50 protein-coding genes and 1 pseudogene (1 of these 51 only partly in view) are annotated in these 56,985 nt (G+C 64.5%); 23 read left to right on the top strand and 28 right to left on the bottom strand.

The genetic code is table 11. From position 1 onward, the window contains the following. Positions 1-741, top strand: partial view of a DsbA family oxidoreductase gene (locus ACYQ6W_RS09175; RefSeq protein ID WP_459674896.1) — the 3' portion only. It extends 78 nt beyond the left edge of the window; 741 of the gene's 819 nt are visible here — the last part of the coding sequence; its start codon lies beyond the left edge, outside the window; it ends in the stop codon at positions 739-741. On the opposite strand, the gene ACYQ6W_RS09170 is transcribed toward ACYQ6W_RS09175, so the two are convergent. Genes ACYQ6W_RS09170 through ACYQ6W_RS09155 form a run of 4 tightly spaced genes read right to left on the bottom strand, consistent with a single transcriptional unit; the run spans position 651 to position 4,741 of the window. Then, positions 651-1,487, bottom strand: a complete 837-nt coding sequence (locus ACYQ6W_RS09170) for an ABC transporter permease (protein WP_459674895.1) — start codon at positions 1,485-1,487, stop codon at positions 651-653. The two genes, ACYQ6W_RS09175 and ACYQ6W_RS09170, sit on opposite strands and share 91 nt — an antisense overlap. A gap of 4 nt (positions 1,488-1,491) precedes the next feature. Then, positions 1,492-2,397, bottom strand: a complete 906-nt coding sequence (locus ACYQ6W_RS09165) for an ABC transporter permease (RefSeq protein WP_459674894.1) — start codon at positions 2,395-2,397, stop codon at positions 1,492-1,494. Beyond that, a complete protein-coding gene (locus tag ACYQ6W_RS09160; RefSeq protein WP_459674893.1) occupies positions 2,394-3,539 on the bottom strand; it encodes an ABC transporter ATP-binding protein in 1,146 nt (381 codons plus the stop codon). The genes ACYQ6W_RS09165 and ACYQ6W_RS09160 overlap by 4 nt, the downstream gene beginning before the upstream one ends. A 29-nt stretch (positions 3,540-3,568) precedes the next feature. After that, positions 3,569-4,741 (bottom strand): extracellular solute-binding protein, encoded by a 1,173-nt coding sequence (locus ACYQ6W_RS09155; protein ID WP_459674892.1) that lies wholly within the window; start codon positions 4,739-4,741, stop codon positions 3,569-3,571. 234 nt (positions 4,742-4,975) lie between these two features. Here ACYQ6W_RS09155 and ACYQ6W_RS09150 point away from each other — a divergent pair, with 234 nt between their 5' ends. From ACYQ6W_RS09150 to ACYQ6W_RS09085, 14 genes are all read left to right on the top strand, one after another. Beyond that, positions 4,976-6,610, top strand: a complete 1,635-nt coding sequence (locus ACYQ6W_RS09150; RefSeq protein ID WP_459674891.1) for an acetolactate synthase large subunit — start codon at positions 4,976-4,978, stop codon at positions 6,608-6,610. Between the two features lie 187 nt (positions 6,611-6,797). Next, on the top strand, positions 6,798-7,745 hold the full coding sequence (locus tag ACYQ6W_RS09145) for a 3-hydroxyacyl-CoA dehydrogenase (protein WP_459674890.1): 948 nt from the start codon (positions 6,798-6,800) through the stop codon (positions 7,743-7,745). Beyond that, positions 7,742-9,271, top strand: coding sequence for a sugar ABC transporter ATP-binding protein (locus ACYQ6W_RS09140; RefSeq protein ID WP_459674889.1), 1,530 nt, complete (start codon positions 7,742-7,744; stop codon positions 9,269-9,271). Before ACYQ6W_RS09145 ends, ACYQ6W_RS09140 begins: the two co-directional genes overlap by 4 nt. Then, on the top strand, positions 9,268-10,257 hold the full coding sequence (locus ACYQ6W_RS09135; RefSeq protein ID WP_459674888.1) for an ABC transporter permease: 990 nt from the start codon (positions 9,268-9,270) through the stop codon (positions 10,255-10,257). The genes ACYQ6W_RS09140 and ACYQ6W_RS09135 overlap by 4 nt, the downstream gene beginning before the upstream one ends. Further along, positions 10,254-11,279 (top strand): ABC transporter permease, encoded by a 1,026-nt coding sequence (locus tag ACYQ6W_RS09130; RefSeq protein ID WP_459674887.1) that lies wholly within the window; start codon positions 10,254-10,256, stop codon positions 11,277-11,279. Before ACYQ6W_RS09135 ends, ACYQ6W_RS09130 begins: the two co-directional genes overlap by 4 nt. Positions 11,280-11,347: 68 nt before the next feature. Further along, a complete protein-coding gene (locus ACYQ6W_RS09125) occupies positions 11,348-12,556 on the top strand; it encodes a sugar ABC transporter substrate-binding protein (protein ID WP_459674885.1) in 1,209 nt (402 codons plus the stop codon). A 72-nt stretch (positions 12,557-12,628) separates the two neighbouring features. Next, positions 12,629-13,915, top strand: a complete 1,287-nt coding sequence (gene hisD / locus ACYQ6W_RS09120) for a histidinol dehydrogenase (RefSeq protein WP_459674884.1) — start codon at positions 12,629-12,631, stop codon at positions 13,913-13,915. 18 nt (positions 13,916-13,933) lie between these two features. Further along, entirely contained in the window at positions 13,934-14,980 is a 1,047-nt protein-coding gene (locus tag ACYQ6W_RS09115) for a LacI family DNA-binding transcriptional regulator (protein ID WP_459674882.1), read from the top strand. Beyond that, positions 14,977-15,513 (top strand): hypothetical protein, encoded by a 537-nt coding sequence (locus ACYQ6W_RS09110; RefSeq protein ID WP_459674881.1) that lies wholly within the window; start codon positions 14,977-14,979, stop codon positions 15,511-15,513. The genes ACYQ6W_RS09115 and ACYQ6W_RS09110 overlap by 4 nt, the downstream gene beginning before the upstream one ends. A gap of 16 nt (positions 15,514-15,529) precedes the next feature. Continuing rightward, positions 15,530-16,408, top strand: coding sequence for an N-acyl homoserine lactonase family protein (locus ACYQ6W_RS09105; protein WP_459674880.1), 879 nt, complete (start codon positions 15,530-15,532; stop codon positions 16,406-16,408). Between the two features lie 9 nt (positions 16,409-16,417). Further along, positions 16,418-17,182 (top strand): SDR family NAD(P)-dependent oxidoreductase, encoded by a 765-nt coding sequence (locus tag ACYQ6W_RS09100; RefSeq protein ID WP_459674879.1) that lies wholly within the window; start codon positions 16,418-16,420, stop codon positions 17,180-17,182. Then, positions 17,167-18,414, top strand: coding sequence for a four-carbon acid sugar kinase family protein (locus ACYQ6W_RS09095; RefSeq protein WP_459674878.1), 1,248 nt, complete (start codon positions 17,167-17,169; stop codon positions 18,412-18,414). The genes ACYQ6W_RS09100 and ACYQ6W_RS09095 overlap by 16 nt, the downstream gene beginning before the upstream one ends. Further along, a complete protein-coding gene (pdxA, locus tag ACYQ6W_RS09090; protein WP_459674876.1) occupies positions 18,398-19,414 on the top strand; it encodes a 4-hydroxythreonine-4-phosphate dehydrogenase PdxA in 1,017 nt (338 codons plus the stop codon). Before ACYQ6W_RS09095 ends, pdxA begins: the two co-directional genes overlap by 17 nt. Before the next feature lie 117 nt (positions 19,415-19,531). Then, positions 19,532-20,731, top strand: coding sequence for a glycosyltransferase (locus tag ACYQ6W_RS09085; RefSeq protein ID WP_459674875.1), 1,200 nt, complete (start codon positions 19,532-19,534; stop codon positions 20,729-20,731). Positions 20,732-20,768: 37 nt separating this feature from the next. Here the strand turns inward: ACYQ6W_RS09085 and ACYQ6W_RS09080 are convergent, their stop codons facing one another. The 3 genes from ACYQ6W_RS09080 to ACYQ6W_RS09070 all read right to left on the bottom strand — a co-directional run bounded on the left by ACYQ6W_RS09080 (position 20,769) and on the right by ACYQ6W_RS09070 (position 25,105). Next, positions 20,769-22,103: a flippase gene (locus ACYQ6W_RS09080; protein ID WP_459674873.1), complete on the bottom strand. Its 1,335-nt coding sequence runs from the start codon at positions 22,101-22,103 to the stop codon at positions 20,769-20,771. 198 nt (positions 22,104-22,301) lie between these two features. After that, positions 22,302-23,651, bottom strand: coding sequence for a hypothetical protein (locus tag ACYQ6W_RS09075; protein ID WP_459674872.1), 1,350 nt, complete (start codon positions 23,649-23,651; stop codon positions 22,302-22,304). After that, positions 23,648-25,105 carry an exopolysaccharide biosynthesis polyprenyl glycosylphosphotransferase gene (locus tag ACYQ6W_RS09070; protein WP_459674871.1) on the bottom strand — a complete coding sequence of 486 codons (1,458 nt, stop codon included), beginning with the start codon at positions 25,103-25,105 and terminating at the stop codon, positions 23,648-23,650. Before ACYQ6W_RS09070 ends, ACYQ6W_RS09075 begins: the two co-directional genes overlap by 4 nt. 683 nt (positions 25,106-25,788) lie before the next feature. Here ACYQ6W_RS09070 and ACYQ6W_RS09065 point away from each other — a divergent pair. Next, a complete protein-coding gene (locus ACYQ6W_RS09065) occupies positions 25,789-26,970 on the top strand; it encodes an outer membrane beta-barrel protein (RefSeq protein ID WP_459674870.1) in 1,182 nt (393 codons plus the stop codon). A 66-nt stretch (positions 26,971-27,036) separates the two neighbouring features. Here ACYQ6W_RS09065 and ACYQ6W_RS09060 read toward each other — a convergent pair whose 3' ends face one another. The 5 genes from ACYQ6W_RS09060 to ACYQ6W_RS09040 all read right to left on the bottom strand — a co-directional run bounded on the left by ACYQ6W_RS09060 (position 27,037) and on the right by ACYQ6W_RS09040 (position 33,302). Next, positions 27,037-27,636: a polysaccharide biosynthesis/export family protein gene (locus tag ACYQ6W_RS09060; protein WP_459674868.1), complete on the bottom strand. Its 600-nt coding sequence runs from the start codon at positions 27,634-27,636 to the stop codon at positions 27,037-27,039. A 64-nt stretch (positions 27,637-27,700) separates the two neighbouring features. Further along, positions 27,701-28,468 (bottom strand): transglycosylase SLT domain-containing protein, encoded by a 768-nt coding sequence (locus ACYQ6W_RS09055; protein ID WP_459674867.1) that lies wholly within the window; start codon positions 28,466-28,468, stop codon positions 27,701-27,703. Then, positions 28,468-29,553: a glycosyltransferase family 4 protein gene (locus ACYQ6W_RS09050; RefSeq protein ID WP_459674866.1), complete on the bottom strand. Its 1,086-nt coding sequence runs from the start codon at positions 29,551-29,553 to the stop codon at positions 28,468-28,470. The genes ACYQ6W_RS09055 and ACYQ6W_RS09050 overlap by 1 nt, the downstream gene beginning before the upstream one ends. Continuing rightward, positions 29,550-31,019: a hypothetical protein gene (locus ACYQ6W_RS09045; protein WP_459674865.1), complete on the bottom strand. Its 1,470-nt coding sequence runs from the start codon at positions 31,017-31,019 to the stop codon at positions 29,550-29,552. Before ACYQ6W_RS09045 ends, ACYQ6W_RS09050 begins: the two co-directional genes overlap by 4 nt. A gap of 6 nt (positions 31,020-31,025) precedes the next feature. Then, positions 31,026-33,302, bottom strand: coding sequence for a GumC family protein (locus ACYQ6W_RS09040; RefSeq protein ID WP_459674864.1), 2,277 nt, complete (start codon positions 33,300-33,302; stop codon positions 31,026-31,028). Between the two features lie 230 nt (positions 33,303-33,532). Between ACYQ6W_RS09040 and ACYQ6W_RS09035 the strand changes: the two genes are divergently transcribed. Next, entirely contained in the window at positions 33,533-34,405 is an 873-nt protein-coding gene (locus ACYQ6W_RS09035) for a glycosyltransferase family 2 protein (protein WP_459674863.1), read from the top strand. Between the two features lie 6 nt (positions 34,406-34,411). Here ACYQ6W_RS09035 and ACYQ6W_RS09030 read toward each other — a convergent pair whose 3' ends face one another. The 8 genes from ACYQ6W_RS09030 to ACYQ6W_RS08995 all read right to left on the bottom strand — a co-directional run bounded on the left by ACYQ6W_RS09030 (position 34,412) and on the right by ACYQ6W_RS08995 (position 42,882). Then, positions 34,412-35,551 (bottom strand): glycosyltransferase, encoded by a 1,140-nt coding sequence (locus tag ACYQ6W_RS09030; protein ID WP_459674862.1) that lies wholly within the window; start codon positions 35,549-35,551, stop codon positions 34,412-34,414. Beyond that, positions 35,535-36,059 (bottom strand): response regulator, encoded by a 525-nt coding sequence (locus ACYQ6W_RS09025; protein WP_459674861.1) that lies wholly within the window; start codon positions 36,057-36,059, stop codon positions 35,535-35,537. The genes ACYQ6W_RS09030 and ACYQ6W_RS09025 overlap by 17 nt, the downstream gene beginning before the upstream one ends. A gap of 346 nt (positions 36,060-36,405) precedes the next feature. Next, positions 36,406-37,212 (bottom strand): LuxR C-terminal-related transcriptional regulator, encoded by an 807-nt coding sequence (locus ACYQ6W_RS09020; protein WP_459674859.1) that lies wholly within the window; start codon positions 37,210-37,212, stop codon positions 36,406-36,408. Between the two features lie 232 nt (positions 37,213-37,444). Next, positions 37,445-38,179, bottom strand: a complete 735-nt coding sequence (locus tag ACYQ6W_RS09015) for a response regulator transcription factor (protein ID WP_459674858.1) — start codon at positions 38,177-38,179, stop codon at positions 37,445-37,447. Between the two features lie 1,050 nt (positions 38,180-39,229). Next, a complete protein-coding gene (locus ACYQ6W_RS09010) occupies positions 39,230-39,889 on the bottom strand; it encodes an RraA family protein (protein ID WP_459674857.1) in 660 nt (219 codons plus the stop codon). A 4-nt stretch (positions 39,890-39,893) separates the two neighbouring features. After that, complete coding sequence (locus ACYQ6W_RS09005; RefSeq protein WP_459674856.1) at positions 39,894-40,652, bottom strand: FadR/GntR family transcriptional regulator; 759 nt, start codon at positions 40,650-40,652, stop codon at positions 39,894-39,896. Further along, entirely contained in the window at positions 40,649-41,575 is a 927-nt protein-coding gene (locus ACYQ6W_RS09000) for a carbohydrate ABC transporter permease (RefSeq protein ID WP_459674855.1), read from the bottom strand. The genes ACYQ6W_RS09005 and ACYQ6W_RS09000 overlap by 4 nt, the downstream gene beginning before the upstream one ends. Next, positions 41,575-42,882 (bottom strand): ABC transporter substrate-binding protein, encoded by a 1,308-nt coding sequence (locus ACYQ6W_RS08995; RefSeq protein WP_459674853.1) that lies wholly within the window; start codon positions 42,880-42,882, stop codon positions 41,575-41,577. The genes ACYQ6W_RS09000 and ACYQ6W_RS08995 overlap by 1 nt, the downstream gene beginning before the upstream one ends. A gap of 162 nt (positions 42,883-43,044) precedes the next feature. Here ACYQ6W_RS08995 and ACYQ6W_RS08990 point away from each other — a divergent pair, with 162 nt between their 5' ends. Genes ACYQ6W_RS08990 through ACYQ6W_RS08980 form a run of 3 tightly spaced genes read left to right on the top strand, consistent with a single transcriptional unit; the run spans position 43,045 to position 46,372 of the window. Beyond that, positions 43,045-43,815 carry an SDR family NAD(P)-dependent oxidoreductase gene (locus ACYQ6W_RS08990; RefSeq protein WP_459674851.1) on the top strand — a complete coding sequence of 257 codons (771 nt, stop codon included), beginning with the start codon at positions 43,045-43,047 and terminating at the stop codon, positions 43,813-43,815. 12 nt (positions 43,816-43,827) lie between these two features. Continuing rightward, positions 43,828-44,625: a carbohydrate ABC transporter permease gene (locus ACYQ6W_RS08985; protein WP_459674850.1), complete on the top strand. Its 798-nt coding sequence runs from the start codon at positions 43,828-43,830 to the stop codon at positions 44,623-44,625. A 25-nt stretch (positions 44,626-44,650) separates the two neighbouring features. Beyond that, complete coding sequence (locus ACYQ6W_RS08980) at positions 44,651-46,372, top strand: IlvD/Edd family dehydratase (protein ID WP_459674848.1); 1,722 nt, start codon at positions 44,651-44,653, stop codon at positions 46,370-46,372. 49 nt (positions 46,373-46,421) lie between these two features. On the opposite strand, the gene ACYQ6W_RS08975 is transcribed toward ACYQ6W_RS08980, so the two are convergent. Genes ACYQ6W_RS08975 through ACYQ6W_RS08940 form a run of 8 tightly spaced genes read right to left on the bottom strand, consistent with a single transcriptional unit; the run spans position 46,422 to position 54,057 of the window. Further along, the gene (locus tag ACYQ6W_RS08975; RefSeq protein WP_459674847.1) at positions 46,422-47,489 is read right to left on the bottom strand and encodes an alcohol dehydrogenase catalytic domain-containing protein; all 1,068 of its coding nucleotides are present in this window, start codon (positions 47,487-47,489) and stop codon (positions 46,422-46,424) included. A 22-nt stretch (positions 47,490-47,511) separates the two neighbouring features. After that, a complete protein-coding gene (locus ACYQ6W_RS08970) occupies positions 47,512-48,279 on the bottom strand; it encodes an SDR family NAD(P)-dependent oxidoreductase (RefSeq protein ID WP_459674846.1) in 768 nt (255 codons plus the stop codon). Between the two features lie 17 nt (positions 48,280-48,296). Continuing rightward, positions 48,297-48,581: a YciI family protein gene (locus ACYQ6W_RS08965; protein ID WP_459674845.1), complete on the bottom strand. Its 285-nt coding sequence runs from the start codon at positions 48,579-48,581 to the stop codon at positions 48,297-48,299. A 14-nt stretch (positions 48,582-48,595) separates the two neighbouring features. Then, a complete protein-coding gene (locus ACYQ6W_RS08960; RefSeq protein WP_459674844.1) occupies positions 48,596-49,369 on the bottom strand; it encodes an SDR family NAD(P)-dependent oxidoreductase in 774 nt (257 codons plus the stop codon). Positions 49,370-49,389: 20 nt separating this feature from the next. Next, positions 49,390-50,373, bottom strand: coding sequence for an ABC transporter permease (locus ACYQ6W_RS08955; protein ID WP_459674843.1), 984 nt, complete (start codon positions 50,371-50,373; stop codon positions 49,390-49,392). After that, positions 50,370-51,350, bottom strand: a complete 981-nt coding sequence (locus tag ACYQ6W_RS08950) for an ABC transporter permease (RefSeq protein ID WP_459674842.1) — start codon at positions 51,348-51,350, stop codon at positions 50,370-50,372. Before ACYQ6W_RS08950 ends, ACYQ6W_RS08955 begins: the two co-directional genes overlap by 4 nt. Before the next feature lie 12 nt (positions 51,351-51,362). Beyond that, the gene (locus ACYQ6W_RS08945; RefSeq protein WP_459674841.1) at positions 51,363-52,856 is read right to left on the bottom strand and encodes a sugar ABC transporter ATP-binding protein; all 1,494 of its coding nucleotides are present in this window, start codon (positions 52,854-52,856) and stop codon (positions 51,363-51,365) included. 7 nt (positions 52,857-52,863) lie between these two features. Continuing rightward, on the bottom strand, positions 52,864-54,057 hold the full coding sequence (locus ACYQ6W_RS08940) for a substrate-binding domain-containing protein (RefSeq protein ID WP_459674840.1): 1,194 nt from the start codon (positions 54,055-54,057) through the stop codon (positions 52,864-52,866). Between the two features lie 231 nt (positions 54,058-54,288). On the opposite strand from ACYQ6W_RS08940, the gene ACYQ6W_RS08935 reads away from it, so the two are divergent. From ACYQ6W_RS08935 to ACYQ6W_RS08925, 3 genes and pseudogenes are all read left to right on the top strand, one after another. Further along, positions 54,289-55,365, top strand: a complete 1,077-nt coding sequence (locus ACYQ6W_RS08935; RefSeq protein WP_459674839.1) for a maleylacetate reductase — start codon at positions 54,289-54,291, stop codon at positions 55,363-55,365. After that, entirely contained in the window at positions 55,362-56,288 is a 927-nt protein-coding gene (locus ACYQ6W_RS08930) for an intradiol ring-cleavage dioxygenase (protein ID WP_459674838.1), read from the top strand. The genes ACYQ6W_RS08935 and ACYQ6W_RS08930 overlap by 4 nt, the downstream gene beginning before the upstream one ends. Then, positions 56,279-56,985, top strand: a pseudogene (locus ACYQ6W_RS08925) (NAD(P)-dependent oxidoreductase); the annotation flags it as partial. The gene ACYQ6W_RS08930 and the pseudogene ACYQ6W_RS08925, both read left to right, overlap by 10 nt.

The raw sequence follows: 56,985 nt of genomic DNA, 5'->3' as shown, positions 1-56,985 counted from the left end.
GTGTCGGACGTGTCTTGTCCATGGTGCATCATCGGCCTGCGTGGTCTCGAGGAAGCACTGGCCCGCACGGGGGACGCGATTGCGGCCGAGATCCGGTTCCAGCCCTTCGAACTCAACCCCGACATGCCGTCCGGCGGCCAAAACATCGTCGAGCACATTACCCAGAAATACGGTGTGACGCCTGCGCAGTCTGCCGACACGCGCGCGAGCATTCGTGCGCGTGCGGAGGGTGTCGGCTTCACTATGGCGATGACCGACGAGAGCCGCATCTACAACACCTTCGATGCCCATCGGTTGCTGCATTGGGCGGAAGGCGAAGGACGGCAGCGCGCCCTTAAGCACGCGCTGTTCCAAGCCTATTTCACCGAGGGCCGCGACTCGTCCGACCATGCGGTGCTGGTGGCGGCGGCCGAGGCGGCCGGCCTCGACCCAGAAGCGGCCCGCGAGGTGCTTAACTCCGGCCGCTTCGCGGAGGAGGTGCGCGAGGCCGAGCAGCTGTGGCGGTCGCGCGGCATCAATTCCGTGCCCGCCATCGTCATCGACGGGCGCTATCTGATTTCCGCGGCCAGCCGCCGGAGGTCTTCGAGGATGCGCTGCGACGGATCGCCGCCGACATGGCCAAGGCCTGACGGCGGCGCGGCACCGCCCACTCAGGCCCGCTGCTTGGCGCGCGAGACGATCTGCGTCGGGCTCACGAAGCGCAGCGCGATCAGCAGCCAGACCAGTGTCGAGATCATGTAGACCACGGCCATGACGTCCACCTCCTGGCCGGCGCGCACGCCGGAGGCAAAGACCGCGTAGTAGAGGGCGACCACCAACGTCTGGCTCGTCGCGCCGGAGGTCAGGAATGTCAGCTCGAACATCGCGATCGTCCGCACCATCACCAGAAGCAGGCCTGCGAGCACGCCGGGGAGCAGCAGCGGCACCAGAACGCGCAGGAAGAGGCTGAGGGTGGAGGCGCCGAAGACACGGGCGGCGGATTCAATCCGCGGGTCGATCTGCTCGATGAAGGGGATCATCACCAGCACCATGAAGGGCACGGTGGGCACGAGGTTGGCGAGGATCACGCCCGTCATCGTGCCGCCGAGGCCGGATCGATAGAGCAGCGTCGCAAGCGGGATCCCGTAGGTCAGGGGCGGGACGAGGAGGGGTGCGAGAAAGATCAGAAGGACGATCTGCTTGCCCGGAAAATTACGCCGCGCCAGCGCGTAGGCCGCAGTCACACCGAGCAGCCCGGAGATGAGCACGACGGCGGCGACGATTTCGAAGGTGACGATGAGGATGTCGGAGAGCTGGAAATCTTCCCAGGCGTCCCCATACCAATGGGTCACGAAAGCCGGGGGTAGCCAGGTGCCGAACCAGCGCGCGGCGAAGGAGTCGATCACCACCACCGCGATGACCGCGATGACGTTGACGACAAAAACGGCCACAACCGCCCAGATCGCGTAGCGCCACAGCCGATCGGCGAGCCCATCGTTACGGATCATGGCCTTATCCTTTGGTGCCGCCCACCGGGCCCCGATAGAAAAGCTGACGGCTGGCGAGAACCGCGATCACGATGATGAGCTGAACCGCGCCCATGATCATGGCGATGGCCGAGCCAAGCGAGTAGTTGTACTGCTCGAAGGCCGCCTGATAAGCCGCGATCGAGATGACGTGCGTGCTGCCGGCCGGCGCGCCGAGCAGCACGGCCGAGGGGAAGACCGAAAAAGCCTGGACGAAGGAGAGGCAGAAGGTCACCGCCAAGCCCGGTGCCAGCAGCGGCAGATAGATGCGTAGGAAACGATCCCAGCCGCAGCCACCGAGCGTCGCTGCCGCTTCTTCCAGCGCGGGATCGATGCCGCTCACATAGGAGAGGGTGAGCAGGAAGGTGAAGGGAAAACCGGTGAGGACCAGGGATGCGAAGACGCCCCAGTAATTGTTCGTCAATAGCACCGGCGCGCGGGTGACGTGCAGCAGCATCAAGATGCGGTTGAACCAGCCGTGCGGCCCGAGATAGGTGAGCAGCCCCTGGGCGATCAGAACGGTGCCGAGCGTCATCGGCAACAGCAGGATGGTGGTGAGGGCGCGTTGACGCCGCATCAGCCGGACCCGGAAGGCGATGGGCAGCGCGAGCAGGATGCCGATCACGGTGGTGGGCAGAGCGAGCGCCAAGGTATGCCAGATGGTCGATCGCAGAAACGGATCGGCAAAGAACTTGCGGTAGTTCGCGTAGAAGGGGCCGACCTTCGGTGCGAAGGAGACCGCAAGGCCGTACAGAAACGGATAGACGAACAGTGCGAGGAGAGCGAGCAACGCCGGAAGCACGAGCAGGGTGATGCCGTCGATCCCTCGAGCGGCGAGGCGCTGACGGAGCCGGATTCGCGCCATGTGCTGCTGAGCCGCCGCGGTGCTCATCGCGCGTCCTCCGCGAAGATGAGCACCTGAGAGGAGGCAGCCGCCAAGCGGATCGTCTGGCCGATCACAAATCGGACCTCGCTTCGGAAGAAGATGTTCCGGCCATCCGGCAGGCTTGCGGTCCCGAAAAACGCGCGGCCGCGATATTCGATGCTGCGGACCTCGCCCGACAGGCCCGGCCCCGCGCTGGTGGCCAGCAAGTCTTCGGGCCGCACCATCAGTGTGACCGGCTGGCCCGCGGCCAGGGGCGTGTGGGCGACACCGTCAAGGACGCTGCCTGCGACCTCCACCGTCACGCGCAGGCCCTGGGCGTTCTGCACGCGGCCCTGCAGCCGCGTGCGGAAGCCCATGAACTCGGCCACGTCCGCGTGCAACGGCCGTTCGTAGAGATCCTCGGGCACGCCGGTCTGGCGGATCTGTCCGTCCTGCATCACGACGATGCGGTCGGCCATCGATAGCGCTTCGTCCTGATCATGGGTCACGTAGATGGTGGTCGAGCCGATAGCCTCGTGAATGCGGCGGATCTCGGCGCGCATCTCGAGGCGCAGCTTCGCGTCGAGGTTGGAGAGCGGTTCGTCCATCAGCACCACGGGTGGCCGGATGACGATGGCGCGCGCGATCGCCACGCGCTGTTGCTGGCCGCCCGACATCTGGCCGGGCAGCTTGTCGCCATGATCGTGCAGGCGGACGAGGGCCAGCGCTTCGTCGATCCTCTCTTCGGCTTCGCGTTTCGGAACCTTCTGCATGGCGAGGCCGAAGCCGATGTTCTTTCGCACCGACATATGCGGGAAGAGCGCATAGCTCTGAAAGACCATGCCGAAGCCGCGCTGCTCCGGAGGAAGGTCGTCGATGCGCCGGTCGCCCAGGCTGATGCGTCCGCCGGTCAGTGGCATGAGCCCGGCGATGCAGTTGAGAGCCGTGGTCTTGCCGCAGCCGGAGGGGCCGAGGAGGGCCACGAATTCCCCGGGCGCGATGCGCAGGTCGATACCCTTGAGGGCGGCGAAGTGGCCAAAATCCCGCCGCACGCCGGCCAATTCCAAGACGCCGCGGCCGGCCGGCTTGGTGTCTCCCTCTTCCACCGGCAGGCGCGGTGTGGATATAGGCTCCGGGACCGATCTCTGCAGAACGGGCGTTTCGGTCATGGCGCGGCTCCTCTCCTCAGTCTCGGGGATCAGCCTTTCTGGGCGCCGATGCGCTGGTCCCACAGCTGGAACGCCGTGACCATCTTCTGCGCGTCGAGCGGAATTTCCTTCGGATACTGGTCGATCCACTGGTCGTATTCCGGCCGGCCGAAGGTCTTGATGGCGGCCTGAGACTCCTGAGGGGCCATGTCGAGCGTGACGCCGGCGACCGCGGGCCCCGGATAGAAGTAGCCCTGGTCGTAGGCATAGGCCTGCTGCTTCTTCTGCAGCATGAAATTCATGAGATCGATGAGGACGGCGACCTTGTCTTGAGAGACGCCTCTGGGGATGACCATGTAGTGCGCGTCCGTCACCCAATGGAAATTGGCGAGCTTCCCGACTTTGGCCTCTTTCGGTACGATGCCGAGGACGCGCGGGTTGATGTCCCAACCCGTCGTCGTGACGATGATGCTGCGGGTGCCTTCACCGAGTTCCCGCATCGTCTGGGTGGTGCCGCCGGGATAATACTGGATGTACTGGCCGATCTCCTTGAGATAGCTCCAGGTCTTGTCCCAGCCATGGACAGGGTCGTGCGGATCGCTGTCGCCGAGAATGTAGGGGAGGCCCATCAGCCAGGTACGCCCCGGCCCCGAATTCGCCGGCCGCGCATACATGAACTTGTTGGGATTCTGCTTGGCCCAGTCGAGCAGTTCCTGGGCCGTGCCCGGCACCGCCTTCACCGCGTCGGGCATGTATTCGAGCAGCGGCCCCGAGGGGTAGTAGGTGACGATGACACCATGGTTCTGGGCGATCGCCTGCATCTTCCAGGCCTGCGGAATGTAGATCTGCTGGAGATTGGGCAGATCCGGCAGGTAGGGGGTAAGGTCGAGCCAGAGGTTCTGCGAGAGGCCGGCCGAAAGCGCGTCCGTGCCAGTGAGCACAAGATCGATCCCCATCTGCCCGGCCTGCTGCATCGCGCTGATCTTGGCGGGCAGTTCGGGCGCTGGCGCCTTGGTGAAGGCAAAGCGCGAGACCACGCCCGGCTTCGCCCGACGGTAGGAGTCGATCGCCTTCTGCGTCAGCGCCAGATTGCCGGCGACGTCGACGATCGTCAGTTGCACAGGATGTTTCGGCAGCGGCAGAGCGGCCTGCGCGGCCCAGGGCCACGCGGCGCCGGCGGTGGCCAGCCCCATGCTGCCGATGACGGTTCTCCGTGTGAGCATCTTCTCCTCCCTCTCTCCAGCCGGCGCGCCGTTTTCACCATGATCGCGCCGGTGGCGCGCGACGGTGCAGCTCTTCTTCTGGGGGAAGCTTGAGAGTGATATATTAGTATGTCAAGCGCCTTCTCGCGGAGCGGCGTCCCACCCCTCTGGCGGGCGTCTTGCCTCTCGCACCGTCATCCGGATGCAGGTAAAACGAGGGCCGAAGACCACTGCCAGCGAGGCCAGGAGAATTTCATGCCGAAAGCTGCCGAACTGCTCGTTGCCGCCCTCGAGAACGAGGGGGTCGACCGCATCTTCGGCATTCCGGGTGAGGAAAACCTCGATGTGGTGGAGGCGCTACGTCACTCTTCGATCGAGCTTGTGCTGACCCGGCACGAACAAGCGGCCGCCTTCATGGCAGCGACCCATGGCCGACTGACCGGCAAGCCCGGCGTTTGCCTCACCACGCTTGGGCCGGGTGCGCTCAACCTCACGACGGCCGCCGCCTATGCGCAGCTTGGCGCCATGCCGATGATCATGATCACCGGACAGAAGGGCATCCTGTCCTCACGCCAGGCGCAGTTTCAGATCGTCGACATCGTATCGGTGATGAAGCCGATCACGAAGCTTGCCCGCCAGATCGTTTCACCGGCCATGATCCCGACCCTGGTGCGCGAAGCCTTCCGTGTGGCGGAAGAGGAACGTCCCGGCCCAGTTCTGTTGGAACTGCCGGAGGATATCGCCGCGGCCGAAACGGCGCCCGTTACCCTGATCCCGCCGCATCCGGTCGAATTGCCCCGGGCGAGTGAAGCGGCACTCGATCGCGCGGCAGACCTCATCATGCGGGCCGAGCGCCCGCTGGTGATGCTGGGTGCGGCGGCCTCGCGGCCGCGATCCAGCTCCGATCTCGCCCAATTCGTGGTGCGCTCGCGCATTCCGTATTTCACGACGCAGATGGGCAAAGGCACCGTGCCCGGCGGCACTGAGCTCTACATGGGTACGGCCGCGCTGTCCGAGCGGGACTACGTGCACGAGGCGATCGAGCGGGCGGACCTCATCATCACCATCGGCCACGATACGGTCGAGAAGCCGCCCTTCATCATGGGGGCAGACGGCCCTCAGGTCATCCATGTCGGTTACCAGCCAGCAAGCGTCGAGCAGGTCTATTTTCCTCAGACCGAAGTGATCGGCGATCTCGGCTCCTCCCTGCGTCTGCTGGCTGACCGCGTCGAGGGCCGGCTGCCGAATGCACAGGCCCTCTTGCCCTTGCGGGAGGGGATTTTGGCGCGGATCGCCGCGCGGGCGACCGAAGACCGGCTGACGCCGCAGCGCCTGGTGCACGACATCCGTCAGGTGATGCCGCCCGACGGCATCCTGGCCCTCGACAACGGCATGTACAAGATCTGGTTCGCCCGCAATTACCGCACGCAGGTCGCCAATACGCTGCTGCTTGACAATGCGCTGGCAACGATGGGGGCGGGCCTGCCCTCGGCCATCATGGCGGCGCTGCTCAATCCAAACCGGCGGGTGATGGCGGTCTGCGGGGATGGCGGCTTCATGATGAACAGCCAGGAGTTGGAGACGGCTGTCCGGCTCCGGCTCAATCTCGTCGTCCTCATTATCGAAGACCATGCCTTTGGCATGATCCGCTGGAAACAGGCGGTGGACCATTTCCAGGACTACGGCATGACCTTCCAGAATCCGGACTTCGTGGCCTATGCCCAGGCCTATGGCGCGAAAGGCACGCGCGTTACCGCGGCCGAAGGTTTGCGGCCGGCACTCGAAGCCGCGTTTACCGGCGGCGGCGTGCATCTCGTCGTCGTGCCGATCGACTATTCCGAGAATACACGAGTCCTCGTCGACGAGCTGCGCGAGCGGCTGCCGGTCTGACATGGCGGCGCGGCCTCGCGCCGCGCCTTTTTGAAGCCACGGTGCATCCGGATGCAAAAACCGCTTGCATCCGGATGCAATGGGCTTAGACTTCTTCCTGTCCAAGAAGCCGGCCATAGTCCGGGTGAAAGAAAAGGTCGCATGCATCGGGCTTTGCCTGAAACCTTGCGCCAGGAGGAGCGACGCGATGAGCGAAACCGCGAAAGTCGCGATTATCGGCACCGGTCTTGTCGGCCGCGGCTGGGCCATCGTTTTCGCCCGCGCAGGGTATGACGTCGCCCTCTATGACGGCCAGTCTGGTGCCGCGGACGCTGCGCGCGGTCTCATCGCGCAAAGCCTGGATGATCTTCGTGCCTTCTACCTGATCGATGATTCGAAAGCGATTCTGGCCCGCGTAACGCCAACCGCCACGCTCGCGGAGGCCTTGCACGGTGCGGTCTACGCGCAGGAAAGCGTCTTCGAGACGATCGAAGCCAAACGGGCGGTTTTTTCGGAGATCGACGCGGTAGTCGGGGTGGACACCCTGATCGGCTCTTCCTCCTCCGGCATTCCGGCCTCGGCCTATACCGACCATGTGCGCTGCCGCGCCCGCTGCTTGGTCGCTCATCCCGTCAACCCGCCCTATCTCGCCCCCATCGTGGAACTGGTTCCTGCGCCTTGGACAGAGCCTGAAACGATTCGGCGCGTGCGCCATCTGATGGAAGCGGCGGGGCAGGTGCCGGTGGAGATGACGCGCGAGGCAGAAGGCTTTCTCCTCAACAGGCTGCAGGCCGTCTTGTTGATGGAGGCTTGGCGTCTGGTGGAGCAAGGTCTTGCCTCCGCCGAGGACATTGACCGCACGGTGAAACACGGGCTCGGGCTACGCTGGAGCTTCATGGGCCCCTTCGAGACGATCGACCTGAACGCACCGGGCGGGATTGCCGATTATGCCCGCCGACTTGGCCCGCTGTACCAGCGCATTGCCGCATCAACGAAGTCGCACCAGGTGTGGGACGATGCGCTGATCGCCAAGCTCGAAACCGAGCGACGCGCTATCCTGCCGGCTGAGAAGCTCGCAGAGCGCATGGCGTGGCGAGACCGACGGTTGATGGCGCTCGCCCACCATAAGCGGCAAGTTGCGGAGGAGACGCCATGAGTGGCGAGACCGCCTCCGGCATTCGCCTGCATGTCGAAGACCTCGCCAAAGCCTATGGCGCGACCATCGCCCTGCGCCGCGTGACGCTCGATCTGCGGCAGGGTGAGGTGCATGCGCTACTCGGCGAAAACGGCGCTGGCAAATCAACGCTGGTCAAGATTCTCAGCGGCATCGTGACACCGGATCGCGGGACGCTGCGCCTGGATGGTGCGGCCTACAGTCCCGCATCTTTGATGGAGGCGCGTCGTGCCGGCATCTCCACGGCATTTCAGGAGCTGAGTCTCCTGCCCAATCTGACGGTCGCGACCAACCTGTTGCTGCCGACGCTCATCAAAGGCCTGGGCGGATTGGCCGTGGCGCGTCGGAACGAGGCCCGTGCGGCGGAGATTCTGAGCGAATTCGATGCCACCGACATCCCGGTGCGCGCTTTGGTCCGGGATCTGTCCCTGGCCCAGAAGCAGCGGCTTGAGATCGTCCGCGCCCTGAGCCACCGGCCCCGCGTGCTCATTCTCGATGAGCCGACGGCAGCTCTGGCCGAGCCTGAATGGCTGTTTCGTTTGATCGCGCGCCTCACCGCCGCAGGAGGCGTCTCGATCCTCTACATCTCCCACCGCCTCGCGGAAGTACGGCGGCTCTGTCAGCGGGGCACGGTGCTGCGCAATGGCGAAAGCATCGGCACGGTCGATCTCGCCGGCACGGAGGATGGGGACATCTTTCGCATGATGGTGGGCAGCGCCCCGGAGGGGCATCAACCCGGCCAGGCGGCGGATCATGCCACGGCCGCCCCCGCGATTGCCGTGCGCGGCCTGACCGGCCGGACGATCAGCGATGTCGGCTTCACGCTGCGCCAGGGCGAAATCCTGGGTCTTGCCGCCCTCGAGGGCCAGGGCCAGCGGGAGCTGATGCGCATGCTGGGCGGCGTGGTGGCGCCGCTCTCCGGCACGATCGAGGTCGAGGGCCGGCCGCTGCGGGCGGCGACGCCCGCGGCAGCGCTTGCCGCCGGCATCGGCTTCGTGCCGGAGGAGCGCAAGACGGAAGGCATCTTCCTCACCCTCGGCACCGCCGCCAACATCTCCTTTCCCATCCTCAACCGCCTGCGCCAGTTCGGCCTGATCAGCCGCCGGCGCGAGATGCAGGCGGTGCGCGGCGAGGCGGCGCGGGTGGAGCTGGCGCCGCGCTATCTCGACATGCGGATCGGCGCCCTGTCGGGCGGCAACCAGCAGAAGGCGCTGATCGCGCGCGTGCTGCTGTCGGGCGCCCGCAACCTCGTGCTGTTCGACCCGACGCGCGGCGTCGATGTCGGTACCAAGCAGGTGATCTACGGCGTCATTCGCGATTTCACGGCGGCAGGGGGCAGCGTGCTGATCTATTCCACGGAACTCGCCGAACTCGTCCAGCTCGTGCATCGCTGCCTGGTGCTCTACCAGGGCCGGGTGATGGGCGAGCTGTCCGGCGCGGCCATGACGGAGGAACGCCTCGTTTCGCTGGCGACCGGCCATGGCGACCTGGCGAGGGCCGCGGCATGAGCGCCACTGGCACGCGGCCCCTGGGCCGGCCCGCCACGGGCCGTCGCCTGGCGGCCCACGGCACCCTGAACGTCTTCCTGGTCTTCCTCGTGCTGCTCATCGTGCAGATCGTCAAACAGCCGGAAACGCTCAGCGCCTCGGGCCTGACGGACCTCTTCAACAATGCCCTGCCCTTGGCCTTGGCTGCGGCCGGCGGCGGCCTCGTGGTGCTGACGCGCGGCTTCGACCTCTCGGTCGCCGGGGTCATCGCGCTCACCAACGTGCTGCTGGCCACAGCCTTGCCGGACGGGGCCTGGGGGGCCGTGCTCGGCCTTCTCCTTGCGGTGGCCGTCGGGGTCGCGGTGGGCGCGGTGAACGGCTGGCTGGTCGCCTATGTGCGGCTGCAATCCATCGCCTCCACGCTCGCCACCATGATCGTCTGCCAGGGCATCGCCCTGCTGGTGCTGGACGCGCCGGGCGGACAGGTGCCGGATGCGGTGGTCTATGGCTTCTCCGGCGTTCTGCCCGGCTCTGTTCCCGTGGCCGCGGCGATCGCGGGCCTCGTCATCCTGCTCTGGCTCGCCTTGCGGCGGACGGACTGGGGCATCGCGGTCTATGCCATCGGGGCGGACGAGACGGCGGCGGCGCTGGCCGGCATTCCCGTCCGCCGCGCCAAATTCCGCGCCTATTGCCTGGCGGGCGGGCTCTACGGCCTGGCCGGGCTCATGCTCAGCGCGGTGACCGCGACCGGCAACCCGAATGGCGGCACCACCTATCTGCTGCTGATGTTCGCGGCCATCGCCATCGGCGGCACCGCCTTCACCGGCGGACGCGGCGGGCTCGTCGGCTCCATGATCGGCGCCGCGACCCTCACCTTGCTGCAGAAGGTGCTGTTCTCCGCCGGCATCTCCTCCTTCTACACCGGTATCTTCCAGGGGCTGGTCATGATCCTCGCCGTCGTCATCGGCGCCGTCACCGTGCGACTGGCGGAAGGGCGCGGCCGATGAGCGGCCTCGACACCGCCCGCCTGCAGGCAACCCCCGACGAACGCCGCGCGCCGCGCCGCCGCATCGGCAGTGAGGTCTGGACTGTGATCGGGCTTTTCGCCGTCACCATCGTGATGATCCTGGCCTCGCGCCTGATCAGCCCGGCCTTCGGCAGCTGGGAGCAGGCGCGCGCCATCCTGGTGCTGACCTCCTTCGTCATGGTCATCGCCTTCGGCCAGCAATGCGTGATCCTGCTCGGCGGGCTCGACCTCTCGGTGGGCTCCATGATGACCATGGGCGGCATTCTGACCTTCAGCTGGATCGGCGGCTCCACCCCCGCCCTCGCCTGGGGCATTCCGGCGGTGCTGCTCGTCACGGGCCTCGTCGGCGCCGTCAACGGCATCGGGGTCACGCTCTTCCGCGTGCCGCCCTTCATCATGACGCTCGCCATGGGCATCATCGTCTACAGCGCAGCCCTCGGCATCACCGGCGGCACGCCGCAGGGCCAGTCGGTCCCGGCGCTGGCGGCACTGTTCAGCCACCGTCTCGCGGGCGTGCCCTGGGTGATCCTGCTGATGGCGCTGCTCGCCGTGCTCGGCACGCTGTTCCAGCAGGCGACGCCCTTCGGCCGCCGGCTCTATGCCATCGGCACCAGCCCCGACGCCGCCGCGATTGCCGGCATGCCGGTGCGCCGCATCGTCATCCTGACCTATGCGATCAGCGGCGCCTCCGCCGGCCTCGCCGGCATCCTGATGGTGGGCTACAGCGGCGGCGCCACGCTGACCATGGGCGACAGCTACCTGCTGCCCTCGATCGCCGCTGTCGTCATCGGCGGCACCTCCATCATCGGCGGGCGCGGCCTTTATGCCGGCGCCATCGCCGGTGCCTTCCTGCTGACGACGCTCTCGACCGTCATCGCCTCCATCGGCATCGCGCAAGGCTGGCGCACGATCATCTACGGATTGGTGATCCTGATCGCCCTGCTGCTGCTGCGCGAGGAACTGTCCCTCTGGTTCACCCGCCTGAGGGTGCGCGCCCGCTGACCGAGGCGGGCGCGCCACGAACGACCCCGACAAAAACAAAAACGGAGGAAACGACAATGCGACGCTGGATGAGACTGAAAACCGCGCTGGTGGCCCTGGGCTGCGGCCTGGGACTGGGGACGGCCCTCGCGGCGCCGGCCCAGGCGCAGGAGAAGCTGAAGATCTTCCTCAGCCTCAGCTACAGCGGCAATGCCTGGCAGAGCGAGGCGGCCAATATCGTCAAGGCGCTGGCCGCGACGCCGCCCTACGACAAGATGGTCGATCTGCGCGAGGTGATTTCCGGCACCGACGTGCAGGCGCAGATCTCGGCCTATCAGAGCATGATCGATGCCGGTGCCCAGGGCATCATCAGCTTCCCGGTCTCGCCTACGGGCCTCAATCGCATCATCAAGCGCGGCTGCGCCAAGGGCGTGCTGTTCTTCATGTACGACGCGACGGTGACGGAGCCTTGCGCCTACAATGTCAGCTACATCACGGCGGGCTTCGGTGAGAATACGGCTCAGGCGCTGGTGAATGCGCTCGGCGGCAAGGGTAAGATTTTCCTCAGCCGCGGCGTGCCGGGCAATTCCGTCGATAAGCGCCATACCGATGGCGCCATGTCCGTCTTCAACAAATACCCGGGCATCAAGGTCGTCGCGGAGTATTACGGCATGTGGTCGGACCAGACGACGCAGTCGGAAACCGCGAAGGCGCTTGCCGCGCATCCGGATGTGGACGGCATCTGGGCGCAGGCCGGTGAAGACGGCGCCATCAAGGCGCTGCTCGCCACCGGGCAGAAGAAACTGATTCCGGTGACGGGTGAGAACTCCAACGGCTTCCGCCTGGCGCTCGCGAACCCGGACTACCAGGCGCGCGGCCTCAAGGGTGTGTCGTCCGGCTCGCCGCCCGCCACCGCCGGCTATGCCTTCAAGCTGATGATGGAGAAGCTGGCGGGCAAGCGGGACCTGAAGGTCCACAACATCCAGTATCCGCTGCCTTGGGTGCCGGCCTCCGGCGTCAAGCTCTGCACCGGGGACACCTTTGCCAATGGCTGCAACACCTTTCCCGCGGGCAAGGTGCCGGATTCCTTCGTGACCGAGGTGTTCGAGCCGACGCTGCTGCCCGAACTCTCGCTGGTGACGGCGCAGGACGGCAAGCCGACGCCGGGTGCCACCATCCAGCCGCTGCCGGCCGATGTTGTGGCGGCGCCAGATACGCCGGGCATCAATTGCAGCCACTGCAAGCCGCCTGCGAACCTCTATCCGCTGACCAAGGTTCAGCCGACCGTCCAGCCCTGACCGGGCGACCGGCTGCCGCCGGAACCGCGGATGTGCGCCGCGGTTCCGGCTTCCCAACAGGAGATGACCAGGATGATCACACACCTCAAAACTGCCCAGACCGCGGCTGAAACCGCCGAGGCGGATCGGAAGGTTCGTCAGACGGTGGAAGGAATTCTTGATGACGTCGCGGCGCGGGGCGATGAGGCGGTCCGCGATCTCTCCGAGCGATTTGACAAATGGAGCCCTGCGCGCTTTCGCCTGACGCAAGCGGAGATCGACGCGCTGATCGCGAGCCTGCCCGCGCAGGTGATCGAGGACATCACCTTCGCACAGGCGCAGATCCGCCGCTTCGCCGAGGCGCAGCTCGGCACGATCCATGATCTCGAGATCGAGACGCTGCCGGGCGTGCGCCTCGGCCATCGCAACATCCCCGTGGCGAGCGTCGGCTGCTACGTGCCTGGTGGCCGCTACCCCATGGTGGCCTCGGCTCATATGAGCGTCCTGACGGCGAAGGTCGCCGGCGTGAAGCGTGTCGTCGCTTGCACACCGCCGCTCGGCGGCAAGCCGCCGGCTGCGACCATTGCCGCCATGGCGATGGCGGGCGCGGACGAGATTTACGTGCTCGGTGGCATCCAGGCGGTGGCCGCCATGGCGATCGGCACGCCCAGCATCGCGCCGGTGGACATGCTGGTGGGCCCGGGCAATGCCTTCGTCGCCGAAGCCAAGCGCCAGCTCTACGGCCGTGTCGGGATTGACCTTTTTGCCGGCCCCACGGAGACCCTGATCATTGCCGATGACAGCGTGGATGCGGAGATGTGCGCGACCGATCTGTTGGGCCAGGCCGAGCACGGCCCGACCTCACCAGCGATTCTGCTCACCACCTCCCGCCGGATCGCCGAAGGGATTGGGGCCGAGATCGCGAGGCAACTCGAGACGCTGGCGACGGCGGATGTGGCGTCCGTTGCCTGGCGCGACCATGGGCAGGTGATCCTCTGCGACACCGAGCAGGAGATGCTGGAGGAAGCCGACCGCATCGCGTCCGAGCACGTGCAGGTGCTGACGCGCAATCCGCGCTGGTTCCTCGAGAACATGACGAATTTTGGTGCGCTTTTCCTCGGTCCGCAGACGAACGTCGCCTATGGTGACAAGGTCATCGGCACCAACCACACGCTGCCGACGAAGAAAGCGGCGCGCTACACGGGCGGGCTCTGGGTTGGCAAGTTCATCAAGACCTGCACCTATCAGGAGGTAGACGACACGGCCAGCGCCCTCGTCGGCGAATACTGCTCGCGGCTCTGCGCCATTGAGAATTTCGCCGGCCACAAGGCGCAGGCTGATCTGCGCGTGCGGCGCTACGGGGGCCGCAACGCGGCGTGACCGAGGTTGTGGGGAGCGATGGACGAGCGTTCGCAGAAGGATCTGGAGCTTCCCCGCCGCGGGCGGCAGCAGCCGGTGACGGCACGAGAACTCGCCCGTCATCTCGGCGTGTCGCAATCGATGATCTCCCGCGCGTTCAGCCCGAATGCGAGCATCGCCCCGGCGATGCGGGAGAAGGTGATGGAGGCGGCTTTGGCACTCGGCTATCAGCCGAATGTCATCGCCCGCAGCCTATCCACCCGCCGCAGCAACATCGTGGGCATCGTCATGGCCAGCATGACCAATCCCTTCTACCCCGAATTGCTTGAGCAACTGACCCGTGCGCTGCAGGAAGTGGGCTTACAGACGCTGCTCTTCCATGCGCCGCCGGGCGAGGATGTGGACAGTCAGCTGCCGCTGCTGCTGCAGTATCAGGTGGATGCGGTGATCATCGCCTCGGCTACCATCTCCTCGGCCATGGCGCGGGATTGGACGGCGACGGGACGGCCGGCCATCCTCTTCAACCGCACCATTCCTGGTGCCGACGTGACGACCGTTTCCTGCGACAACCTGGCCGGCGGACGGGCGGTGGCGGATCATCTAGTGGGTCTGGGCCGGCGGCGCATCGCCTATGTCGCGGGCCGTGCTGACACCTCCACTAATGCCGAGCGTGAGGAAGGCTTCGTGGAACGGCTGCGGGAGCTGGGCTGCCCGCTGCATGCCCGGGCCGGGGGGCGCGATTACGGTTATGAGGAAGGCTACCGCGCGACCTTGGACTTGGCCGACGCGCAGCCGGACGCGATCTTCTACGCAAATGACATCACCGCTCTCGGTGGCATGGACGCCTTGCGTCAGGCGTTGTCCCTCCGCATTCCGGAGGACGTCGCTGTCGTCGGCTTCGATGACATCGCAATGGCCGCCTGGCCGTCTTATGGGCTGACGACCGTGCGCCAGCCGATCCAGGCGATGATCGAGGCAACCGTCGCGCGCCTCGGCGCCGATATGCGGGGGGAAGGGAACGCTGCCGCGCACGAACTGTTTGTCGGCCCCTTGATCTGTCGCCGTTCGACGGGAGGACCCGCATGAGGCGTGTCGAAGATGGCAGCCATCTGCCGCGGCCGGGTTTCTGCGTCGCGGTGGAGCCAGACGTCGAGCCGGCGGCGCTGCCGGAGGGGTTGGATGAACGAACGCTCTTCTACATCGAGCAGGCAAGGCCGGTTTTCGACCGGATCGGCCGTGTCAGTGCCCAACTCTCAGGCCTCCTCATCCTTGCGGCGACGGGCGCGCGCAGCGCCCAGGGGCATCCGATGTTTGCCCTAATCGCGGAAGGGCGCGAGGCCTTGGCGGCGGCGATGGCGATTTTGCGGCCACCGCCTTCGGCCGCCCATCACCACCACCACCTGAGGCGCGCGGCTGTGGCCGTAGCGCGCGCGGTGGACCTGGCGGAGCAGAGGTTGCACCGGCGGGACGATGCCCTGCTCGATCGGCTGACTGCAGCGCTGCGTGCCGCCAATCAGGAATTGCACTGGGCGACGAATGCTCTGCCGGGCTTTGCCGTGGTCGATCTGCGCCAAGCCTGCTGTGCCGCCCACAGCCAAAGAACACACCAAACACAATAAGAAACGAGGGAAGAAGATGGCCAATTATTCTATTTGGGTTCTCGAATACTCCTATGTGAAGAACTATCATATCAGCGGCATCGTCTATGGTGCCCATAATCAAGGCTATCGCAAGCTTCCCTATTGCTACGTGCTGATCAAGGGCGAGGGGATCACCGCCATGGTCGACGTCGGCTACAACAACAAGGACTACGGCAAGGAGATGGCCGATGCTTTCAAGGTGGAGCACTGGCATGATCCGCGCACCGTTCTGGCCGAATGTGGCGTGGCGCCGGAGGAGGTGACGCATGTCTTCATCACGCATGGCCATTTTGATCACATGGGCGGCACCGACCATTTCCCCAATGCGACTTTCTACATTCAGGAACGGGAGCTTTCGAAATGGGTCTGGGCCATGGCCCTGGACCGCAAGTTCCGCTGGCTGATGGTCGCGACCGATCCGGGCGACGTGCTGCGTGTGGTGGATCTGGCGCGCCAGGGCCGCTTGGTCGCCATTGATGGCGACCGCGAGGAGGTTCTGCCGGGTATCGATCTGCGCGCGGCTTTCGATACGCACACCTGGGGCTCGATGTATGTCACCGTGCGCAATTCGGCCGCTGCCGGCACGGAAGACCGTTGGATCCTGGCGGGCGATCTCGTCTATTCCTTCGAGAACCTGCGTGGGCGGGACGAGGCCGATCCGCAATATTTGCCGGTCGGGCTCGGCATGGGCAGCCAGACCAATTTGATGTTCGCGACCGACCAGATGGTGCAGGAAGTGGGCGGCGATACCCATCGCGTCATCCCCATCCACGAAGCCGATCTGCCGAAGGCCTTTCCTTCGCGGGTCAGCGAGAATGGCTTGACGGTGATCGAGATCGCGCTTGCCGACGGCGAGACGAGCAAGGTGCACTGAGGAGAGAGCATGCAACTGCCACGACTTCCATCCATGCGGCTGGACGGTCGCCGCGCCCTCATCACCGGCGCCGGGCGTGGGCTCGGCGTCGCCTGCGCGGCGGCGCTTGCGCAAGCGGGGGCGGCCGTCACCCTCGCCGCCCGGAGCGAGGGCGAGATTGCGGCCGTGGCAGACAGCATTCGGGCCGAGGGTGGGCAGGCCGAAGCCCTGGTGCTGGACGTTCTGGATGCGGCAGCGGTGCAACAGGCGATGGCTGAGCGCGAACCTTTCGATATCCTGGTCAACAATGCCGGCACCAATCGGCCCGCTCCCTTCCTCGATGTGACGATGGAGGATTTCGACGCCATCATGGCGCTGAACCTGCGGGCCGCCTTCTTAGTGGCGCAGGTCGTGGCGCGGCGCCTGCGCGATGCCGGCAAGCCCGGCTCCATCATCCATGTCTCCAGTCAGATGGGCCATGTCGGCGGGCGCAACCGCACGGTCTATTGCGCGAGCAAGCATGCGATGGAAGGCCTGACCAAGGCCATGGCGATCGAACTCGGGCCTTTGGGCATTCGCGTCAACACGCTGTGCCCGACCTTCATCGAAACGCCGCTGACCAGGCCGTTTTTTGAAAACGAGACCTTCGCACGCGACGTTCTCAGCCGTATCAAGCTCGGCCGGCTGGGGCAGATCGAGGAGATCATGGGCGCGGTGGTGTTTCTCGCCTCCGACGCCTCGAGCCTGATGACCGGCTCTGCTGTCATGCTGGATGGCGGATGGACGGCGGAGTGATGGATGCGGGCGGGCGCTGGCTCATCCTGGCGGATGACCTGACGGGCGCCTGCGATTGCGCCGTCGCCTTCGCGACACGAGGACGCAGGGCCTCCGTCACCTGGGGCGGCGAGACCGCAGCCCCGGTGATGGCGGTGGACATGGATAGCCGGCGCCTGTCCGCCGCCTCGGCCCGCACGCGCATGCGGGCGCAGCTGGAACGGCGCCCGCCTGGGGACCGCAACCTCTACAAGAAGGTCGATTCCACCTGGCGGGGACAGCCGGCGGCGGAGATCGCAGCGATCCTTGGCCAGTTGCGCGACGGCGGTGAGGAGGCTTTGGCGATCGTGGCGCCAGCCTTTCCCGCAGCAGGCCGCACGCAGCGCGCGGGGCGGCTGTGGCTGCATGGTCGGCCCTTGGAAGAGAGCGCGCTGTGGCAGGCGGACCACGCCTCTCCGGATGCCGACCTGGGCCGCATCCTGCGAGCGGAGGGCTTGGGCGTGGCCCTCTTGCCGCGGCAGGCGGATACGGCGGCGCTCCGGCACACCATGCGGTCGGGCGTTGAGGTTCTGCTGTGTGATGCCGAAACGCAGGAGGATCTGGATGGCATCGCAGCCGCGGCACTGACACGCGACCGGCGCATCCTCTGGGTCGGCTCCGCCGGCCTCGCCCATGCGCTGGCGCAGCTGGGAGCCTCCGATGCGGCGCCTCCACGCCAGCCGCGCCCTGGGGCAGGTGGCTTTCTTTTCGTCGTCGGCAGTATCGCCGGGGCCTCTCGCAGCGCGGCGGCCGTGCTGGCGGCCGATCCTACTGTCGAAACCGTCACCCTGACGCCTGCGGCCTTGCGTAGCGGCGGCGCGGCACCGGCCGGAGACCAGGTGGCAGAGATTCTGAGGCAGGGGCGGGACGTGTTGGTGACGATCGGTGAAGAAGCGTCGCCTGACCTTGGCGAAGGTGCCACCCTAGCCCAGGCGCTGGCCGCTTGCCTTGCACCAGCCGCCGCTGGGATCGGCGCGCTGTTCCTGACGGGTGGCGAGACCGCGCGCGCCGTGCTGACGGTGCTGGGAGTTGGTGGGATCCGGCTCGTTGGCGAAATCGAACCGGGCGTCCCCTGGGGCGAGACGGAAGGTGCTTTGCGCCGGCCGGTCATTACCAAGGCTGGTGGCTTCGGCACGGCGGAAACCCTGCGGCGCTGCCTCGACCATTTACGCGATCTACGACGGCAGGAGGAAAACGATGATGTCAGCCGCTGAGACCCGCCCGATCGTCGCGATCACCATGGGGGATGCCTCCGGCGTCGGGCCTGAGGTCATCATGAAGGCGTTGGCGCGGGAGGAGGTGTATGCGCTGTGCCGGCCGCTGGTGGTGGGCGACGTGGTGCGCCTACGGGAGGCGGCGGTGCTTTGCGGGCTCGATCTGTCCTTGCGGACGGTGAGCCGCCCTAGCGATGGCGCCTATGAAACCGGCACGGTCGATTGCATCGATCTCGGCCTCATTCCGCCGGGTCATCCTTTCGGGACGCTGTCGGCCCTTTCGGGTGAGGCCGCCTACCGCTACGTCGCACGCGCGACGGAGCTTGTGGGTGCGCGCGAGGCACATGCGATCTGCACCGCGCCGCTCAGCAAGGAAGCGCTGCACAAGGCGGGACACATCTATCCCGGCCATACCGAACTGATCGCCGATCTGACGCACACGCCGGAGGTCTCCATGCTGCTCGTCTCGCCGAAGCTGCGGGTCGTCCATGTGACGACGCATATCGGCTTGATCGACGCGATCCGCCGCATCGAACCTGGCCTTGTCGAGCGCACGATCGCGCGCGGATATGAGACGCTGGTCGCGGCCGGTATCGCCTCTCCCCGCATCGGGGTTTGCGGCATCAATCCGCATGCGGGTGAAAATGGCCTCTTCGGCTACGGCGAGGAGGAGGAGAAGATCATCCCCGCAGTGCGCGCCTGCCAGGCGCGTGGCTGGCAGGTAAGCGGCCCGCACCCGGCAGATACCTTGTTCTTTCTGGCGGCGCGGGGCGATTATGATCTTGTGGTTGCCATGTATCACGACCAGGGGCATGGGCCGATCAAGGTGCTCGGCCTGGAATCCGGCGTGAACGTCACGATCGGTCTGCCTGTTGTCCGCACCTCCGTCGATCATGGCACCGCCTTCGACATCGCGGGGAAGGGTGTCGCGGACGAACGGTCCATGGTCGAGGCGCTGCGGCAGGCGGTGGCGCTCGCACCCGTCGATCGGGTGGCCTAGCCAAAAGGCTGAACCCCATTGGCGGTTCAGGCGAGCGCGTTCGGCGGTTTTCCTCACTTGAGGGGTCTCGTGCAGATGCGACATTGACGAGGCTCATAGCGTCTTGAGGAGTTGCCGATGCCCGATCACGCGATCGTCGATCGCCCGCGTCCTGCGTCCCGGAGCGACGGGGCAGGCAGCCTGATCTCAGGCTGGCCGCCGCGGATCGCCATCGTCCATGAATGGCTGCAAGTCTACGCAGGCTCCGAACGTGTGTTGGAACAGCTCATCCAGTGCTTCCCGGACGCCGATCTCTTCGCCGTCGTGGATTTCATGCCGGAGAAGGATCGCGCTTTCTTAGGCGGGCGGCCCGTCACCACCACCTTCGTGCAGAGGCTGCCGGGCGCGCGACGGCTGTTCCGTCACTATCTTGGCTTGATGCCCATGGCCGTGGAACAGCTGGATTTGAGCGGGTACGACATCGTCATCTCCAGCAATCACGCGGTCGCCAAAGGCGTGTTGACCGGCCCCGACCAGATCCACATCAGCTACGTCCATTCCCCGATGCGCTACATCTGGGATCTGCAGCATCAGTATCTGAAACAGGCTGGCTTGGGCTGGGGGCCCAAGGCGCTCTACATCCGCTGGCTGTTCAACCGCCTGCGCGTGTGGGACCATGCGAGCGCCCAGCATGTCGATCATTTCATCGCGAATTCCCGCTACATCGCACGGCGGCTGAAGAAGGCCTATGGCCGGTCGGCCTCCGTCATTCATCCGCCTGTGGACGTCAATGGCTTCACCCGGGGTGCGGCGAAGGAGGATTTCTATCTCCTGGCTGGGCGCTTCGTGCCCTACAAGCGCGCCGATCTGGTGGTGGAAGCCTTCCGCGCGCAGCCGCACCGCCGCTTGGTCGTCGTGGGCGAGGGGCCGGAAGGGGCGCGCGTGCGGGCCGCGGCGCAGAGCGCCCCCAACATCGAATTTCGCGGCGCCGTGCCGAAGGCGGACTTGGTCGATCTCATGCAGCGAGCGCGTGCCGCCCTCTTTGCCGCTGAGGAGGATTTCGGGATCGCGATGGTGGAGGCGCAGGCTTGCGGCACGCCGGTGATTGCCTTCGGGCGTGGCGGCGCGCTGGACATCGTGGCGGAAGAAGGCACGCCGACCGGCGTTCTCTTCGCTGAACAGTCCGTGCCGGCGATCACGGAGGCCCTGGCGGCGTTCGATCGTCTGGCGGACGATATGACGCCGGACGCCTGCCGCACCAACGCGCTGCGGTTCTCCGAAGAGCATTTCCGCGCCCGGATGCGCGCTTTCGTCGAAGCGGCGGTGGTGGAGGCATAAGCCTCCACCGACACCTCACAAATCCCTCAGGAAACCCTCAGCTGGACCGCAGCCTTCTGCGCCCCATGGCGCAGAGGGCTGCAACCGTATGCGGGGTGTCTGCCACGGCGGCGATGGCCGCCAAGGTGAAGCTGCGCTCCCGCTGCAGAAGACAGAGGGCGAAGGTCCCAGACAGCATCGTCTCCGTCACCACCAGTGCCATGGCCGCGCCGACCGCCCCGAAGCGGTAGCAGGCGCCCGTCAGGAGAAAAAGATAAACCACGGTGTAGCTCATGGAGATGCGCGACACCGTGCGGCTCCAGCCAAGCGGGATCAGGAACTGGCGGGACAAGGCGCCGCCGAGGCCGGTGAGAAGCGGCAGAGCGGCGAGCCACCGCAGAACTGCGGCGGAACCGTGGAACCCGGGGCCGAACAGGATGGCGGCGATCAGATCCGCACCAAGATAAAAGATGGCGCCGATGGTCACGCCCAGCAGAACCTGGAAGCAGAGGAAGTGACCGGCGAGACGCGCGGCAGACTCCCGTGACTGCGCCATCAGGGCATTCACCCGAGGATACATGACCATGCTTACGGGCAGCGCGATCATCAGGGCAACGCGGGTGATGCGGTCGGCCGCGGCGAAGAGGCCCACCGCGCTCGACCCGGCGACGAGCGCGAGAACCAGCGGCGCGGCGGCCGAGTAGGCGATCCAGCTGCTCTGCGTCAGGAAGTAGTGACGATGCTCGACGATCTGACGGCAGGCCGCCCGCATCGGCACGTGCCATCGTCCGAGATCGAGCGTGCGCCGCGCGATGATGAAGCCGGCGAGGCCGGAGAAGAGGCCCCCACCGCCCTGCAGGGCGCATGCGATCCAGGTATCGGCGGGGCTGTGGACGAGAAGGAAGGTAAGGAGGACGACGAGGCTGCGCCCCGCGATGGAATAGAGCGTGAAGACGCCCATGCGCTCCAGCCCCTGCATGAACCAGTCGACGGTGAAGACGGCGCCGATCACGTTCAGAAGGCCGGGCAGCAGAAGGTAGAGCGGAGAAGGCACCTGGTGCAGGGCTAGGACGCCAAAGAGGATGGCGGTGGCGAGGAGCGAGAGCACCGCCTTGGCCGTCATCGTCTTCCAGAAAATCTCGCGCAGCTGCGCCGGGTTGTCTCGTGCTTGCGCGACTTCGCGCGTCGCACCGAGGGAGAAACCCCAATCGACGATCAGATAGAGATAGGCATTGATGCTGATGACGAAGGCAAGAATGCCGTAATCCGCCACCCCCAGGGTGCGGGTGAGATAGGGGACGTTGATCAGCGCGAGGATGTATCCACTCGCCTGAAAGACGGTGGTAGAGACGAGATTGCGCGCAAGACGTTTGAGCGTTCCAGATTCAGCCATCTGCGCTCTCCATCGGGAGCAAAGGTCGGGAGTGGGACAAAGCGAGAAGCATGACATCCCAATGGGTTGAAGGAACCAGATTTGCTATCGCAAGACCGCCGAAGACGTGCAGCGGTGCGCGCAGCGGAAGACAGTTAGTGTGGATTTCGGCTGCGCGGATATAGGCCTTTCGATCAGCGCGTCTCAGCCCTTCAGCCGTCAGGAGGCGTGGCCCGGCAGTTGCAGGATCATGGCGTGGTTGCTGAGATCGAGCGGGACGCTCTGCACGTTCTGAAGATGCTGCAGAGGCGCGGCGCCGCGCGCGATATCGAACACCGCGACGTGACTTTGCTCCGTTCCAAAACGGACGATCACGGAATCCGTCCCATTCTTCCGCTCGTCCCAGACGACGAGATCGAAGCTTCCGTCGCTCTTCTGCAGCAACAGATCATGGACCGTCGTGGAGGCGGTTTCGATGCTGAAGCTGAGCTTGCCCGGATGGGGTAGAGGGTGGCGATCGGCCAAGATCGTCGTGAGGTTGTGGATATAGGTTGCCGCCGGCTTCGGGTGATCTCCGTCGAACAGGCCCTGATGCCCGTCGCCTCCCTCGCCGTCGCGCAACTCGTAGATGAAGGTGTAGCGCCAGCCGCGCTTGAACTGGGCGAGATAGGTATTGCTAAGGACGGCAGCCTGGGCGGCCTCGCCGCCTGGATCGGAGACGCTGTCCCACCCGGTCTCTGTCGTCACCCGCGGCTGCCGCGCCAGGGTCTCTGCGTCATAGCCGCGAAAATGGCGTCGCCAGGTGAGACCGCTATTGCCCCAAAGTCCATCCCAGCGGCCGTCCAAGGTCGGATCGGCCGCCTGCCAGGCTTGATTGTCGCCATAACCGCCATGCACACCGCTGACGTAGTTGTGCACGTTGAGGAAGTCGGAAAACTGCGTTCCAGGCGGCATGGCGCCGTGGAACCCTGAGGGTATCGTGCGGAACTGCAAGCCGAGGTCGGTGGTTTCGGCGCCTGTTTCGGAGGGACCGAAGACCGGATAGCCGTTGAGGGCAGGGTCAGATTTCACGGCTTTGTAGAGCGCCGCCTGAAAGGCTGCGATCGGTGCCCAGCTGTGATCCCGCCCGCCACTCTGGCCGTTGAAGGTGATCGGAAAGTTATTGGGCTCGTTCGGACCTTCAACGGCCAGAAGTGCCTGGCTCTCGGCGAGGCGGCGTGCTGAGGCAAGCTCTCCCATGAGGTCGCCTCCGCCCTGGATGACGAAGCGAACGCCTGTCGCCCGCGCCACCATGACAGCGGAATCGATGTGGCGGGTGCCGTCCCGCACCGCGCGCACGCCGAGATAGCGCAACGGCTCGATGTAGGACCGGGCATCATAGCCTTGGTCGATATGCGTGTTGACGCCGAGGGACGAGAGGAAGCGATCGGCGCTTTCGGCCGCGACAGGCCTGATCGGTCCTGTGTCGAGCCCGCGCTCTGCCACCGTCCCGTCTGCCCTCGCCTGTAGGGGCAGGGCGAGGAGGCAGACGAGGGAGAGGCGTGGCAGCGCCGGGGTGGTGCGCGTCAATGGGCACCCGTGCGCGAGAGAACGGCCGGCAGCGTCTTCAAGAGGACCGCGACGTCCAGCCAAACGCTCCAGTTATTGACGTACCAAACGTCAAGCTGCACGCGGCGGGCGTACGTCGTGTTGCTGCGGCCGCTCACCTGCCACAGCCCCGTCACCCCCGGCCGTGTGTTGTAGTAGTGGGCAATGTCCTCGCCATAGAAGCGTACTTCGCTCTGCACGATGGGACGCGGCCCAACCAGGCTCATCTCGCGACGGATGACGTTGATGAGCTGCGGCAGTTCGTCGAGACTCGTCTTGCGCAGGAAGCGCCCGAACGGGGTGACGCGCGGATCGTGCCGCAGTTTCTGCGTCGCATCCCATTCCGCCTTCAAGGCCGGATCGCGCGCAAGCGCTTCCTGCAGCACCCTATCTCCGTCGACCACCATGGTGCGGAACTTGAGGCAGGGGAACATGCGGCCGCCGATGCCCAGGCGCTGATGCGCAAAGAAGAGCGGTCCGTCGGAAGCGAGATTGAACAGAAAGGCGAGCAGGAAGATCGGGCTGGAGAGAACCAGCAGCACGAGGGCCGCGCTGACGTCGATCACGGACTTGATCACCTGCGCCGCAGTGCGCGATGTCCGATGCTGGAAATTCAGCATGACGACGTCATGGCTGAAGAAGCGAGTCGCCTCCCATGCGAGGGCCGGGATCGTCTGCGGGCTCGGCGCGATCGCAAACGGAACCTTGTCGCGCAAAGCAGTGTCGATGAGCTGACGCTGAAGGGTGGCATCGCCGTCGAGCGCGAAGACGATCTGTGCGGCTTGATGGCGACGCAGGATGGCATGGAGATGCGCGCCCGTCGCACCCCGCACCAGCATCTGAGAGTCGAGCCGGCCGGTCACCACGTAGCCGAGCGAGGGATCCGAGGCGAGGGCGGCTTCTGCCGCGACCGCCGCTTCGCCGTCTCCCACCAGGACGACGGGCAGATGCCAGGCGCCGATCTGGCTGAGTGCGCTCTTCGTCATGGTATTCGTGAGGATCGCGAGAATCGGGAACAGCGCCAGCATGACGAGCCCGGGCAGATGCGCCACGACGTCATGCGCGAAGAAACCGGCAAGGAAGGCGACACCCATGGCCCAGACGGAGGCCGCTAGGAGTCGGCTTGCTTCACTCCAGAACGGCGTGCGCATGGTGTAGCGCCCTCGCAGTCCAAGATAGGCGATGGTGACCGACAAGATGACGGTCACCTCGAAGAGGTTCTGGCCGGAGACGGCGAGGAACCGCTCCAGATGGCGGCTGAACAGAGACTCGCCACCCAGGACGACAGCCTCTGCGAGCAGCGCGGCGATGAGGTCGGCCGTCAGCAGCGCGATCGCGCAGGTGAGCGGGAGAAGCTTGGACGGGGTGCGCGCGGGGAACGCCCTGTCCGGCCCGACGAGCGCCGAGGACGCTGGATGACCTTTCAAGCTGGACAAGACTATCCTCCGAAGGTGCGGTTTTCGATCGGCTGCAGATCTAGAAAACCGCGCTCTTTCTGGGATGATCGCACTTCGACGGAATGCAGTGTCGGCCTGGATGATGGCAAATTGTCGGAGGGATGATGCCCTTCCTTCTGGGGGCGGCGGAGGCGAAGCGCCATCGACCAAGGGGAGGAGGATCGCGGGGGTATGACGGATGGTGGCCGCAAAGCGGCATCCTCCCCTTGGCGCAGTGCACCGTCGAGCAGCCTGCGTGGCCTCATCCTTTTGCAGAAGGGAGTGCGAGCAAGGAGGTAAGGAAGGACCGCGGGCAGCCAGAGCGTAGGCGGCTTCACCTTGCCGTGCAGTGCAGCATAAAACGAAAGATGCTCACAAAACCGTGTTCTTCGCCTAGTCAAAGCTGGATTTGTCAGCGGCCCCTATTATGCTTGGACCCGCTTGGTCGTTCCGATCCGCGGGACGTACAGGCCGTCTCGCAACACCGCCTATCGACGGGTTCTTCCTTGACAGCATTTTCCTTGCGCAAGCCATGGTGCCGTCCGTCTCCGGGGGCCCAGACATGGGCCCTGTCTCTTCTGGGCACCGCGGGTCTGGCACTCTGTGCCGTTCCTGCGCGGGCGCAGACCAGCGCGGACTTGTACTTTCCGACGGGAACCTATGGCTACGACCAGGACCTTGGCGTGACGGTGTTGAGCCGGGCGCGCCCGGGCTATGAAGACAACGGTGTCCAACTGGGAAGCTTCACCATTCGCCCGACGCTGGACCAGTCGATCTTCGACAACACCAACGTCAACGGCAGTGCTGGCAACAACGCCGGAAGCTGGGGCGAGAGAACGACCGGGCAGGTAACGGCGCAGTCGGATTGGTCACGCAACAGCCTGCAGGCAAGCGCAGGTTTCGACCATTACAGCTACTTCGATCTTCCAATCGACAATCACACGGACTGGAACGTGGGACTGGGCGGCGGCTACACCATCGCCGGCGGTGAACTGAAGGCGGCCTATTCCCACTCCACCTACAATCAGCTCGGCACCGAGATCGGCATGGCCCAGTCTCAGGAGCCGGCAACCGATACCACCGATACCGGGACCTTGTCTTACGACTTCAATCTCGGTCGCGTCACCATCACGCCGTCGATCGATTTCAGCGCCTATCGCTTCGGCGACATCACCACCAACGGGGTGCGCACCAGTCAGACCAGCCTCGATCGGAACGTCGTCGCGGCGGGGATTGTGACGCGCTACGAACTCACCGGAGGAACGGGACTTCTCCTCGTCACCCGTGGCTCGAGTTCCAACTTCATTAACCAGGCGCCCGGCGAGATCAGCAACGACTCGGTCAGCGGCATGATGCTGGCAGGGCTCGACTATCAGCCCGAAAACGTTTGGCGCTACTCCTTCCTCGTTGGCTTCGAGACCCGATCCTTCTCTGCCTCCCAATACGGCACGCGGACCGTTCCGGTCCTGTCGGCGCAGGTGGTCTGGACGCCCGATGCCAAGCTTACGATCACCGGCGATCTCACGCGCAGCATCGAAGACGCCGATACCACGGGCAACGATGGCTACGTGCTCAATCAAGGCCGTCTCGTCCTCGACTACGAGTTGAAGAACAACGTCCTTTTGCAGGGGCGAACCACGATCCAGCACGTCTCCTATTTCCAGGGTAGCAGCAGCCAGACGAACGAATCGGTCGGTGGCGGCGTGACATGGCTACTCAATCAGCATGTCCGTCTGTCGCTCGACGATGACTACACGAACCAGAACTCTCCCGGCAGCACGCTGTTGACGGCTGCTGGGCCCGATACGCTCAGCGGTGCCTATACCCAGAACATCGTGATGCTGACGCTGCACCTCGCGCTCTGACGCATCGGCCACGAACAAAAAAGCCCTCGCGCGAGCGAGGGCTTTTTTGTTGCCGCCGAAGCTGGATCAGAAATAGCGCTCGAAGACCGTGACGACGTCGCCCGGCTGCAGTTCTTCTCCGCGCGGCGCCTTGCCTTCGACCACCTGCCCGTCTTCCTTGCGCAGAACGGAGACGTAATTGGTCTGTGCGCGATAGGTGAAGCCGCCGGCGATCGCAGCCAGCGTCAAGGCAGTCATGCCCGGTTCGTAGGGATATTGACCCGGCTTCTTCACCTCACCGAGAATGAACACCGGTCGATATTTCGCGATCTCGACGGAGACGCTCGGATTGTTCAGCATCTTACGCTGCTGCAACTCCGCAGCGATCGTCTGCGCCAATTGGTCCGTGGTCTTGCCGCGAGCCGGGACATCCCCTAGGAGCGGCACCGAGATGTTGCCGCGGTCGTTGACGGTGAAAAGGCCGGTGAGCTGGGTCTGGCCGAAGATCACGACGCGCACCTCTTCGCCAGTGCCGAGCGTGTAGGCGGCAGGCGTCGTGGCGGCAAGTGGCGGCAGGTCCGAGCCGGGCGCGCAGGCCGAGAGCGCCAGACAGGCGGCGAGCGCCGCCCCTGCGAAACGGGGAGCGCGGCCGCGTGAAACGGAGGAGAGGGAAAAGGGAAGGTTCATCACGGCCCTCTATTGCTTTGTGCCAGGGGATTGGAAGGGAAATCTGTGGTGAAGTCTCGCACTGTCAACGTGCGTCACTCAGGAGAATGGGCTGAGAGGCATGAAGCCGGTGCGGCTTCCGTGCCTTCGGGACAGGCCGAAGGCTGGTCCAGTCACCGCTCAGAGTGGCGCCGTCCGCGTTTTGATCTGTAGGCGCCGCACTCTGGCTCAAAGTTGCGTCCCAGGCGCTCTGCAGTGCGGCGAGACGGAGTGCGGCAGGCGATAGGCCGGAGCCGCCGCCAGCAACAAGGATTGCTTCCACCTGCCGGCGATAGGGCAGTGCGAGCGCCAGCGTCTCGGAATGATAGCGGCCGGCGGCTTCTCGCCAATCTCCGGTTTGACCATGCAGCACCGTCAGAAAGCGAGCCGCGTAGAGCGCGTTCTGCGCGGGGTCGAAGGCGTCTTCCAGGCTGCGGAAGGCATTTGGATGATACATCAGGTTGATCTGCATGCAGCCGACGTCGATCGACGAGACGCCGCGATTTTGCGCCTGCGCCACCCACTGCACGGCTGCCGTCTTGGTCGGGAAATAGTGGCTTTCGCCTTCTGCTTGGACCGTCCATGGCCAGGCACGCCGCCCACCGATCGAGCTCGGACGGCCCGATTCAACGAGGCTGATGGCGTGCAGCAGGCCGGAGGGCAGGCTGTACTGGTCGGACGCCGCTTGCACCGCCGCACCGCACAGTGCCGAGGAGTCGGCCGCCGCGTCGAGCGAACCCGCTTGCGCCAAAGGCGCGCGGCATGCAAGCGCCACCGCCACCAGGACGGTGGAGAGGAGAGCGCGCCGGGCCATCAGGCAGCCTGCCGCACCACGTCGCCGAGGAGGCGCGCCGAGGCCGTCCAACTGAGGGCAGACGCGCGCCGCAGCCCCCGCTTCCGTAGATCCTGCGCCAGCCCTGGCTCGTCCAGCAGCCGCTCGATGGCAGCAAGAAGGGCGGCGGGCTCGTCCAACGCGGCATAGAGCGCGTCGTCACCGCAGATTTCAGCGACGGCCCCCCCGGGCGACGCGATCACCGGGCAGCCGCACATCATCGCTTCAACGGGCGGCAGGCCAAACCCTTCGTAGCGCGAGGGAAAGAGGAGGCACGCCGCATTCTCGTAGAGCGCCCGCAACTCGGCATCGCTGGCGCGGCCCAGGCTGCGGACAGCGGGTGCGCCGCTTGTTTCTTGGAAGACGGCGCGGTTGGCACCGCCCGTCATGGCGACGACCATGCCGCGGCTGGCCAACGCCTCCACCACGCGATCGAGCGCCGCCAGGTTCTTGTGCGCCGCGCGGCTACCCACCACCAGCGCATAGCGGCCGCGCTCCAGACCATGTCGCGTCAACACGGCCTCATCCGCCGACACGCGCAGAATGTGATCCGCGCCCTCGTAGATGACCGAGATCCGGCCGGGATCGATGCCGAGGCACTGCGCGATGCGGCCGCGTGAAAACTCCGAGACCGTCACGATCTTGGCGCCAAGCCGGGCGAGCCCATGCTGCAGGCTCTTGTACCACAGGCGGAATTTCCAGGAGTAGGAGTACGGTGTGTCGAAGACGCCGGCATCGTGAATGACGACGACCTGTCCAGCACCCCCCAGCAGCGGGGCGGTGTTGCCAAGGTTGACGAGGGTGCCCCCGCGCGCTGCCCTGGGCAGATCGAGCTGCTCCCACGCATGGCCCTGTCGCTGCCCGACGGCGCGGGCGGGTAGACCAGGCCGGGCACTGGTTGCGGCGCCATCCACGAGGTGCGGCGGCGTCAAGATCGCGGTTTCGGGCCATTCCCCAGCCACCACCAAGCTTTCGACGGCGCGAACGATTTCTGCGGCGAAACGCTGCACGCCGGTCACCGGCTGAGCGAGGTAGCGGCCATTGACGTAGACGGTGCCGACGGTCATGCGAATTTGCCTTGGTTGCGTGCGCCTTCGCCCAGGGCCGGGGTGCCGTGTGCGACAGGGGCTGAATGAGCCCCGGGCCGGATGGCACGGGCCGTCCGAGCTTCTGCCAGCATCCGGGCGGCGGTGCCCGTGGCACAGCCCAGCTGGAGGTAGAAGGCGATGTCACTGATGGTGGGGGCAGAGACGAGCGCGGCGGTGAGCTGGCCCACCATCGCGGCGCCGAAGCCTTCGAGGACGACTTGGCCCGGATGCCGTGGATCGGTCCGTCCGGCGCGACGCATCAGGCTCGTGATCTGCCAGCCGAGCAGCAGCACCATGGCGAGGCCGAAGGCGCCGCCATTCGCCGCGAGGCCTGCGATCAGGCTCGACGCCCGGAAGCTGCCCCAACCGACGCCGAGACCGCCGGTTTGAGCGAGCGTGCCGAGGGCGGCGGCATCCAGGCCACTCCGCTCCTCATAGGATTCACTGTCGCCCTTCGATAATGTTGCCTGAACAACCTCGTTGACCGAAGACTGCAGGGATGGAACCATCACGAACAGCGGCCCGAGCACGACGAGGCCCGCCATGGTGAGGAGGGCGGCCTTCTTCGTCAGTCGCGCGACCGCTGCGCCATTTCCGGTGACGCCGGCATAGAGCATCATGATCGGAAAGCCGGCGACCAGGGTGAGGATGCCGGTTGTCGAGGTCGAGCAAAGCATCGCGAGGATCGCGAGGCCGAGCAGGATATCGCTGCGCATGATGCGCCGGCCGCGGGCATTGAGCCAGAGGCAGCAGAAAAAGAGTCCGGAGAGGTAGAAGGCGAGCGCCGCGGGTTCCGAATAGGTGGCCTGGATGCGCGGCACCGGCCCGATCGTCTGGTTGACGATGGCCCAGCCGGGATTGGAGTAGACGACGTCGGCCGGGAATGGGACGCCGGCCACCCGGTACGCGAAATCCCAAAAGGTGAGGCCGACGACAAGATACCCGCCGAGCAGATAGGCGCGCAGCAGCGTCTCGAACCGGAAGCCGCGGCGCGTGACCAGAAGGCCCGCGCAGAGTGCCGTGATGGAATAAAGCGCGAGATACAGCGTCTGCGTGACGTTGCCGGACGTGAAGGCGAGCGGCACGTAGCCCGGATCAAGCAGATCCGGCCGCTGCGGCCAGACCATGATCCGCCCCTGAAAGGCGTCGGGCAGCACGACGATAGACAGCATGGCATAGGCGAGCAGCGCAAAAAGCGGCGCAAGCGTGCGCAGCACCTGCGCCTCGCCCCGGTAGCGCATGCCCAAGGCGTATTGCATGACGACGTAGGTCACGAAGATCAGGCCCGGCACCAGGGCCGGCTGCAGGCCGAAGCTGCCGAAGACGAAAGCGGCGCCGGCCTGGAAAACGGCCGCAACGAAGGCCAGTTGCAGCAGCCGCACCGGATTGGTGGCCCAGAGAAGACCGAGCGGCAGCAGCACGATGCCAAGGAGGGTGACGCTCATGCAGCTTCAGGCCCGAGTCGGGTGGTAGCCGTCGTACTGCTGGAAGGCGTAGGAGATCTGGCCGCCGGCGCGCGCCGCCTTCTTCTGGTTCACCTGCGTCATGACGATGCCGAGGATCGGCGTGCGGCTTTGGCGCAGCAGGCGTACGGCGTTCGAAACGGCGTCGCGCGGGGTCTTTTCCCATTGCACAACTGCGAGGGCGGCATCGGCACGCTGGCCGAGGACGAGCGCATCCGAGACGGCGAGGACCGGCGGGGTATCCATGATCACCAGGTCATAGCGGGCGCGGGCATCGGTCAGCAGCGCTTCCATGCGGCTGGAGGCCAGCATCTCCTGGCTGTCGGCACGGGCCCGCCCGGCGAGGATCAGATCCAGCCGCGGGGCGGGGTGACGAACCAGCTTCTCGCTGTCGCCGATGGCGGCACCCGAGAGAATCTCGCACAGCCCAGGCCCCTGAGGCAGGCGGAAGTGGCCGGCCAGAGACGGGCGGCAGAAGTCGCATTCGAGCAGCAGCACCCGCCATCCCGCGGCCGCCATGTTCTGCGCCAGTCGCGCGGCGAGAATGGATTTTCCTTCCTTGGGGAGAGAGGAGGTGACCATCAGCGTCCGCGGGCGTTCGCCGCCCAACACGCGCATCTGGCCGCGAATGCGGTCCAGTGCCGCGATCATCGCTGACTCTGTGCGCTTGTTCCGGCCGGGTAGGAGGGGGCGACGCCGGTTTACCGCCGGCAACATGCCGACGAGCGGCAGACCGAGCACCGCCTCGATCTCTTCCGGGCGGCTGAAGCCGCCGCGCAGCCGCTCGAGCAGAACGGCGAGGCCGACACCGACAGCGAGCGCCAAGATCGCGGCGACGGCAAGGATCCGCATCCGCTTGGGTGAAGACGGCCCGAGCGGTGCCTCGGCGCTGGAAACGAGTGACGCATCCGGTTCCTGAATGCCAGCGACGTTGGCGAGCTGCGCCGCGCGCGTCAGGAAGCTCTCGTAGATCCTCCTCGTGGCGCGCGCCTGGGATTCGAGCGTGTTGAGGCCGAGCTGTGCGGCGTTTTCATCACCCACCGCGCCGCGCAGCTGGTTGAGCTGCCGCTCGAGCGCGGCCTTCTGGTCCCGCGCCGCCTGAACCTGCACGGCGAGACTGCGGGCAACCGCGGTCATCTCCGACCGCAGCCGGCCTTGCAAGGCATCGGCCCGGGCCTTGGCCGACTGCAGCTCCGGGTTGGCGGAGCCGAGCGAGGCGCTGAGCTCGGAAGCGCGCGCCGAGGCGGCGGCGGATTCCTGCACGAGCTGGCCGATGAGCGGCGAGGACAGGACCGCCGGTAGATCGGCCGGTGACACGTGACCTGCGATCGCCGCCTGTGCCTGGGCGAGAGCTCCTTCCTTCTCCGTGAGATCGCGTGACACCTGGACCAGCTCCGTGCTGGTTGCATCGAGCTGCTGCCGGTTCACCGTTTGCACCTGCGGGTTCGCAGAACCGTCGTCCGTCGACGGAGAGGCTTCTGCCAGGCCATGCGCGACACGATAGGCCTCCACCGCATCATCCTTCTGGCGCACCTCGTCGGCGAGGGAGGCCACCTGGCCTTGCAGCCAGTCATGGGCCCGCTGCATCGCCGCGTATTTCTCCTGCACCTTGAAGGCAAGAAACTGCTTCGCGAACTCATTGGCGATGCGCGCGCTGAGATCCGCGCTCTTGGTTGTGACGGCAATGCCGAGCAGGCGGGAGTGCGGTTGGTTGGAGAAGCTGATCTTGCTGCTGAGGATCGCAGAGGCGATGGTCTCCCGATCGCTCTGTGTCAGAGGCTGGCTGGGCTGCGGTGCCATCAGGTGGTGACGCGTCAGGAAGGCCTGGGCTTCGGCGCCGAGGCCGCCCGGCTTCGGCATGAACTCGGGATCTTTGGTCAGATCGAGTGCCTTGACTACACCCAAAGCAAGCGAGGGCGAGCTCAGGATATCGATCTGCGTGCGCATGAGGCTCGCGCTGTCCTCTGCATCGTTCGAGATGGCCTGGAGATCGCTCACCTGCGTGCGTTGCGGCTCGATGATGAGCGAGGCTTCGGCCGTATACAGCTTCGGCATCCGCTCGACGGCGGCCAAAGCCGCGCCTATGCCAAGGACGAGCGCGAGCACGATGAGCCAGAGGCGCCGACGCAAGATCGCAAAGAACCGGCCGAAGGGAACGGCGATCGGTTCGGCCGCAAAGCTCGCATCGAGCTGCGGTCCCGCCATCGCGAGCGACTCACGTCCGCTCATCGCGAGCGGAGAGCGATGAAATTCTTCGTCTTGCATGAAAGACACTCATCCTGATGCATCATGGGCGCGTTCGGTGTCGCGCCGCCGGCACAAGTAGCACCGTGTCCTGTAAATGCTCGATCATTCCTGTGGGCAGTTTTCCGGCTGAAAGATAACCCTTTCGGTTAGATCGACTTGGCGGAGCCACCGGATTAGCCAGATCAGACCAGCGATCAGGCAGTAACGACGAGGCTAGATCGCGGTCTTCACGAGATGCGGAGTGCAACGTGGCTCTCAAGATTGCGGTAGGTATTCCGACCGTTGGCCGAGCGGCCGTTCTGCAGGACATTCTTCGCCTGATGCCGCGGCAGACCCGGCAGCCCGACGGCATCTTTGTCTGCGGCAGCAAGCCGGATGACGTGGCCGGCCTCGACTCATTGCGCGACGTCACGGTGCTACTTGCGCCGGCGGGTCTGCCGCGCCAGCGCAACGCGCTGCTCAAGGCGGCCACGGATGCGGACGTCATGCTCTTCCTCGATGACGACTTCGTCATGGCGGAAGATTACGTTGCCGAGATCACGCGCGTCATGCAGACGGAGGCCGACGTCGTCGTCGCCACCGGCCATGTCGCGGCGGATGGCATCGGCGGGCCTGGGCTCTCCATCCCCGAGGCGGAGGAAGCCGTGCGTCGGGCAATCGGTCGGGCGCGCCAAGTGACGGCGACCTTTTCCGGCTATGGCTGCAACATGGCTGTTCGTCTCGCACCCATGCGTGCGCAGGAGATTTTCTTCGACGAGAGGCTGCCTCTCTACGGTTGGCAGGAAGACGTCGACCTGTCTCGTCGTCTGGGTCGCTATGGCCGGGTGGTCAAAGTGGAGGCGGCAGTCGGTGCGCATCTCGGCGTCAAGCTCGGGCGAAACTCGGGCTTGCGTCTCGGCTACTCGCAAGTCGCGAACCCACTGTATCTTGCTGGCAAGAAAGCAGGCTATCCACTCGGCCGAGCGCTGGAGCACATTGGACGAAATCTCGCAATGAACCTTCTCCGCGCGGCTCGCCCTGAGCCCTATGTCGACCGGCGCGGACGGCTTCGCGGCAATCTGCTCGCCATGCAGGATCTGCTGCGTCGGCGCATGATGCCGGAGCGCGTCCTCGACCTCTGAGGCGCCTCAGGCGGCGGCTCGGGCCGCCGCGGCAAGGTCAGGAAGCACGAACGACTGCGCCGATACCGCGTCATGCCCGGCCGCGCCCAGTCGCGCGCGCAGCGCCGCGTCTGCGGCCAAGCGCTGCAGCGCCTGAGCAGCTGCCGCGAGATCAGGCTCGGCCCACTGACTGCCGTGATAAACCGCGTCGGTATCCGCGACCGGTGTCAACCGGTAAGGCACGAGAAAGCTGTTGTCCGGCGTGGTGAAATCCATATTGCCGGACCATCCCGTCGCGACCACGGGGATGCCGCGCGAGAGCGCCTCTAACATCGGCAGGCCAAATCCTTCCGCCCGATGGAGGGAGAGCAGAACGTCGGCGCGCGCGTAGAGCGCATCGAGCGCCGCCTCGCTCAGAAACTCGCGGATCACCTGCACATTAGGGGCAGACAGGGCACCTCCGAGGCGCTGGTCCAGAGTCTCCATATCGGTGTCGCTCGCTGAGAGCTTGAGCAGAAGGCGCGCTTTCGCGTCTTGTCCGAACGCGGCCTGGAAGGCGCGAACGGCTCCTTCAGGGTTCTTTCGGGCGAAGCTCGACCGGCTGTCCGCCATCGCGAGGACGGTGAACTCTCCCCTCTGTTCTGCCTCTCGGCGGGCGGTCGCCGGTAGCCGATGGGGCACGACCGCTATGGGGCGCCGCATGGCTTTCCCAAGGCTCGCCTTGGCAAAGTCACTTGGCGCCCAGATCTCGTCGAGGATGGCGTCACACCCGATCCAGTCGGGAGGCGGATCCGGCAACTCCCACGCCCAGTAGCCGATGCGCCAAGCGTTGCGCGCGTGGGGCAAGACTGCCCCAACCAAACTCGCGGTCTGCGGGCCGCCTGAATGGAAGATGTAGGCGGAGGCGGGCTGGTGCGCCGCGCGATAGAACGGATTGCGCAAGGCCGGCGTCGCATCGACCATATCAACCCTAACGCCGAAGTCGCGGAGCGCACGCCATTGCAGCTCCGCGCCACGAGTGATGCCATTCTTCTTGCCAAAAGCAGCGACGATCGCAACCCGCTCGAAGCTACGCGGGCCCGTGTGCTTCCCCAAACGCTGGCGCACCCAAGTAGAACAGCCGGCCAGATAGCTTTCGCGCAAGTACCGCTTAAGCGTGCTCGTCATCGAGACTGGTTTCCGTCACGGTTCGGGGAAGGCGTGCCGCAGCGCGACGGGGCCGCGCTCGACGGGCAGAAGGGCGTGGTTGAGGTGGTTCCGTCAGGAGCAAGGCCATCGGAGCGAAGGTGCCGCCTTCCCGGGCGAAGACGAAGGACGAGATGGCCATGTCGACGGTGGTGGACTGCAAGGGCAGGTGTCCGCTCGCGCCCTGTCGAAGGGCATCCGCGAGAGCTGCCATCTCGGCCGGTGCGCTGCTGGCGCTGACCATGACGATCGGCTGATCGAATGCGGCGTTTCTCAAAGCGGCGACGTCCGACGAGAGTTGCGCGGTGCGCCCATGAACGTTGATCACAAGAAGATCAAATTCAGACGGTGTTGAAGACGCAATGGCCCTTTCGGCGCTATCGAAGGGTGTCACGCTCAGAGGCGATCCGCCCTGCGAGAATGCAGCCGTCATGCATTCTCGCGAAAGCTGATAAGGATCGATCAGAGCCATATGAATGACGGGATCCATCACCTGCTCAGCGCAAGAAAGCACGACGCAACGTCCAACCGAAGTGAGTGACGCGTCAGCTCGCGATCCTGGCGGTCGGCCGATCGTAAGCGTCCGTTGGGAGAACAAGGCAAAAATCTGGGCATGATCGGTTCGTCGCTCTCGGCTGCATGAGACGTCTCCCCAAGTAATCGAGTGCGCATAGGCAGGCAATTAACCTCCTATTCATCCCTAAGGAGGAGACAATCATGCGCAGTACAACTCTGCAAACGGTCCGGACGCGGCGTGTATGCCGGCCTTAATCGAGCCGACCCTGGCCGGAGGGAGACGGTTGGCGTCTCCCTCCTAGCGACGACCGGCGACGCGCTCAGGCACCCGAACGGTGTTCATTCATGGGATAGAGCTTGAGAGCATTGAACGCCGCCTGGGTCCGGTTGGTAGCGCCCATCTTCCGCATGATGTTGCGAATATGGACCTTGGCGGTGCTCTCACTCATGCCGAGTTCGTGCGCGATGATCTTGTTCGCCTTCCCCTGTTGAAGCTGTGCAAGGACGTCCCGCTGACGGCTGGTCAGGCGGAACTCGTTGTCTTCCGGAGGCGGCGCGGCGGGCGCCGGCTCGGAGAGCAGAAGGTCGACAGGGGCAAAGGTGCCCCCGGACTGCACGAAGCGGATGGCCGACAGCGTCATCCCAAGGCCCATGCTGCGGGTCGAGATGAACCCGCTCGCGCCGGCGCGCAGCGCGCCGCGGACGGTATTGATCTGACCCGACTCCTCAAGATCCGACAGAATTACGACGGGAAGATGCGGAGCGGCCTCTCGCAACTTCGTGATCTCCTCAAGGCACGCTTCATAGGAGTCGTGCGAGTGGAGCACCACGACGTCAAACTCCTTCACCTCCACAGCAAGAAGCTCCTCCGCCGAGGCGAAGGGCCGGATCACCAGCCGGGGCTGAGTTGCCGAGAGGACCTTCAGGATGCAATCGCGTGTGAGCGCAAAGCTGTCGATCCACCCAATGCGGGCATACTGGTCCGACCATTCCTCGGCAGGCAGATCTGCAGCTCCGAGCTTCACCCCTGCAAATGAATCGCCTGCACCCTCCGGCTGAGCCGAATTGATGTCGGACGCGCCGAAGACGGGCCAGGAACGTTCAACATGCGAGATCGACTGATCCATTGTGGCACCTCTGAGAAATTTCGTCGGGGCCACACTTATGTGCACCTACGGCAATTTCCCTAGTACGATTTTATCCATCGTCCGTCCGGGCGACAGGAGGAGGATTCCCCCACTCCCTGGCTGCCTGGACTAAGCCTTTCGATGAAACCTCCGGAGGTATTCGGAGTGCGATCCCGATGCCGTTCCATGACACGCACTAACAATCCGTTGCAAACTCAATTCAAAAGTTATCCTATTGTTGAGTGCCAAGAAACTGCTCAGCGTTAAGGGCAACTTGCGTGCGGTTGGCGACGCCCATCTTTTGCATAATGTTGCGGACATGCACTTTGACGGTACTTGCGCTCATGCCGAGTTCGTCGGCGATCAGCTTGTTCGGTCGTCCGTAGCGGATGAGATCCAATACGGCTTGCTCACGCTGGGTCAGTCGCGTTTCGCTGCCCCGCCGGTTGCTAACCGCGGGCGACGGCGCGCTGTCGAGGAACAGGAAGTCGCGCGGCACGAAAGTGCCGCCGGAATGCACCAGGCTGAGCGCCGAGATCATCATCTGCAGGCCCGTCCGCCGGGTCAGGATGAAACCCGAGACCCCCAGCGAGAGAATGTCCCGGACCAGCGTCGGCGGCAGCGTGATGGCATCGGACAGAACGACGAGCCTAGCTTCCGGATAGGCGCTGCGTACGGCCTCAAGATGAGTGATGTCGACGGTGGTTTCCCCGTGAGAGTAAATGATCACGAGGCCGGGCGACTGTTCGCCCGCCGCCAAGCACGCCTCGAGAGACTCAAAGGCTTGGATCGCGAGGCTGGGCTGGGCCGATAGCACGGCGGCCACGAGGCATTCGCGGCTGAGCCGAGCAGGGTCGAGCCAAACCATCGATGAAGGCGCGCCGTCCGTGATCACGCCCGGATCGCTAGCATCAAGGCCCACCGCTCTGCTCCCGAGAGCCGCGGAGGAGTCGGCATCGTTGGTCAAGAGTCTGTTCCTCGAATCACGCGATGGGCAGTTTTGTTGCATCGCAAAATCTGCCCTGATGCTGTATCGCTCGTGCGATGTTCATGTCCGGGCAGCGTGTGTGAGAGAAGCCTCAAACGGGGTTCCTGTCGCCGCGCGAAATGGTGGCCGGCTGCGAGCACCTCCAACGTGTACTAACGGTCTCGCAGACCGGTGAGAGAAGAATGACATCGTTTTTTTTATGCTGCTGGGGTGAAAGGGGCAGTTTACCCCTGCTGAAGGCCAAAATTCGGCTAAAAGACGTAATTTTTGTTTTCTATCGCAAAAATAGGACAAAAACATACGCCTAAAGGCTTAATACCACATGGCAGTGTTCATCACCCTCTGTTAGCATTTATCCCTCCATGTGCACACAAACGTGATGTGTCATGCACCACGCGACAGCCTGGTCCCTTCAAAGGTTGAAGAAGCTGAAACGATTGTTGTGAAGAGAGCTCGCGGAAACGCGAAGCGTATCATCAGGGATATCCTCAAAATCGTGGTGTTTGCAGAGTGCCGCCGAGTAGGCTGCGAACCTTCTCCTAAGGGAGAGGTTGGCGGCCTGTTCCAGTGAGGGGCGGGACGAGGCAGAAGTTTTGTGATGGATGCCGCGCGTCGGCCAGGCGGGGTCGCATTGGCTCTTCCGGCGTCAGACAGCACGTTCTGGGCAGCGGCACCGCCAGGCGCTCCTTCCTTCTACCGAGTGGCGAGCCTTTACGGCGCCCACGACGGATTGGATCTGGAAGGTGCCGCAGGTAACGGCAGTGTGATCAGTTGATCAGTGCCGTAGCGGCTGAACCGGCTTTGCTCTCTGGGGGTGCGCTGCGTCTTTCGCCACTTGGTTGCGCGAGGAAGTCCCTCTTGTCTGGACATTCGCCGTGGCCGGGATTGCAGGCTGAGGTTAGACCCGGTCCTGGTGAGCGGGGGCTCCGCCGCCTCGCTTCTACCCTTTCCGGCCGATTTCCTCTCGAGAAGACGGGGGGGGGGCGGCACGCGCCGAGAGACTTCTCGGGGCGCGGCCGCCTCCGGCGCTCACAAAATGCCGTACCGGTCGAAGACCTCGCGCAGGGAGGTGCCTTGGCGCAGAGCGGCCAGCGTATCGTTCTCGCCGCGGAGCTTTTCGGCGGCGAGCCGTAGCACCTCAGCTTCGATCGCCTTCGGCACCACAACCAGCCCGTCCGCGTCCCCGAACACGAGATCCCCAGTTTCGACGGCCACGCCCGCGCATTCGATCGGCACGTCGATCGCCATGACGCGCGCGCGTCCCTTGCTGTCGAGCGGCGCGACCCCGCCATGGAAGACGGGGAAGCCCATGGCGCGGATGGCCCTGATATCGCGCACGCACCCATCCATCACCGCGCCCGCAGCTCCGCGCACCTGCGAGGCCGTGGACAGCAACTCGCCCCAGGGCGCAACGCGCATCGGATTGCTGCAGGCGAAGACGGGGATCTCATCCGTCTTGAGCGTATCGATCAGCTCGATCTCAAGATCATAAGGATTCACGCCGGACTCGACATGATAGACTTCCATATAGGCGGCCGTACGCGCGCGGCCGACCATGATCTGCGCCTCGTCCAGCGGCCGAATGCGCGACGGCAGTGCTTGCCGTCGGTAGCCGGTTTGATCGAGACAATCCGAAAGGAGCGCGGAAAACATCGTTTCGCGCAGTTCCGCAATGGAAGGGGCGGTCATAGTCCTATCTCCTGTTGGCGGCATGCGCCGGGGCGCGCGGGGTTTTCTGCTGCGTGCGGCTTGCCTCCGCGACGTCCCGTTCGGAGGCGTTGACGAGGGTGAGCATGGCGGCGGAAGCCGCGGGGGCATCGCGTTGCGTGATCGCTTCCAGCACCATGCGATGCAGCGGCAGCGAAGCCTGCTGCCCCTGGGGTGCATCGAGCGACAGCCGCAACGTGATGTCGAGCGCGACGGTGATGGCCTGCCCGAGTGCCTGGAACAGTGCATTACCCACACTGCCGAGGATGAGGCGGTGAAAGCGGGCATCGGGTTCGAGAAAGCGCTGCGTATCCTCCCCGGCCGCGACCATGTCGGCCAGCGCCCCCGAAAGATCCCGCAGCTGGCCGGCGCCGATGCGGGTCGCGGCGAGCGCGGCCGCCGCGGGTTCGATGACGCGACGCAGTTCGAAGAGCTCGCGCACGAAGGTCTCGCGATCTCCTCCTTGCGAGCGCCAATGCAGTATGTCGGGATCGAGCAGATTCCACTCCGTCTCCGGCCGCACGCGGCCGCCGGCGCGGGAGCGGATGTCGATGAGATTCTTGCTGACGAGAACACGCAAGGCTTCACGCAGCACGCTGCGGCTGACGTCGAGCTTTTCGCACCACTCCGTCTCGTTCGGCAGGGGGGCGCCGGGCGGGTAGTGGCGGCTGAGAATGTCCTGCCCGATGGTGTCGACGACCTGGTCGACCAGGGACCGTTTGCGGCGGCGGGGCAGGGGCGTCATGCGGATGCCTTCCGGTAGAGCAGCATGAGGGGAGCGGTGACAATGCCGATCACGGCGAGCAGGACGACCCCAACGGTCGCTCCCATGCCGAAGTTCGTCTGATTGAAGGCGAGGCGGTAGATGTAAAATTCCATGGTGGTGGTACTAAAACCGGGCCCTCCCCCTGTCATGACAAAAATCAAGCTGAACAGCGCGGTGAAGGCCGCGATCAGAGTGATGATGCTGGTGAATACGATGAAGCGCGTCATCAACGGCAGGATGATGCGGCGGACGACGGAGAGGATGCCGGCGCCGTCGATGGTGGCGGCTTCGAAGATGCTGGTGTCGATGGTGGATAGACCGATCAGGAAGATCAGGGTGTTCTGGCCGATCTGCGACCAGATGAAGGTGAGGGCGATTGGAATGATCGCCGTGTGCACGCTGCCCAGAGGATCGATGTGGAATCGCCCAAGGCCGAGCAGGTCAAGGCATTGATTGATCATACCATCGGAAGAATAGACGCGGAGCCAGACGATGCCGACGACAACCCATGACAGGGTTGCGGGCAGGAAGATGAGTGCCCGCACCCATCGCCAGCCCGGCGGCTCCATGGCAATGACGATGGCAATGGCGAAGGGGAGGAGGACGGCGAAGGGCACGGCGAGCAGCAGGAGCAGGTTGTTGACCAGGACGCTCGCGAAATCGGGGCTGTGCAGCAGCGCCAGATAGTTGCCGATGCCGTTCCAACTGGCTTCCAGCCCATCCCATTGGGTCAGACTAAAATAGAGCGTCTGGCAGATAGGCAGGATGAGCAGGAAACCCCAGAGCACCAGAAGCGGCAGTGTAAAGGCAAGCCCCGCCCTTTGCCGGTGCCGCTGGAAACGGGCGCGCCGCCGGGAAGGCAGAGGCGAATTGCTAGAAGCGAGGCTTGCCGAGGCAGACATCAGTGCTTCTGGTCCGCAGGCAGGTTGTTCCAGGCGTCCTGCATTTTCTGCAGCGCGTCTGGCACCGTCATTTGCTGTGCGAAGGCGGCATCGAGCACACGCTGCCCGACATCGACCAGCGGTGGCTGGATGACGTTGTCGATCATCGGCACGGCCGTGAATCCCTGCTTCTCTGTCAGCGCGAAAAGATCGGCATAGAGCGGGTTGGCCGCGGCATAGCCATCCCGCGCCGGCACAAGACCGCTCTGCGCGAGGATCTTCTGCGCCTCTCCGCTCATCAGAAAGTTGAGGAAGGCCAAGGCATCCGCCTTGTTCTTGGAGGATTTGAGCAAGGACAGCCCATCCCCGGGCAGTTCCACCACGGTCTTGGTGGGCGTGTTGGAGAAGGGCAGCGGGAAGACGCCGAGGGACTGTCCCATCTTGTCGTAGAGCTGCTGAAGGTTCCAATTGCCATCGACGATCATCGCCGCCTTTCCGGCGGCGAATTTCATCAGGATGTCCGCAGTCGTCAGAACATCCTTGTTGGTGCATCCGTCCTTGTGGAGATCGGCCCACTTTTGCACCTGGGCGATGATCGCGGGCGAGGTCCAGGGGATCTTGCCGTTGACGAGACCTTCCCACTGGTCGACGGGATAGGCGCCTGCCATGAGATAGCTGAGATCGTAGAAGGGGTAGAATTCCGAGCTCAACGCTTGGCTGTCACTGCCGTAGAGCATCGGATCGACGCCGAGGGCGCGGATTTTTTGGCAGGCGGTGGCGAGTTCCGTCCAGCTCCGGGGCGGCCCGTCCAACCCCGCCTTCTTGATCAGATCCTTGTTGTAGAAGCCGATGTAGAACTGATCCTCCAGAGGCAAAACATAGAGCGCCTTCGACGTGTCGAAATCAGCCGAGGCCCACCGCAAGCCCTTCATCTGATTGAGTACCTCGGCCGGCAGCAGCGGCCGAAGATTCGCCAGTAGATGCGCATATTTGAGATCCCATACGCCGGTCCACATCACTGCGATGTCGGGCGCGGTGTGCGAAATGGAAGCGGCAGTGAGCAAGGCGAAGTAGTTGTCGGCCGGCTGACTGACGACCTTGACCGTGACGGTGGGGTCCGCCTTCTCGAAGGCAGCGACGACGGCATTGAGGGCTGTCGCATTCACCTCCGTTCCGTAGTTGTGCCAGATCGTGATGGTGCCGGCATCGGCGCCTGACGCTGCCGCCGCGACGCTCGCACCGAGGGCGAGCCCGCCCAGAACGAAATGTCGCAGCCTGGCTCGGAAGCTCTGGCGTCTGCCACACGGGGTATTCTGATGTCGCGTCATGGACTCTCCCTCCTCACAGTGGTTGCACGCACGCCGGGCTTCTTTGGTCTTCGAGACCGATCAGAACGTCCTTGAATAAAGCATATGATATGTTTTAATGGAGATGGCCCGCTGTCAACAAGAATCCGCAAGAGGGCGCTGGTTTCTGCCGAGGAGCATGCGATGGACATGAATGACGCCCTCTATCCCAGCTTGAAGGGCCGTCCCGTTCTGATCACGGGAGGGGCTTCGGGGATCGGCGAAAGCATCGTCGAGCATTTTGCGATGCAGCAGGCACGGGTGACCTTTCTCGACCGTCAGCGTGATGCCGGAGAGGCGCTGGCCGACCGCATCGGGGCCCGCGGGATGGATCGCCCCCTCTTCATTCCCTGCGACCTCAAGGACCTCGACTCGCTCAGCAGCGCCATTGCGCGGTCAAGCACGCTTCAAGGGGCGCCTCTCGTCCTCGTCAACAATGCGGGGAACGACGACCGGCACAAGATTGAGGAAGTCACACCCGCCTATTGGCAGGACAGGATGGAGACCAATCTGCGCCATCAGTTCTTCGCCGCTCAGGCGGTGCGGCCTGGCATGAAAACTGCGGGCGGCGGATCGATCATCAACTTCAGCTCGATCAGCTGGTTCGCTGGCGAGACGAACTACGTGGCATACGTCACTGCCAAAGCCGGGATCAGCGGGATGACCAAGGGGATGGCGCGGGAGCTTGGCCCGGAGCGTATTCGCGTCAATGCCGTGGTGCCCGGCTGGGTCATGACCAAGCGGCAGGTCGAACTCTGGTTGGACGAAGACGGCGAAAGGCAGATCAGAGAACGGCAATGCCTGCCGGACAAGGTGATGCCAGCCGATCTCGCACGCATGGTGCTTTGGCTCGCGGCCGATGACAGCCGCATGTGCACGGCACAGCATTTCGTCGTAGATGCCGGCTGGATCTGAGGCGATCGCCCGATGAAAGGATTGCTCGGCACCCGTGGTCGGTTCGCCGCCTCTTGCGTGCTCGGCCTGGTGCTGGTGCTGATGCTGTTTCCCTTCGTCACCATCGCGGAAGGCTCGCTGGACTATGCCGGCCATCTCTCCCTGCGCAATTGGCAAGTGCTGTTTCGGAGCCTGCCGGTCGCGCAGCAGCTGCTGAACTCGACGATCGTGACGGTTGGCTCGGTGGCCGTCATCCTCGTCGTCAGCGCGCTTGCGGCCTTCGCGCTGACCAAGCTGCGCGTGCCGCGCGGTGGCGCGCTGCTCGGCCTGATCGGCGCCAGCATGATGATTCCGATGCAGTCGATGATCCTCACCGAGTTCATCAACTTCGCTTCAATCGAGCTGTCGGGTAACTTTCTCTCGGTCATCGCGACCTATGCGGCGCTCGGCATTCCCTTCGGCACCTTCCTCATGACCTCCTTCATGCGCGATCTGCCGGACGAACTGGTGGAAGCTGCCGAGATCGACGGCATGCCCTATTGGCGCATCTTTCTCAGCGTCATCCTGCCCCTGTCCACGCCGGCGCTGCTGGCCGTGGGCGTGCTGCAATTCATCCAGATCTGGGACGATCTGCTGGTGGCGCTCATCTTCCTGCAGGAGCCCGCCGTGCGCACCATCACGGTGGGCCTCGCCGTGCTGCAATCGGGCAGGGTGCTCGATATTCCCGTGCTGCTCGCGGGCTCCCTGCTCAGCGCGCTGCCGGCGATGCTCGCCTATCTTCTCTTTCAGCGGGCGCTGATCGGCGGGCTCATGCTCGGCATCGGCAAATGACCCCGCTCGACCTCGGAGACCTCTGATGACTGTGAAGCGCTTGCGTTCCCAGGCTTGGTTCGGGGGTGACGGCAAGAACGCCATCATGCACCGTTCCTGGATGAAGAATCAGGGCATGGCGCCGGACGCCTTTGATGGCCGTCCTGTCATCGGCATCTGCAACACCTGGTCGGAGCTGACGCCCTGCAATGCCCATTTGCGGGACCTCGCCGAGCGGGTGAAGCGTGGAGTCTATGAGGCAGGTGGCTTTCCCGTGGAGTTTCCGGTGATGTCGCTTGGCGAATCCAATTTGCGGCCGACCGCCATGCTGTTCCGTAATCTCGCTTCCATGGACGTCGAGGAAGCGATTCGGGGTAATCCGATCGACGGTGTGGTGCTGCTCGTCGGCTGCGACAAGACGACACCGTCCCTGCTGATGGGCGCGGCCTCTTGTGACCTGCCAACCATAGTACTCTCGGGCGGGCCGATGCTGAATGGCCGCGTGCGCGGGGAGGTGGTGGGCTCGGGCACCGCCGTCTGGCGCTACAGTGAGGCGGTGAAGGCTGGGCAGATGAGCCTGAAGGACTTCATGGATGCGGAAGCCGGCATGGCGCGCTCCGCAGGCAGTTGCATGACCATGGGCACGGCCTCCACCATGGCCAGCATGGTCGAGGCGCTCGGCGTGGCACTGCCGGAGAATGCCGCGTTGCCCGCCGTCGACGCACGGCGCGGCGTATTGGCCCAGCTCACCGGCCGCCGCATCGTTGAGATGGTGCGGGAGGATCTCACGCTGTCGCGCATCCTGGTGCCGGCCGCCTTCCGCAACGCCATCCGCGTCAATGGCGCGATCGGCGGTTCGACCAATGCCGTGCTCCACCTGCTGGCGATCGCCGGGCGCATTGGCGTGCCGCTGTCGCTCGATGATTGGGATTCGCTCGGCCGCGATGTGCCGACAGTCGTCGACCTGCAGCCTTCAGGCCGCTTCCTGATGGAGGAATTCTGCTACGCCGGCGGCCTGCCGGTGGTGATGAAGATGCTGGTGGAGGCCGGCCTGCTGGAAGGCGATACGCCGAGCGTCACGGGCCGCACGATCTGGGAGAACGTTCAGCATGCCGAGAATTTCGACCCCGAGGTCATTCGGCCTCTGGACGCGCCTTTGACGACGCAAGGCGGCATCGCCGTGCTGCGCGGCAATCTGGCCCCTGGCGGTGCGGTTCTCAAACCCTCCGCGGCCACCGAAAGCCTGATGCGGCATCGCGGCCGCGCGGTCGTCTTCACCTCGATCGACGACTATCATCGCCGCATCAATGATCCCGATCTGGATATCGACGAAACCTCCGTCATGGTGTTGCAGAACTGCGGACCGCGCGGCTATCCGGGCATGGCCGAGGTCGGCAACATGGGCCTGCCGCCGAAGCTGTTGGCGCGGGGCATCACCGACATGGTGCGCATTTCCGACGCACGCATGTCCGGCACGGCCTATGGCACCGTGGTTCTGCACGTCGCTCCTGAGGCCGCCGCCGGTGGCCCACTGGCGTTGGTGGAGGAGGGCGACACGATTCTGCTCGACGTGCCGGAGCGGCGTCTGGAGCTGGAGGTTTCGGACGCCGAACTCGCGCGTCGCCGCGCCGCCTGGCAGCCGCCAGGGCCGCCAGCCTCGGGCTATCAGGGCCTGTACGTTCGTCACGTGATGCAGGCCGATCAGGGTGCGGATTTCGATTTCCTGCTGGGCTGCCGGGGCGCGGGTATTCCGGCGCAGTCGCACTGAAGGCGCAGCCTCCCCAACGGCGGTGGCCTCGGTTAGTCCGGTGGGGCAGTCACGTCGCGACCATGATCTTGAGATGATGCCCGGCCGGATCGAGCAGGGCTTCAAAGCCCTGGCGCACGACGTCTGCCGCGTCGATCTGCGCGGTGACGATGCGTTCGACCGGAAAGATTCCGGCGGAGATCATACGCGCGATGCGCGGCCAGATCTGCACCGGATAGCACCAAGTCGCCTCGATGCTGATATCCTTCAACGCCCATAGCATCGGCTCCACAGAAGCGCTGCGCACATGCAGCCCGGCCTGCACCACGACGCCCTGGCGCCGCACTGCCTTCACGCAGGCGTTGAGCGAGCCCTCGTGGCCGACGCATTCCAATGCGGTATCGACTCCTACGCCACTCTCGGTGTTGTCACGGACGACCTGGACGAGATCCTGGGACCTGGGATCAATCGGAATGACGCCCGGGACGATCTCCTGGGCTTTGCGCAGCCGGTTCGGGTTGGGCTCCGAGATGAACAGGGTGCTGGCCCCAGCCGCGCGCGCCGCCAGAAGGGTGAGGGCCCCGATTGGGCCGGCGCCTGAGACGAGCACGGACGACCCTGCCTGCACGCGGCCGCGGTCCACGGCATAGACCGCGACCGCCGCAGGTTCGATGAGTGCTGCTTGTACCTCCGTCAATCCGGCAGGCACGGGAATCACGTTGGCGGCCTGCAGCGCGGCCTCTTCGCCCATGCCACCCCAGGGGTGGGAAAGACCGATGACGCCGAGCTTCTCGCTCAAATGCAACAGCCCGCGGCGCGCATAGTAGTCGTCCTCTGGCGCCAGGAGCGGTTGGATCGACACCAGATCACCTGGCTTCACATGCCGCACAGCGGCGCCAACCTCCCGCACCCTCGCCGAGAACTCATGGCCGAGAATTTGTGGCAGGACTGCGCCCGTCAACGCATTCGGCTCCTTCGGCGTGACGATGGGCCCTGCGATGTATTCGTGCAGATCCGTGCCGCAAATGCCGCACATGGCGGGGGCGACCCGGACCTCGCTCTCACCGAGCGGGCCTGTCGGACCTGGCACGTCTTCGACCCTGATGTCACCCTTGCTATAAAACCGGACAGCGCGCATGACCCTTCTTCCCCCTACGATCTTACTGTGCGGTGTAACCACCGTCGCAGACGAGGCTGGCGCCCGTCACGAAACGAGCTTCATCTGACGCCAAGAAGAGCACGCAATTTGCGACGTCCACCGGCTCGCCCAGGGTCAATGGATGCTTAGCCTTCATCATGTCGAGGTAATGCTCCAGACCGCCAGGATATGTTTCGCCGGCTTTCATGAACAGTGGCGTCTTGGTTGAACCTGGGTGGACGCAGTTCACCCGGATGCCGTAGCGGGCGTAGCAGAGCGCATCGGTCTTGGTCATGAGCAGCACGGCGCCCTTGGTCGCGTGATAGGGGGGAAGATCGTCGTTTCCCACGAGGCCGTAGATCGAGGAGAAATTCACGATCGCACCGCTTTTGGCGGCGACCATGTGCTTCAGCACGTGTTTCGAGCAAAGGAAAACACCGCGCACGTTGACCGCGAATACGGCATCCCACTCCTCGAGGCTCAGTTCGTGGGTAAACTTGTTCGCGCCGGGGATCGCCGCATTATTGACCAAAACATCAATGCGGCCCCAACGATCCACCACCTGCTGCACGGCCGCGGCGACACTTGCCTCGTCGCGCACGTCGACCTCAAAAGCGGCAGCATCCACCCCCATCTTGACGAGCGCCTCCGCGGTGTGGCGGCCGTTCTCCGCGCTGATTTCGAAGACCGCAACCTGTGCGCCCTCTTCCGCGAAGCGCCGGCACGTCGCCTCCCCAATGCCGGTACCTCCACCAGTCACGATCGCGATCTTGTTCTGCAAGCGACCCATGGGTCCCTCCCATATTTTTAGCGATTATCCATCCGCTTCAGGAAAGAATGGATGGATACCTTGTCCCAGATGCCCGCCTTCTTGAACGGGTCCGCATCATGAAAGCTTTGGACCTCTTGCTGGGTTTCCGCGTCCACCAGAAAGAAGCTGCCGATCATCGTCTCGTGGTCGTTAGCAAGCAAGGGGCCGGAGACCAGGATGCGCACCGGTGCCTGGCCGAGATAAGACTTGTGCGCGTCGTAATGCGCAAGCCGATCTTGCACGGCGCCCGGCTTGTCCAGGCAATGGATGATGAAATGCATGTGTCGCTCCGCTACTAGGTAATTGAATAGCCTGCATCCACCATCAGGAGATGTCCGTTGATGCCGGACGCGGCATCCGAACATAGAAAGCCGACGGCCGTGGCTATTTCCTGCTTCCGCAGCAGCCGGCCGTTCGGCATGTCCTCCAGCCAGAGTCGCATGACTTCGGGGCGTGTCCGGCCGACCTCGGCGAGCATCTCGGTGTCGGTGTAGCCTGGGCCTACGGCATTGACCCGAACGCCCTGCCGCCCCCATTCGATACCGAGAACCCGCGCCATATGCGCGACGCCGGCTTTTGCGACGTCGTAGGCGACATGCTGCTCGGGACGAACGACCTTGACCCCTGCAATAGAGGAGGTGAGGACGATCGCCCCTGCGCCACGCGCCAGCATCGGCCGTGCAAAGGCCCGTGCGCTGTAGAAGCTGCCGTCGAGATTGACCGCGAGTGCACGACGCCAGGTTGGTTCATCATGATCGATGGCCGGCCGTTCATAGCTCATGCCAGCATTGGCGGCGAGGATGTCCACGCTGCCATGCCGTTCGACTACAGTTGCCGCCGCCGCGTCGAGTGAGGCAGCGTTCGTCACGTCCAGGGTGAGCCATGAGGTTCGTGTGCCCTGCGGATCGAGCGCGTGCGCTGTCTCCTTGACGGCTTCGGTCAGATCGGCGAGCACGACCGTCGCACCGAGGCCGAGGAAATGTTCAGCGATCGTCGCGCCGATACCGCGCTGCGCCCCGGTGACGACGGCAACGCGACCATCAAGCCTGAATAGTGCCGCAGGGTCCATTGGATCCTCCTGTCTTCCGTCTAGCGCCGCACATAGGCGGCGGCGGCGAGAACGATGACCAGGCCCTTCAGAATGATCTGAAATTGGATCGGCAGGCCGATGAGCAGTACGACATTGGATGCGAGCATCAGAACCGCCGCGCCGGCGAGTGCGCCGGGAATCGTCCCGCGTCCCCCGGAAAGTGCGGCGCCGCCGATGACCGCCGCGACGATGCTGTCGAGCTCGAAGCCGCGGCCTACCTGGTTGTCGACGATCTCGGCATAGCCGCCGAGGATGATGCCGGCGATGGCAGCCAGGATACCTGATGCCACATAGGCGCCGATGACGATCGTATCGACGCGGTAGCCGAGGAGATGAGCCGTCGCACGGTTTCCCCCGACGATGAGGAACCGCCGCCCGAGAACTGTCCGATGCACGACGAAGCCGACGAAGACGGCTGTCACCACCAGCACCGGCAGATTGATGGGTATGCCATGCCACGTCCCGGCACCGACGACCCGCAGGAAGTGCGGCAGGCCGCCCGTCGGTGCACCCTTGGTCCAAGCGAAGCGCAGGCCTTGCAGCACGATCATGCTGGCGAGCGTCGCTAGAAAGGGTGAAACTTGGCGCTTGGTGACGAGCAGACCGTTGACGAGGCCGGTCAACGCACCGATCACGATGGCCACGAGAATGATTGCTGGCACCGCGACTGGACTGCCGGCGAAGCTGGTGCCGACCACGGCCGCTGTCGCCATCACGGAGGCCACTGAAAGATCGAGCCCGCCGGTCATGATGACGACAGCCTGGCCCAGTGTCACGATCGCGAGCGGCACGGTCTGAAGCACAAGGTTCGAGAGGTTCTCTCCGCCCAGAAACGACGGCGCGACGATGCCCGAGATCAGGAGCAGGAGGATGAGAAAGACGAAAATGCCGTACTGACTGCCGAGTTTGGCGAATTTGGCAGTGCCCGGGGGATGCGCCATCGTTGCGGAGTTGACTGCCGTCGGTCGGACTTCGGTTGTCATGCCTCCCTCCGACGCTCACGGTAGACGGATACGGCAAGCATGATGATGAGGCCCTGCACCACGAGCTGCACTTCCGAAGAGACGTGAAGAAAATTGAGGAAGTTGTTGAGAAGCGCAACGAGGTAGGCGCCAAGCAGCGTGCCGATGACGCCGCCTCGTCCTCCGTTCAGCATGGTTCCGCCGACGACGACGGGGGTGACGGAAGCGAGGGTGTAGTTCTGTCCAGCGTAGGGTTGGCCGGTGCCGAACCGCGCCACGAGATAGATGGCGGTGACGGCCGCGAAAAAGCCCGACAAGGCGTAGACGAGGATGAGCGTGCGACGCACCGGCAGGCCGAGCAATACCGCCGCAGCGCGATCATCCCCAAGCGCGTAGATGGTGCGGCCCGTCGCCGTGCGGCGGAGAAGGAGGCTCGCGAGCAGATAGATGAGAACGCAGATCGTCGCCCCGACGGATATGTCATAGACACGTCCATAGGCGAGAAAATCAAATCCATCCGGTACGCCACCGACCGGCGCCAGCGCATAGAGCAGGGCCGCGCCCTGCAGAATGGCGCCCATGCCGAGCGTCACGATCAGGGGATGCACGCGAAGGAAGACGACGCCAAGACCATTCATCACACCGACGAGCAGCCCAAGAAGCAGAACCCCGCCGCACACCGGCAGGACGAGATCACCATTGCTGTTGATGAGGCCTGAGGTCAGCACTGACAGCAGGCTGATGAGCGATCCGACCGAGAGATCGATGCCACCGGTCAGGATCGCGAGGGTCTGGCCCAGGGCCACAAGCGCAAGATCCGTCGACTGTTCGTAGACGTTCAGGATGTTGTTGAGCGTCCCAAAGCGAGCGGCGACGACGCAGCCGAGTAATCCGATGGCGAGAATCAGGCCGAGCACGATCCCAAGGCGTGCCGCCTGCTCCGGCAATGCGCGGCGCGGCGGCGGGGGTGCTGAGTTGGGCGTTGCCGTTGCGGTCATCTTTCGAACCTCTCAAGCCGCGCGGCGATCATGCGTTGCAAGATCGATGACGGCCTCTTCGCTGATGGCGTCCTTCTCCAGAAGTCCGGTGACGACGCCCTCACGCATCACGTAGACGCGGTCCGACATGCCGACTACTTCGGGCAGTTCGGAACTGATCATGAGAATGGCTATCCCCCGAGCGGCTAGGCCGCGCATGATGCGGTAGATCTCCGTCCGCGCTCCGACATCGACACCGCGCGTCGGCTCGTCGAGGATGAGCACGCGGTTGCACGCGCGGGCCCACCGGGCGATCAAGACCTTTTGCTGGTTCCCGCCGGACATGGTGGCGACCGGTGTGTTCGGTCCCCGGCAGGCGATCTGGTAGGCGGCAATATCCTCCTCGGCCAAGTCGCGCTCACGTTCGCGGTCCAGGAACGGACCCCGCTCGACCCGCGCGAGGCTCGCCGCGGTGATGTTGGCGCCGACGTTCTGCAGCATTGCCAACCCTTGGCCTTTGCGATCCTCGGTCAGAAAACCGATTCCGAGCCCAATGGCGCGGGCCGGAGTCATGCTGTCGAAGGTTTGGTCGCCGATCGTTATCTGCCCAGCCTCCATCGGCAGCCCGCCGAAGATCGCCATGGCGAGTTCGGAGCGACCGGATCCAACCATGCCGGCAAGGCCGGTGATCAAACCAGCCCGCAGTTCGATGCTGCAGCCTCGCACGCGGGTACCGAGGCGGATGTTTTCGGCGGACAGAACCACGTGGCCGAGCGTAGGGCTCGCGTTTCCAGGTGGAAACAGGTGGCTGAGATCGCGGCCGACCATGAGGGTGATGAGCTCGTCGCGCGTCACACCCCTGACGTTTCGGGTTGCAACCCACCGGCCATCCTTGATGACCGTGAGACGATCGCAGAGGCTGAAGATCTCCTCCAAGCGGTGCGAGATGTAGATGATCGCGACGCCCTCATCGCGAAGTCTCCGCAGCCGGTCGAACAGCAACTCCACCTCGCGACCGGCAATCACGGCCGTGGGCTCGTCGAGGATCAGCACCCGGGGCTTGTCCACCATGGCTTTCGCAATCTCGACCATCTGCTGATCGGCGACGCTGAGTCCGCTCACCGGCTGGCGCACGTCAAGCGACACGCCGAGGCGCCCGAGGATCTCCGCTGCCCGACGTTCCGCGCGCCGATGGTCCACAAGGCCGAGGCGGTTGCGCGGCATGTGACCCAGGAAGACGTTCTCTGCGATCGACATATGGGGAAAGAGCACAAACTCCTGATAGATGACGTGGATGCCCGCCGCTTTGGCTTGGGCAGGCCCTGGCCAACTCACCGGTCGGCCATCGAGTCGGATCTCGCCCTCATCCGGCAATTGCACGCCCGCGATGATTTTCGTCAGCGTAGACTTGCCGGCGCCGTTCTCGCCGACCAGAGCGTGGATCTCTCCAGATTGCACCTCGAGATCCACCCCGGCGAGCGCCTGCACGCCGGGGAACGCCTTATGGATGCCGGTGACCGACAGCATGATCACCTCAATGCGGGTATTGAATATGCGCCGTGGCCGGATCGTAGTCGGGTCCGAGATCGTTACTTATCAGATAGTTGGACGGCTTGTTCGGCATCGCGAGCGAGGCGAAGGGAACATCGCCTTTGATAGAGGGTGTTTCATCACCCTCCGTGACCGCGATTTGCGAGTTGACCGTAGAGTTGAACGGCACGGAGGCACCGCTCAGGATCTTGAGGGCGATCTCGATCGCCGTGCGATACTGCGCTGGCGGATCACTGATCTCCAGCATAGGGATCTTGTATTTGAGGGCCAGTAGGATAGGCCCGTTCACGTCCGCGGTGGTGTGCATCGGAATCTCGCCGGTTTTGAAGCCAGCTTCGACGAAGGCCTCGACCGATCCGGGAACCTGCAGCCCGTGGGCAGACCATACCGCGTCGATCTTGCGTCCGTATTTCGCCACGACCGCCTGCATGACTTGCTTGCCCTTCACAGGGCTCCAGTCGGAATAGACGGTGTCGAGAATGTTGATGCCGGGATATTGCGCGAAGATCTCCTTGGCCGGATTCATGCGGTTTTCGTTGGGGCTCGATCCGGCTTGGCCGCCGAGGAGAACGATGTTGCCCTTGCCGTTGAGCTTCTCGACGATCCACTGCGCCCACAGCCGCCCCATCATTGGATCCGAAGCGTTGACGAAGGTCACGAAGTGATCGGAGGTAACGCGTCGGTCCAGCATCATCACGGGAATGCCTTGGCGCATCACGCGGCTGACCACGGGATCAAGCGCCTTTTCGGTGTTCGCGCTGACGATCAGCAGGTCAACCCCTTGAGAGGCGAGGTCTTGGACGTCAGACACCTGCCTTGCGTCATCATGCTGGGCGTCCGTTATCATGAGGCGTTTGACGACGTCCTTGTGATCCTCCGCGCCCTGCTTCAACTCGTCGAGCGCCACCACGCGCCAGCTGTCGCCGAGGCCCGCATTCGAGAAGCCGATGACGTAGGGAGGGGCCTTCTTGTATTTCTTGGTGTCGATGATGCGCGTCGTCAGCGCCGGGTTGAACAGTTCGGTGCGCGGTGCGCCTTGATATCCGGCGGCAGCCGGTGCACCCGCGGCCCGCGCGGGTTTGAAAGCGCCATCGAGAAGCGTGGCGCCGCCGATGGCCGCAGTGCTCACCATGGCCATGCGACGGCCAAAAGACATCCGCTTCGAATGCTCGTCCATGTTTCCTCCTTGGGGTTCTTCCGCCAATGGATTTTCGATTTTCTTGTGTAACCGCACGAGAGCTCATGGTCTCGATTGGAGATGAACCTACGAAGCCCGATATTTTTCGCTAGTCTGATTTTGTTCAAAATGGATATTTTCGCCCCGTCGCCGAATGTCTGGCGGCCTTATGATCGGCTCAAGGCGGGCAGGATCCGCTGCAAAGAAGCGTCGTGAGTTTAGGGAGAGACCGTGGACTCAGGTTTTATCTTCGATGGTCTTCCGATGCGGGTTGTCTTCGGCGACGGGACGCTCGGACAGCTGCGTGCAGAGGCGGAGCGGCTGGGTTTGCAGCGCGTTTTGGTGCTGTGCACACCCGAGCAGAGCGACCAGGCATCCGATGTCGTGCGCCGCTTGGGCAGCTTGGCCGTCGGCCTCTTCGATCAGGCGACGATGCACACGCCCGTGGCGGTGACGGAACGGGCGCTGGAGGTGGTCCGCCGCCATGCTGCCGACGGCGTCGTGTCCGTCGGCGGCGGTTCGACGATCGGCCTGGGCAAGGCGATCGCATTGCGGACGGATCTTCCACAGATCGCCATACCCACGACCTATGCGGGGTCGGAGATGACTCCGATCATTGGCGAGACAAAGGACGGCGAAAAAACCACGCAGCGCACCCGACGCGTTTTGCCCGAGACGACAATCTACGATGTCTCGCTGACTGCGTCATTGCCGCCTGCAATCAGCGCGACGAGCGGCATGAACGCGATCGCCCATGCGGTGGAGGCACTGTATGCGGAGGATCGCAATCCGATCATATCGCTGATGGCGGAAGAGGCGATCGGGGCACTTGCGCGGGCATTGCCGGTGGTAGCTGCCTGCCCTCAGGATGTGTCGGCTCGGCGGGAGGCGCTGTATGGCGCCTGGCTCTGTGGGGTCGCGCTCGGTTCGGTTGGCATGGCGCTGCATCACAAGCTTTGCCACGTGCTAGGTGGGTCTTTTAATCTGCCCCATGCCGCGACCCACACGGTCCTCCTGCCCCATGCGGTAGCCTACAATGCGCCATGCGCGCCAGAAGCGATGCAGCGGGTTGCGAGGGCACTCGGGGCCGAGGATGCGGCAACCGGCTTGTTTGACCTTGCTCAGGGACTGCAGGCACCCCTGTCTCTCGAGGCGATCGGCATGAGGGAAGCCGATCTGGATCTTGCAGCGGAACAAGCGGTGGCGCGGCCCTATCCCAATCCGCGGCCGTTGGAGATTCTGGCGCTGCGCGAGCTGCTGGACAATGCCTTTTTCGGCCGCAGGCCGATGACGGAGCAATCGAGGTGACCGAGATCTCGCGGAATTTCACCGAAGAAAATGCGACCGAAGCGGTCATCGAACGGAATGGTGGCTGCTCCGACCCGCGCTTGCGCGAAATCATGAGCGTATTGGTGAGACATCTTCACGCGGCCGTCCGTGAATTGCGGGTGACGCCAGAGGAATGGTTCGCCGCCATCAAATTCCTGACGCGGACGGGGCAGATCAGCAACGACCGACGGCAGGAGTTCATTCTTCTGTCGGACACCTTGGGCGTATCCATGCTGGTCGACGCCATCAACAACCGCAAGATCGAGGACGTCACACCTTCCACGGTGCTGGGGCCCTTTTACGTGGAGGGTGCGCCGCACCTCGCCATGGGGGCGGACATCGCATCACATGGCCGCGGCGAGCCTCTGTTCGTGAGCGGCATCGTAGCCGATGAAGTCGGACGACCGCTGGAGGGCGCGGAACTGGATGTGTGGCAAACGTCGGAGGACGGATTCTACGACACCCAGGATGAAACGCAGCCCGACATGAATCTTCGCGGCGTTTTTCATACCGGATCCGATGGACGCTTCTGGTTTCGGAGCATCGTTCCCGCGTCCTATCCCATTCCGAGCGATGGTCCGGTTGGAGATATGTTGAAGGCTTTGGGCCGACATCCGATGCGGCCAGCCCACATCCATTTCATCCTTCGCGCGCGGGGATATGAAAGCTTGACGACGCACATCTTTATTGAAGGGGACCCCTACCTCGACAGCGATGCGGTTTTCGGCGTGAAGGATGCTTTGATCGCCCCGCTCAAGACGGCAACGGCCGCGCAGCGGGACGCATACGGGCTGCCTGAGAGCTGCCATACTCTGGCACTTGATTTCCGGCTGCAACGCGCGGGGCCTCATCCGCGGGCCGCAGGGCCAGATATCGTGGATGGGAAGGGAGTACGCGCATGAAGAACAGTATAACGGTCGGATGGGTTGGCCTCGGGAAGATGGGTTCTCCGATGAGCCGACATCTGGCGGCTGCCGGCCATGAGGTGCACGCCTATGATCCTGCACCTGACGCTTCAGCCATAGCCGAAGCGTCAGGTGCGAAGGTCGCGGCAAATCCAGCAGCCGTGGCGAGGGCCGCGCCTATTCTGTTCCTATCGATCCCAAACGATGACGTTCTGAAGGATCTCGTCTTAGGGCCAGCAGGTCTTGCCGCAACGATGAAACCGGGCAGTATCTTGGTTGAGACGAGCACCGTCTCGCCCCGGGCTTCAATCGCTGTGGCCGAGGCTCTGTCGACGGCCGGTGTCCTCTACGTCCGGGCACCGCTCTCCGGCAGCACCGCTACCGCAGAGGCCGGCAAGCTCACAGTCTTGGCATCCGGTGACGAGGCGGCCTATCACCGTGTGACACCCCTTCTCAAAGCCTTCTCCTCTCGCCAATTCTACCTCGGCCCTGGCGAGGAGGCACGCTACCTCAAGCTTGCGATCAACATGCTGGTGGGCGCGACATCCGCCCTTGTGGCGGAGGCGCTGACCTTTGGACAGAAAGGGCATCTCTCGGTCACTCAGAGGCCATTTCGGAATCAACGCGGAACGTGTTCAGCGAGGGGTTGGATGGCCGTGCCAGATGTGATTCTGGGCAGGTGTTCGAAGCCTTG

This window comes from Acidisoma sp. 7E03 (assembly GCF_054665075.1).
Note: the sequence above shows the minus strand (reverse complement) of the source record. Positions and strands in the feature narration are given on the sequence as shown.

Excerpts from the sequence above, each read along its gene's own strand:
- ACYQ6W_RS09145 (WP_459674890.1), top strand. The coding sequence starts at position 6,798 with ATGAGCGAAACCGCGAAAGTCGCGATTATCGGCACCGGTCTTGTCGGC.
- ACYQ6W_RS08940 (WP_459674840.1), bottom strand. The coding sequence starts at position 54,057 with ATGGACGAGCATTCGAAGCGGATGTCTTTTGGCCGTCGCATGGCCATG.
- ACYQ6W_RS09005 (WP_459674856.1), bottom strand. The coding sequence starts at position 40,652 with ATGACGCCCCTGCCCCGCCGCCGCAAACGGTCCCTGGTCGACCAGGTC.
- ACYQ6W_RS09080 (WP_459674873.1), bottom strand. The coding sequence starts at position 22,103 with ATGGCTGAATCTGGAACGCTCAAACGTCTTGCGCGCAATCTCGTCTCT.
- ACYQ6W_RS09085 (WP_459674875.1), top strand. The coding sequence starts at position 19,532 with ATGCCCGATCACGCGATCGTCGATCGCCCGCGTCCTGCGTCCCGGAGC.
- ACYQ6W_RS09140 (WP_459674889.1), top strand. The coding sequence starts at position 7,742 with ATGAGTGGCGAGACCGCCTCCGGCATTCGCCTGCATGTCGAAGACCTC.
- ACYQ6W_RS09045 (WP_459674865.1), bottom strand. The coding sequence starts at position 31,019 with ATGAGCGTCACCCTCCTTGGCATCGTGCTGCTGCCGCTCGGTCTTCTC.
- ACYQ6W_RS09160 (WP_459674893.1), bottom strand. The coding sequence starts at position 3,539 with ATGACCGAAACGCCCGTTCTGCAGAGATCGGTCCCGGAGCCTATATCC.
- ACYQ6W_RS08995 (WP_459674853.1), bottom strand. The coding sequence starts at position 42,882 with ATGACGCGACATCAGAATACCCCGTGTGGCAGACGCCAGAGCTTCCGA.
- ACYQ6W_RS08950 (WP_459674842.1), bottom strand. The coding sequence starts at position 51,350 with ATGACCGCAACGGCAACGCCCAACTCAGCACCCCCGCCGCCGCGCCGC.
- ACYQ6W_RS09135 (WP_459674888.1), top strand. The coding sequence starts at position 9,268 with ATGAGCGCCACTGGCACGCGGCCCCTGGGCCGGCCCGCCACGGGCCGT.
- ACYQ6W_RS09000 (WP_459674855.1), bottom strand. The coding sequence starts at position 41,575 with ATGTCTGCCTCGGCAAGCCTCGCTTCTAGCAATTCGCCTCTGCCTTCC.
- ACYQ6W_RS09165 (WP_459674894.1), bottom strand. The coding sequence starts at position 2,397 with ATGAGCACCGCGGCGGCTCAGCAGCACATGGCGCGAATCCGGCTCCGT.
- ACYQ6W_RS09020 (WP_459674859.1), bottom strand. The coding sequence starts at position 37,212 with ATGGATCAGTCGATCTCGCATGTTGAACGTTCCTGGCCCGTCTTCGGC.
- ACYQ6W_RS09150 (WP_459674891.1), top strand. The coding sequence starts at position 4,976 with ATGCCGAAAGCTGCCGAACTGCTCGTTGCCGCCCTCGAGAACGAGGGG.
- ACYQ6W_RS09130 (WP_459674887.1), top strand. The coding sequence starts at position 10,254 with ATGAGCGGCCTCGACACCGCCCGCCTGCAGGCAACCCCCGACGAACGC.
- ACYQ6W_RS09060 (WP_459674868.1), bottom strand. The coding sequence starts at position 27,636 with ATGAACCTTCCCTTTTCCCTCTCCTCCGTTTCACGCGGCCGCGCTCCC.
- ACYQ6W_RS09170 (WP_459674895.1), bottom strand. The coding sequence starts at position 1,487 with ATGATCCGTAACGATGGGCTCGCCGATCGGCTGTGGCGCTACGCGATC.
- ACYQ6W_RS08945 (WP_459674841.1), bottom strand. The coding sequence starts at position 52,856 with ATGCTGTCGGTCACCGGCATCCATAAGGCGTTCCCCGGCGTGCAGGCG.
- ACYQ6W_RS09105 (WP_459674880.1), top strand. The coding sequence starts at position 15,530 with ATGGCCAATTATTCTATTTGGGTTCTCGAATACTCCTATGTGAAGAAC.
- ACYQ6W_RS08990 (WP_459674851.1), top strand. The coding sequence starts at position 43,045 with ATGGACATGAATGACGCCCTCTATCCCAGCTTGAAGGGCCGTCCCGTT.
- ACYQ6W_RS09010 (WP_459674857.1), bottom strand. The coding sequence starts at position 39,889 with ATGACCGCCCCTTCCATTGCGGAACTGCGCGAAACGATGTTTTCCGCG.
- ACYQ6W_RS09095 (WP_459674878.1), top strand. The coding sequence starts at position 17,167 with ATGGACGGCGGAGTGATGGATGCGGGCGGGCGCTGGCTCATCCTGGCG.
- ACYQ6W_RS09110 (WP_459674881.1), top strand. The coding sequence starts at position 14,977 with ATGAGGCGTGTCGAAGATGGCAGCCATCTGCCGCGGCCGGGTTTCTGC.
- ACYQ6W_RS09040 (WP_459674864.1), bottom strand. The coding sequence starts at position 33,302 with ATGCAAGACGAAGAATTTCATCGCTCTCCGCTCGCGATGAGCGGACGT.
- ACYQ6W_RS09125 (WP_459674885.1), top strand. The coding sequence starts at position 11,348 with ATGAGACTGAAAACCGCGCTGGTGGCCCTGGGCTGCGGCCTGGGACTG.
- ACYQ6W_RS09100 (WP_459674879.1), top strand. The coding sequence starts at position 16,418 with ATGCAACTGCCACGACTTCCATCCATGCGGCTGGACGGTCGCCGCGCC.
- ACYQ6W_RS09030 (WP_459674862.1), bottom strand. The coding sequence starts at position 35,551 with ATGACGAGCACGCTTAAGCGGTACTTGCGCGAAAGCTATCTGGCCGGC.
- ACYQ6W_RS09115 (WP_459674882.1), top strand. The coding sequence starts at position 13,934 with ATGGACGAGCGTTCGCAGAAGGATCTGGAGCTTCCCCGCCGCGGGCGG.
- ACYQ6W_RS09025 (WP_459674861.1), bottom strand. The coding sequence starts at position 36,059 with ATGGATCCCGTCATTCATATGGCTCTGATCGATCCTTATCAGCTTTCG.
- ACYQ6W_RS08980 (WP_459674848.1), top strand. The coding sequence starts at position 44,651 with ATGACTGTGAAGCGCTTGCGTTCCCAGGCTTGGTTCGGGGGTGACGGC.
- ACYQ6W_RS08975 (WP_459674847.1), bottom strand. The coding sequence starts at position 47,489 with ATGCGCGCTGTCCGGTTTTATAGCAAGGGTGACATCAGGGTCGAAGAC.
- ACYQ6W_RS08960 (WP_459674844.1), bottom strand. The coding sequence starts at position 49,369 with ATGGACCCTGCGGCACTATTCAGGCTTGATGGTCGCGTTGCCGTCGTC.
- hisD (WP_459674884.1), top strand. The coding sequence starts at position 12,629 with ATGATCACACACCTCAAAACTGCCCAGACCGCGGCTGAAACCGCCGAG.
- ACYQ6W_RS08955 (WP_459674843.1), bottom strand. The coding sequence starts at position 50,373 with ATGACAACCGAAGTCCGACCGACGGCAGTCAACTCCGCAACGATGGCG.
- pdxA (WP_459674876.1), top strand. The coding sequence starts at position 18,398 with ATGATGTCAGCCGCTGAGACCCGCCCGATCGTCGCGATCACCATGGGG.
- ACYQ6W_RS08985 (WP_459674850.1), top strand. The coding sequence starts at position 43,828 with ATGAAAGGATTGCTCGGCACCCGTGGTCGGTTCGCCGCCTCTTGCGTG.
- ACYQ6W_RS09155 (WP_459674892.1), bottom strand. The coding sequence starts at position 4,741 with ATGCTCACACGGAGAACCGTCATCGGCAGCATGGGGCTGGCCACCGCC.
- ACYQ6W_RS08965 (WP_459674845.1), bottom strand. The coding sequence starts at position 48,581 with ATGCATTTCATCATCCATTGCCTGGACAAGCCGGGCGCCGTGCAAGAT.
- ACYQ6W_RS09050 (WP_459674866.1), bottom strand. The coding sequence starts at position 29,553 with ATGACCGTCGGCACCGTCTACGTCAATGGCCGCTACCTCGCTCAGCCG.
- ACYQ6W_RS09055 (WP_459674867.1), bottom strand. The coding sequence starts at position 28,468 with ATGGCCCGGCGCGCTCTCCTCTCCACCGTCCTGGTGGCGGTGGCGCTT.
- ACYQ6W_RS08970 (WP_459674846.1), bottom strand. The coding sequence starts at position 48,279 with ATGGGTCGCTTGCAGAACAAGATCGCGATCGTGACTGGTGGAGGTACC.